The sequence below is a fragment of the Pseudomonas sp. I3-I5 genome (genome assembly GCF_022699445.1).
GTDB classification, from domain to species: Bacteria; Pseudomonadota; Gammaproteobacteria; order Pseudomonadales; family Pseudomonadaceae; genus Aquipseudomonas; species Aquipseudomonas fulva.
In genome coordinates this window covers 2468932-2526392 of record NZ_CP093940.1, presented here as the reverse complement: position 1 = coordinate 2526392, position 57461 = coordinate 2468932, and the positions used below count along the sequence as shown (strand labels likewise).

The window sequence follows — 57461 nt, the reverse complement described above, 5'->3', positions numbered from 1 at the left end:
GAATCTGGATCGACGTGCCAGGGCCACCACGCTTGTTGGTGAAGCTCAGGTAGCTTTTGGCCTGCACGGCTTCGCGATAGTGATTGCCGAAGCGCAGGGTATGGATGACGGCCGAAGCGTGTTCGATTTCACCGTCGGCGCCCACCACTGCAGCCTTGCCGTAGGCCTCGATCTTGTCGGCACCACCGATGGCGGCGGTCAGACGCTCGACCATCAGCGCGCCCAGTTCCGAGCAATGCGCGCGGATTTCGGGCTTAAGGTCGTCGACGAAGCCACGGCCAGCCCAAGGGTTTTTGATGACCACCGCCAGGCCCACCATGGTGACCGGCTTGTCAGTGGCCTTGCCACCTTCGATACGCGTCTCTTCGGAGTAGGTGACGATCTTGCGAATTTCAAAACTCATGGGGGGCTCCTGTACGGTGTGATCAGATCTTGTTGTCTGATGGTATACCATAATATTTGTTCTGCAAGCACTGCGTGGTGTTTTCTCACCCAGCCGGGACGAAAGGTGAGCTGATGTGCAGGTCTGCATCGCATCTGTATCAAGCAAGCGGCGCAGCACTTAACGTTGGGCTGAAAAAAACCCGCTCGCGCGGTGCCAATTGGCCCACGCGAGCGGGCATGTCCCGCAAGAAATCAGGTAATGGGATTCAGGTGAACGCCGGGATCACTTCCTTGATGAACAGCTCCAGCGATTTTTTCTTCTCAGCGTGGGGCAGGCTGTTGTCACACCAGAAGCTGAATTCGTCGACGCCCAGCTCCTGGTAGTACTTGATGCGCGCGATGATTTCTTCCGGGGTGCCGATCATGGTGTTCTTGCGGATGTTCTCAAGTTCGAAGGCAGGGACTTCGGCGAACTTCGCTTCCGGGCTGGGCTCCAGGAACCCATTGACCGGCGTGGTCTTGTTGCCGAACCAGGCGTCGAAGGTGCGGTAGAAACGAGAGATCGCGCTGGCCCCTACCTTCCAGCCGTCCGGCTCTGCCGGGCTGTGCACGTGGGTGTGGCGCAGCACCATCAATTGTGGGCGAGGCACGTCGGGGTTATTGTCCAGGGCGGCCTGGAACTTGTTGCGAAGGTCCAGCACTTCCTCGTCGCCCTTCATCAGCGGCGTGACCATCACGTTGCAGCCATTGGCCACGGCGAAGTTATGCGAGTCAGGGTCGCGGGCCGCGATCCACATGGGCGGCGTAGCATTGAACGGCTTGGGTACGCTGGTGGAGGTCGGGAACTTGTACACCTCGCCTTCATGGGCGTAGTCACCCTCCCACAGTTTGCGTACCACCGGGACCATCTCGCGCAGTGCCTTGCCGCCATCGGTGGCTGGCATGCCATTGGCCATGCGATCGAATTCGAATTGATAGGCACCCCGGGCCAGGCCCACTTCCATGCGCCCGTTGCTGATCACATCGAGCAAAGCGCATTCGCCGGCGACGCGGATCGGGTTCCAGAACGGGGCGATGATGGTGCCGGCGCCCAGGCGGATCTTCTCGGTACGCGCCGCCAGATAAGCCAGCAATGGCATGGGGCTTGGCGAAATGGTGTATTCCATGGCGTGGTGTTCGCCGATCCACACGGTGCTGAAACCGCCGTCTTCGGCCATCAAGGTCAGTTCGGTGAGGTCTTCGAACAACTGGCGGTGGCTGACCTGTTCATCCCAACGTTCCATGTGCACGAACAACGAAAATTTCATGGGGCATTCCTCGGACTGGTTGTGTCACCCGGCGTAAAGCCGGGTATCGCGGCGAGCAGAACATTGCTTCCCGCCAAGTGCGTTCAGCGGTGCAGAGATCAGGCGAGCGCGGGCAAGCTGGCCATTTTTCCGCGGCAGTACACCATCGGCAGCGGCGCTTGCTCCGGCACGATCAGGTTGTGGACCTTGCCGACCATGATCGCGTGGTCACCCCCTTCGTACTCGCGCCAAAGCTCGCATTCGATCACGGCGGTAGCGCCGGCGAGGATGGGGTTGCCCAGCGCGCTCAACGACCACTCGATACCGGCCGCCTTGTCCTTGCCCTTCTTGGCGAAAGCATAGGCTTCGGCCTGCTGGTTACCGGACAACAAATGAATGGCAAAGCGCTTGTGCTTGATCAGCACCGGGTAGGAGTCGGACGTGTAATTGGGGCAGAACAGCACCAGGGGAGGGTCCATCGACAGGGATGAGAAGGCGCTGGCGGTCAAGCCAACAACCGAGCCGTCGTCGTCCAGGGTGGTGATGACGGTAACGCCAGAAGGGAAGGAACCCATGACGTTCTTGTAGACGGTTGCGTCGATCATCTGATGTACCTCTTAAAGCTGCGGTGGGCCGCGGTTTTTATCGTTGATGTGTCTGATGGTATACCGTAATACCTTTTTTGCAAGCACATTTTTCGGCTTGGCTAACACTGCGATGAATGGTTCAAAGCCGCGCAGTTAAAGGGGTACACGCGTAAACGAACGAATTGCGGTACTCGCTAAATCGTATCAGCTGACAATTTGAAATACGGATCAGTATTGTCAAAACCTTGGAATACCATAATATGGTCTTCAGCTGAGAGGCCGCCTAGATGCGGTTTCCTTACAACGATAAAAACGACCTTTCGAGCTAAAAATCATGTCCCAACCGTCGTCGCAACATCAGTTTGTCGAGAATCACACGGTCGATTACGTTCCACCTGCCGAGCGCCATGGGAAGGCGCGCGACCTGTTTACCCTCTGGTTCAGCACCAACATTGCACCACTGCCCATCGTCACCGGCGCCATGGTGATCCAGGTGTTCAACCTGAACCTGCTATGGGGACTGATCGCTATCGTCCTGGGGCACTTGCTCGGAGGCGTGGTGATTGCCCTGGCCTCTGCACAAGGGCCGCAGTTGGGCATCCCGCAGATGGTGCAGAGCCGGGGGCAGTTCGGACGCTACGGCGCGCTGCTGATCGTTTTCTTCACCGCGCTGATCTACGTGGGCTTCTTCATCTCCAACATCGTACTGGCAGGCAAGACGATCCACGGCATCGCACCCATGGTCCCTATGCCCGGCGCGATCGTGATCGGCGCCTTGAGTGCCACCGCCATTGGCATCGTTGGCTATCGCTTCATCCACATCCTGAACCGTATCGGCACCTGGGTCATGGGCTCGGCGTTGCTGGCTGGTTTCATCATGATGTTCACGCAGGTACTGCCGGGCGACTTCTTCAGCCGTGGCGCCTTCAACCTGTCCGGGTTCATCGCCACCGTGTCACTGGGCACGATCTGGCAGATCAGCTTCTCGCCGTACACCTCCGACTATTCGCGCTATCTGCCGCGTGAAGTGGGCATCGCGCGTCCATTCTGGGCGACCTACTTCGGCGCCACCCTGGGCACCATCCTGTGCTTCAGCTTCGGTGCAGTCGCCGTGCTATGCGTGCCCGAAGGCACCGATGCAATGGATGCCGTCAAGCAGGCGACCGGCTGGCTCGGGCCGATCCTGATGGTGCTGTTTCTGCTCAACATCATCAGCCATAACGCCCTGAACCTGTACGGCGCCGTGCTTTCGATCGTGACGGCAATTCAGACGTTCTTCGCCCAGTGGACGCCGAGCATCAAGGTGCGTGTGGCCCTGGCCAGCGTCATCCTGGTGGCCTGCGCACTGGTCGCGCTCAATGCATCGGCCGACTTCATCGGCCAGTTCATCGGTCTGATCCTGGCGCTTCTGCTGGTGCTGGTGCCCTGGGCATCGATCAACCTGGTCGACTTCTACCTGATCAAGAAAGGCCAGTACGACATCGCCTCGATCTTCAGCGCCGACGGTGGCATCTATGGCCGCTTCAACCACCACGCGATCATTGCCTACGCCTGCGGCATTCTGGTGCAGTTGCCATTCGCCAACACTGCACTGTATGTCGGCCCCTACTCGAACATCGTCGAAGGGGCCGACCTGTCGTGGCTGTTCGGTTTGCTCGTGACGGTGCCGCTGTACTACTGCCTGGCGACCCGTGGCAAGGTAGCGCAGAACGTGGGGCGCGTGGTCAGCGTCAGCAAGTGAGCCTAGGGCTCCACGTGGAGGGGCCGCTGGACGGCCCCTTTCTGAGGATTACACCTTGAATTGCGCAACCATGGCATTGAGGTCTACCGCCAGGCGTGACAGATCCTGCGCTGCTGCGCTGGTCTGGTTGGCCCCGGCCGAAGTCTGCATGGACAGATCACGGATGTTGACCAGGTTGCGATCCACTTCTCTGGCTACCTGAGCCTGCTCCTCCGAGGCGCTTGCGATCACCAGGTTACGCTGGTTGATCGAGGCGATGGCTTGGGCGATGACCTCAAGCGCCCGCCCTGCACCTTGCGCTACCTCCAACGTACCGGCCGCTCGACCCTGACTGCTGGACATCGCCGTCACGGCGCGTTCGGTGCCGTTCTGGATGCCCGCGATCATGTGTTCGATTTCCGCAGTCGATTGTTGAGTACGGTGGGCGAGGGCGCGCACCTCGTCGGCCACTACAGCAAACCCTCGGCCTGCTTCACCTGCTCGCGCCGCCTCAATGGCGGCGTTGAGTGCCAATAGGTTGGTCTGCCCGGCGATAGCGCCAATCACGTCCAGCACCCGGGTGATTTCATTGGCGCTGCTGGCCAGCTGCTGCACCTGCGCCGACGTGCCGGTGACGTCGGCGACCAACTGCTCGATAGATTGCAATGCCTGGTTGACCTGGTCGCGGCCGTCGCGGGTCGTGCGGTCTGCGCCTTTGGACGCGTCGGCCGTGCTCACGGCATTGCTGGCGACCTCTTCCACGGCGACGGTCATCTGGTTGACAGCCGTGGCCGCCTGGTCGATTTCTGCGCTTTGCTGGTGCAGGCCGCGGCTGGTGTCTTCCGTCACGGTGTGCAGCTCTTCGGACGCCGACGCCAGTTGGTCCGAGGAGGCCGCGATGCGGGCAATGGTCTGGCGCAGGTTGGCTTGCATGCGGGCCAAGGCTTGCAGCAGCAAGGCGGGCTCATCGCGGCCCTCGGCTTTGATCGGTTGGGTCAGGTCACTGGCGGCCACACGCTCTGCGGCGGTGACGGCTTCGGCCAGCGGCACGATGATGCTGCGTGTGAGCAGGTAGGCGATCATCACCAGTGCCAGCAGAATCACCACCAATGCCGTGATAATGGCCACGAATGCCTCATCGGCCACGTCACTGCTCAGCTGGGAGGCAGCTTCTGCGCCTTTGGCGTTGAAGGCGATGAGCGTGGACATGGCTTGCATCATCGTTTCGGCACGCGCTGTCAGCGGGCCGTTGATCAGCTGGCGAGCAGTGTCCATGCGCCCGGCCGCAAGCTCGGCCAAGACCGTCTCCTGAAGCTCGTGGTAGTGCTGGTAGGCGCTGCGGGCCGTTTCGAAAAGCGCGCGGTCTTCACTGGACACGATGGTTGCCACGTAGGCCTCGAAGCCTTCATCCAATTCGCGTTCGATGTTCTGGATCGTATTCAGGTAGCGGGTGCGCTCGCTGGCGTCTTCTTCCAATGCACCGCGCAGGGTGAGGGCGCGCGTACGGCCCAGGTTGCTGTTGATTGCACTGAGCGACATGACGGTGGGCATCCAGGTCAGGCGAATCTCATCCGTGGACTCATCCATCTGCTGTGTTTCATACAGGGCGACCAGCCCCATAGTCAGGATCAGCATGCCCAACAAGGCAAACACGCAGGCTGCGCGAATGCCGATCTTCATGTTCCTGAAATGCATTGAAGGCTCCTAGGAAAGGCGTGCAGGGGCGAGGCGCGTTGGCGCAAACCGTTCGGGACGGCGCCAGGCTCTGGAGAGGCTATGGGGCGGGAGGGGGAGTGCGATGAACTGAACGCGCGGATGATGACATAAAGCCATTATTGTAGGACAGTCATGCAATGTAACGAGATGCTAGCGCCAATGCCCTGCACGCAGGCGCTGGAAGCGGCTTCACCTTCGCCCTTGCTGACGCCGATACGCCCCCGGCTGAACACCCACTGTCTTGGCGAAGGCACGCGTGAACGCCGCCACAGATTGATACCCCGCCTGGACGCCAACCTGCTCGACCGTATGGCCAGCGCGCAGCAGCTGGCTGGCATGGCGCATGCGCAGTGCCAAAAGCACTTGGCCAGGTGACTGCCCGGCCAGCTCGCTGAAACGCTTGAAGAACGCCGAGCGCGACAAGCCCGTGCACGCCGCCATGCGCTCCAGCGTCCAGATGGCCCCAGGGGCCTTGATCAACTGTTCGAGCAAGTCGGCAAACGCCGGCTGGCGGGCAAGGGCGATCAGCCCTCCCAGCGGCTGAGCGCCATGCACCTGTTGGCGCAAGGCATAAAGGAACAGCAGGTGCGTCAGCCGCTCCAGCAAGACTTGAGACGGCCCGTTGGCGCGCCGGCATTCTTCCAGGATCAGATCGAACAACGCCCGGGCAGCGCTGCCAGCGGGATCCTCGGCGCGCAGGATGATCAGGTCGGCCATTGCGTCGATGATCAGTGCCGAGAGGCCGCTGCTGAAATGGAAGAATCCACAGACCAGGCCCACCCCATCGCTGGCTTGGGTATCCAGGGGCTGCATGGTTTGGCGTGGTTGGGCGCAGGCCTGCGCTGCATCGGCTTCGCTGGCAAGCCGATAACTTACGTCACGCAGCAGGAACACGGCGTCGCCGCGCTCAAGGCGCACTGGCTGTTCGAGGGTATCGGCGTGCAGCCAGCAGCCGCCTTGCACGACCAGGTGAAAACTGGCGTGACCCATGCCGTGAGTGCTGGCGTGCCAACCCCCGCAGTAACGGCCGACATGAAACAGGCTGGCGTCTAGCTCGAGGCTTTCTAATAACCGCTCGACGAGATGGCTGGACGAAATCATCTAAGGCAAACACTCAGGAGCAAGTAAAAACGACTGATGAATATGGAGCGTACTTCTTATAACCAACAGACTGTACTGATACACGGCAAAGGAGATTACCCCATGTCCTCGCGCATTACCCTACACGACCTGCAGACCGCACCAGAGGCGGCCAAGCCGTTCCTTGAAAACGCCCAGAAGAACTCGGGCTTCATCCCCAACCTGCTGCGTGTCTTGGCCAATGCGCCAGCAGCGCTGGAGACCTATGTCACCGTTTCGGCGTTGAACGGTAAGTCGGAGCTGACCTTGGCCGAGCGCGAAGTGGTGCAGTTGATCGCCGCCACCCAGCACGGTTGCGACTTCTGCGTGGCGGGCCATACCGCAGTGGCCCTGAATAAAGCCAAGCTGCCCCATGAAGTGGTCGACGCCCTGCGCGCGCGCGGTGAGCTTCCCGACGCGCGTTATGAAACCCTGGCGGCGTTTGCCCGCGAAGTCATCGCTACCCGCGGCGACGTGAGCCCGGCAACCTACCAGGCTTTTCGTGACGCCGGCTTCACCGAGGGCAATGCGCTGGAAGTGATTCTGGGCGTCAGCCTCGCAACCCTGTGCAACTTTGCTAATGTGTTCGCCCAGACGCCGCTCAACGAGGAGTTGGGTAAGTACCGCTGGCAACAGCCGTCTGCATAAGGCGCAGGCAACCCGCCGCACGGCGGTCGGTGCAGGAGCGGCCATTGGCCGTGGACGGGTCGCCAGGCGGCCGCGGCGTTTCAAAAGGAGCAAGAACACATGCAAGAGTGCGCATTTGGACAGTGGCTGGATGCCAATGCCGAAGCCATCGACCGAGGCCAGTGCGAGCCGCAACGGGTGCTGTCGCAGATCGCCCAGTCGCAGCTGCTGCGCGTTGGCATTGACCCTGCCCTGGGTGGTTCAGGTGGTCAGATCACCGATGCCGTGGAGGCCATCGCAGCCATTGCCAGCCGTTCACTGGCGACGGCCTTCGTTTGCTGGGGGCAGCGGGCCTTCATCGAGTACCTGCTACAGAGCCCCAATGCCGGGCTGCGCCAACGGCTATTGCCTGCACTGCTGAGCGGTGAACTGGCCGGCGCTACGGGTTTGTCCAACGCCATGAAGTTTCTTTCGGGTATCGAGACACTGCAGGTGCGCGGTAGGCCTCTGGAGGATGGCTGGGACCTGGAAGGGCGGTTGCACTGGGTGACCAACCTGCGCAAGAGCGGCTTCGTTGTCGCCGCGGCTATCGAAGATGAAGGCGGTGGCGCCCCCTTCGTGCTGGCCATTCCGTCCGATGCTCAAGGTCTTGAGCGCTCAGATGACCTGCAACTGATGGGCTTGCAGTCGAGTAACACCGCTGCGCTGGCCTTTCACCAGGTGCAGCTGCCGCGTGACTGGTTGCTGCACGATAACGCACGTGAATTCCTACCCCGGGTGCGGCCGGCTTTCCTGGGGCTGCAGTGCGGCATGGCCATCGGCCTGGCGCGCAGGGCGCTGGAGGAAGTCCAGGGTCACCTGCACGGGCGCGCTTCGTTCCTGGATGAAGCCAGGCAGGTACTCGGTGCTCGCCTGGAGAACACCGTGAGCGAGCTCAAACAGGGGCTGCTCGATGAGCGCTTCAAGGAGCAACCGGCAGCGCTGTTCAAATTGCGCATCACCCTGGCCGAGTGCGCTGCCGATGCCGTGCAGCTTGAGCTTCAGGCAAGCGGCGGCAAAGCTTACCTGTGCGAGTACGGCGAAGGCTTCGCTCGGCGCTGGCGTGAGTCGGCCTTCGTGCCCATCGTCACCCCCAGCCTGGTGCAACTGCGCGCTGAACTTCACCGCCAGGCAGCATCGGCATGACCCGCGTGGTGCTACAAGCCCAGGGCATCAGCCTGGGTTACCCCCGTGCCGAGGGCTGGCAGCAGGTACTGGCGCAGTTCGATCTGCAACTGGCCCCAGGCGAGGTGGTGAGCATCCTGGGCCCCAGCGGGGTCGGCAAGTCCAGCCTGCTGCGCGTGCTGGCCGGCCTTCAGCAACCCCAGGGTGGGCATGTGATGTTGCACGGCCAGCCACTGCAGGGTCCGCATCCGCGCCTGGCAGTGGCCTTTCAGGATCCAAGCCTGCTGCCTTGGCTGAGCCTGGAAAAGAACGTTGCCTTCGGCCTGGACTTCGCTCGCCAGCCAGCGCTTGCCGCAGACGAGCGTCGGGCACGCGTCGACCATGCCATTGCCGCCGTGGGCCTGGAGCATGCGCGCAACCAGTACCCGGCCCAGCTCTCCGGCGGCATGGCCCAGCGCACGGCATTGGCCCGTTGCCTGGCGCGCCAACCTGAAGTGCTGCTGCTCGACGAGCCATTCGGTGCGCTGGACGAGGTGACCCGCGCCGACATGCAGCAACTGCTGCTGCAATTGATCGCCACGCACAACACCGCGGCGGTCCTGATCACGCACGACATCGACGAAGCCCTGCTGTTGTCCGACCGCGTATTGCTACTGGGCGACCACCCAGCGCACACGCTCGGGCAATGGCGCGTCGACCTGCTGCAACCGCGGACGCAGCAGGTCGAGGCATTGGGCGCCTTGCGCATCGAGATTCTCAAAACCCTTCGGCGGGCAAGCCGCTCAAACGAACCTCAACCCACCCCGTTGCCCTCGGAGGCTGTCCATGTGCATGGATGACTGCTGCGGCGCTTCTTCGCGTCGCGATTTTCTCAAGATGAGCGCACTGCTGACCGCAGCTGGCGCCTTGCCGCTGCTGTCCAGCCTGCAGGCGCGCGCCGCCGCAGAACCCGATGCGCCTGTGCGCATCGGTTATCTACCTATCACCGATGCCACCCCGTTGCTGGTGGCGCATAACAATGGCCTGTTCGAAGCCGAAGGCATCAAGGCCGAACGGCCCGTGTTGCTGCGCAGCTGGGCACAGGTGATCGAAGCGTTCATTTCTGGGCAGGTCAACGTCATTCACCTGTTGTCACCGATGACGGTTTGGGCGCGTTACGCAAGCAAGGTGCCGGCCAAAGTGGTGGCCTGGAACCACGTGGGCGGTTCGGGGCTGACGGTAGCGCCGGACATCACCGACATGAAACAGCTCGGTGGCAAGACCGTGGCCATTCCGTTCTGGTACTCGATCCATAACGTGGTGCTGCAACAGATGCTCGCCGACAGCGGCCTGACCGCCGTGTCCAAGCCTGCCACAGCAGCGCTCGCCGCCAACGAAGTCAACCTGCTGGTGCTGCCTCCCTCTGACATGCCCCCAGCGCTGGCCAGCAAGCGCATCGCCGGCTACATCGTCGCCGAGCCGTTCAACGCCTTGGCCGAAAACCTCAAGGTCGGTCGCGTGCAGCGCTTCACCGCAGACGTCTGGCGCAACCATGCCTGCTGCGTGGTGTTCATGCACGAGCACGACCTGAACAACCGGCCGGACTGGTCGCAGAAGGTGGTCAACGCCATCGTCAAGGCCCAGCAATGGACCCGCGAACACCGGGCAGAGGCGGCTGCCTTGCTGTCCAAGTCAGGCCCTAACAAGTACACCCCGCACGATCCCGCGGTGTTGACCAAGGTGTTGGCACCCGCTGCCAGCGACCGTGCCGACTACATTGCCACTGGCGCCATACAGCACCAGCAGTGGGATGAGAAACGCATCGATTTCCAGCCGTACCCGTACCCCAGCTACACCCAAGAGCTCGTTACGCGGCTCAAGCGCACCCTGATCGAAGGCAACAACGCGTTCCTCGCCGACCTGGACCCGGCCCACGTGGCCGGTGACCTGGTCGACGACCGTTTTGTGCGCAACGCCATCGCCAGCGTCGGTGGCCCTTCGGTCTTCGGTATTGGCGACAGCTTCGAGCGCAGCGAGGAGTTCGCGGTCTGATGCGCAAGCACGTGGTACATGCCAGCCTGGGGCTGGCCGGATTGCTGGGGTTGCTGCTGGTCTGGTGGGCGGGGGTGGCAGCCTTCGGCCAGCCCGATGGTCTGTCTGCACGCTTCTCGCCCTCAGCCACCTTTACCAGCCTGATCGAGCTGCTTGGGCAAGGCGAGGTGTACGGTCACATCTGGGTCAGCCTCAAACGAATCCTGATCGGGTTAGTGCTGGCACTGCTGATAGGCGTGCCCCTTGGGCTGTTGGTGGGCAGCTACCGGCACCTGGAGGCGGCGACTACACCTGCTTTTCAGTTTCTGCGCATGATCTCGCCGCTGTCGTGGATGCCGGTCGTGGTGATGCTGATGGGGGTGGGCGACCAGCCTATCTACTTCCTGCTGGCGTTCGCCGCGCTGTGGCCGATCCTGCTCAATACCGCTGCCGGTGTAAGGCAACTGGACCCGCGCTGGCTGCAGCTGAGCCGAAGCCTGAGCGCCACCCGCTGGGAAACCTTGTGCAAGGTGATCGTCCCTGGTGTGATCGGGCACGTGCTCACAGGCGTACGGCTGGCCATCGGCATTCTGTGGATCGTGCTGGTGCCCTGCGAGATGCTCGGGGTGAGCGCAGGCCTGGGATACTTCATTCTCGATACACGCGACCGTCTGGCCTATTCAGAGCTGATGGCCATGGTGCTGCTGATCGGGGTGTTGGGCTTTGCCCTGGATGCGCTGGCCCGTGGTCTGCATCGCCGTTGGGTGCATGCCTGAGTGTGGGCAACCTGCGCCGTGTCACAGGCGCAGGAGCAGGGATCAATGTACCGTCAGGCGCTGTTGCACGCAGGCTTGGGCCTGAAGGGCTAGCTCATCCAGACGCTCGTCCCGACGCTGTTCGGCCTCGATCATGGCGTCCTCGCCGTGCTGGTTCAGCAGATAGGTGTGGATTTGCATGACTTCGGTCGTCTGGTAGATGGGCGCGATGTCCAGGCGCCCGATCAGCGCATCACCGCCCTGACCGGTACTGCTCATCAGTACCTGTGGGCCGTTGGCCGAGACGGCTTGCATGCCCATGACTTCGAACCACGGCACCTGATGGGCAAAGGCATTCAACTCGATGTACCTGTACTGAGCCTGCAGGTCGGCCAGCAAGGCGCGCGCGACCCCCTTGCGGCGGTACGTGGGCGCTACAGCGAGAAAAGCCAGGGCGCAGGCCTGGTCGTCGTTGTCGGCGGGCAATGCCAGAGCGAAGCCCAGTAACTGATCCGGGGCATCGGCATCGAGCGCCAGCGTCAGGGCAACGCGCAGCCCGCGGGTGCCATCGAGTGCTTGCAGGTACTGGTGTACCTCCATGCCTACACCGTATTGGTACAACGGGTACAACGGGTTGTCAGGCGTGATGGCGACACTACTCAGCTCACCCACCTCGTGGATGACCAGTTCCCGGATCTGGTTCTGGAACGACTCGGGTGGCACGCTGGACAGGCGGCTCAGGATGTACATCGGCAAACAGGCTCCGGCGAATGGAATACAGCCCGCAGCATGAGTGCGCGGGCTGTACAGTCTACCCGTTTTTGCCGTTATCGCCGTCGGCGCGCAGGGCGTAGAGCATCAAGTCCAGGTTCTGCACGGCAGCCCCGGCAGCCCCTTTGCCCAGGTTGTCGAAGACGGCGGTCAACAGCACCTGGCCGTGCGAGGGGTTGGCGTACAGGGCCAGGCGCAGATCATCGGTCCCGTTGAGCGCCTGGGGGTCGAGCCGCTCGGCTGTGCCCTGGGTTTGCAGCGGCATCACCTTCACGTGGCGGGCGCCCTGGTAGTGCTGCTCCAGACACGCCTGCAACTGCTGCGCGCTGACCCGGCCGGGCAGCATGCGCAGGTGCAGGGCGATGCTGAGGACGATGCCCTGGCGATAGGCGCCATAGGCGGGCATGAACATGGGACGGGCCGATAGGCCGGCGTGGACCTGGATCTCGGGCACATGCTTGTGCGCCAGGTCCAGCCCGTACATGAGCACGGCCGAGGCGTCGCTATTGTCCTGCTGCTCATGCTGCTGCACCGCTGCGCGCCCGCCGCCGGAATAGCCCGAGATGGCATGGATGGCCAGCGGGTAGTCGGCAGGTACCAAGCCTGCCGCGATCAAGGGGCCGAGCAGTGCGATCGCGCCCGTCGGGTAGCAGCCAGGGTTGCTGACCCGGGTACTTTGGCCGATATGCGCAGCCTGGTCACGATTCAGTTCGGCGAAACCGTAGGTCCAACCTGGCGCGGTACGGTGGGCTGAGCTGGCATCGATCACCCGCACCCCGGGATTGTCGATCACGCTCACCGCTTCGCGTGCAGCGTCATCGGGCAAACAGAGGATGGCGATGTCGGCACGGTTGATGGCCTCGCTGCGGCACTTGAGGTCCTTGCGCTGGGCGTCGGCAAGTGTCAGCAGGCGCAGGTCCTTGCGATCGTGCAGGCGGGCATGGATTTGCAGCCCGGTGGTGCCTTGATCGCCATCGATGAAGACAAGAGGTAGATGCATGTTCACGTGTCCAAGCCAGTAGGTCGGACACCAGCGTCGCTCAAGCCAGACGTAAAGAAAATTTACATTTCATGACCGGGACGTTCAGCTATTCTGAACCTTTCGACGTTTAGCTCAAGGAAACCGTGGCACTGTGCGTGAAATAAGCCTTGACCGCCTGCGTACGCTGGTGGTGATCAGTCAGCTAGGGTCTTTTGCGGCGGCAGCCCGTCAGCTCAATCTGGCACCCCCCACCATCAGCCTGCACGTGGCCGAGCTGGAGTCGCGGGTGGGCGCTTCGCTGCTGACCCGCACACGCGGCCAGGTTCGGCCGACAGCCATTGGCGAAACCCTTCTGGTGCGCGCCAGGCGCCTGCTTGCCGATGCCGAACTGGCCCTGGATGAGGTGCGCAATCAAGTGCAAGGCCTGACAGGGCGTGTGCGGCTTGGCGCATCGACAGGGGCCATCGCGCACCTGCTGCCCGAGGCGCTTGAGCACCTGCGCATTGATCACCCGGGCATCGATGTGCAGGTGCAGGTCCTCACTTCCCAGGCGTCCCTGGTGCAGCTGCGTGAAGGGCTGCTGGACATCGGCCTGGTGGCCTTGCCACAAGTAGCGGGCAAGGGCCTGGCGGTCACTACTTGGCGCCGAGACCCCATCCTGGCTTACATGCCGGCTGACTGGCAGCCGCCGGCAGCTGTCACGCCTCAGTGGTTGGCCGAGCGCCCTTTGATCCTCAATGACAGCAGCACGCAGTTGTCGCGGGTCTGCTCCGAATGGTTCGCAGCGGCCGGGCTGCACCCACAGCCACGCATCGAACTGAACTACAACGACGCGATCAAGCGCCTGGTGAGTGCCGGGTACGGTGCCACGTTGCTGCCGCAGGAGGGTGAGGTAACGGAGGCAGACCCACGCCTGGTCTGTCGACCCTTGAGGCCTGGGTTGTGGCGGCAGTTGGGGATCGCCTGCCGGGACGCCAGGCAGGATAAGGCTACTCACTATGTGCTTCAGGCATTGGAGCGGCTGAGTCAGTAGCGTGGGCAGGCGCAGCAGCGGTCAATGCTGGGGATGACGGGTTGAGCAATGCCGAAAACGGGCAGGGCGCAAGTATCTGCGCCATGGGCTGAGCAGGCGGGGCCGCGATGGGCTGCGCCGCAGCCCCAGGCGTTCAGCCCGAATCGTCAATACAAGCCTTAGAACCAGCGATCGCTCTTTTTCCGCCCACGGGTCAAGGCCGGTAGAATGAGACCGACCAACAAGCCCGCCCCTGCGATGCTGCCGCCATACACCATGTAGCGCATCATCACCTGCTTGTTCTCGTCACCCAGGCGCGCCTGGGCATCGCGAAGGTTCGACTGGCTCTGGTCCAGTTGCTCGTTCAAGTCCTTGTTGCGCGCCTGGAGTTCGTCGACCAGTTGCTTGCGCGAATCCAGGGTTTCCTGCATGCCCTGCACCCGGTTCTTCCAGCTGTCATCGATGGTCTTCAATTGCCCTGTCAATTCGGCCACCTTGGCATCGAGCTCAGGCAAGCGCTCATTCTGGCCAGGCACTGACTGCAGATCACTGGAGAGGATCCACACCACATCACCGTTTTGTCCACGGACCTGGCTATAGTTGCCCTGGGTACCGATCAGCGTCAGCGGCTGCCCGGACTTCAGCGTACCGACGATACGGTGGCCGTCTGTCGGACCACTGCGTACGTAGGTGCTGAGGCTGTCACTGACCCAGCGGGCATCGCTGGCTGGCGTCTCGGCGTGCGCGGGCGTGACGAGCGCCAGGGCGCTGGCAAGCAGACCGCCGCGCAGGGCAGGGAGGGCAAAGGCAGTTAGGCGGGAGTCGGGCATTTTGGGGTCTTCGCTGAAGCTGGACAAATGTAGGCCGATGAATGGGCCGCGAACCGGTCGGGTAGTGAACCGTCAGCCAAAGACCGTTTTTTTGTAAGCTGGTTCACCGTTGGCGTCGCGAAAAGTCTTCAACATGTTGCGCAAATGGATGAGGTGCGGGGCAGGGTCAACCAGGCATTCTTTCTGTACACCGGTTCGATTGGTAAACCTGAGCGCGGCAATGGGGCCGGCCTGGGTCTAGCAGGCGTCGCCCCTGGAATGGAAAACTGATGCCGTTCGTTCCCTGGCTGCAGCCCAACCCTGGTCGGCATCGAACCAGGCGACTCTACCTTGCTGAAGGTCATTCATGAGCGCTGCGCTCATTCGGCTGGAAGGCGTTGACGATATTGCGTCGGTCGCTGGGGCTGCGAAACTGGCACTTTTACCAGTTTCGCGGGTAGGCATCAGAGCGCCCGATCTGGCGACCTCATGATTCGGTCAGCTCTTTGGTTGCAACAGCTTTCACCGAGGCTTTCTTTTCCTGAACGACGATGTAGAACTCTTCGCCATGCTTGACGGCGCCATACAACACAGCTTTTTCGATCAGCTCGGTACCGCGAAGGTGGCGCAGCATCATGGGGTCCTTGCGCAGGTCGCGATAAAGCGCCAGACACAGCAGCACCATGACCAGTACGAAGGGCAGGGCCACCACGATGGTCAGGTTTTGCAGCCCGGTCAGGGCTTTGTCCGGCGCGCTGGGATCACCGATGGCCAGCATGATGGCTGCGACCGTGCCGGTGAGCGCTCCCCAGAAAATCACCGTGCGTCGTGAAGGGGAGGTGGTGCCATGTTCGGACAGCGTCCCCATGACCAGTGATGCTGCGTCGGCACCGGAAACGAAGAAGATACCGACCAGGATCATCACCAGCACCGAAGTGGCGGAGGCCAAAGGGTAACTGGCGAGCAATTGGTACAGCGCATGGTTGCTGTTGACGGCACCGTTAGCCAGCACGAAGGCGCCTTCGCGCAAGGCGTCGATGGCCGCTCCGCCGAAGATGGTGAACCACACCAGGCTGACCAGGCTTGGCACCAGCAGTACCCCGGTGACGAATTGGCGAATGGTGCGGCCACGGCTGATACGGGCGATGAACATGCCGACGAAAGGCGTCCAGGAGATCCACCATGCCCAGTAGAACACCGTCCAGCCGGCCAGCCAGGCGTTCATCGGTTCGCCGCCGCTGGCATTGGTGCGCGCCATCATTTCCGGCAGCATCTTGATGTAGATACCGATCGATGTCGGCAGCAGGTTGAGCATCAGCAGGGTAGGCCCGACCAGAAACACGAACACGGCGAGCACAAGTGCAAGCACCATGTTGGTATTGGACAGCCACTGGATACCCTTGCCGATGCCCGACACGGCTGAGGTGACGAAGGCGATGGTCAGCACGGTGATCAGTGCGATGTAGAACAGCTTGCCGGGGTGCTCGATCCAGCCGTTGTATTCAAGGCCACCTGCAATTTGCAGCGCCCCAAGCCCCAGCGATGCGGCCGAGCCGAACAGCGTGGCAAAGATTGCCATCATGTCGATCAGCCGGCCGAGCGGGCCATTGGCGTGCTTGCCGATCAAGGGCCTGAAGGCTGCGGATATCAGTTGGGAGCGGCCGCGCCGAAAAGTGCCATAGGCGATGGCGAGCCCGACGATGGCATACATTGCCCAAGGGTGCAGCGTCCAGTGAAACAGGGTGGTGGCCATGGCCACCTGCATCGCTTCGCTCGACTGACCAGTGGTCGAGCCCGGCGGCGGGGAAACGTAGTGCGATAACGGCTCGGCCACGCCGAAGAACATCAGGCCGATGCCCATGCCGGCGCTGAACATCATCGCCACCCACGACACCGTTCGAAATTCGGGCAGTTCCCCGTCCCTGCCCAGCGGCACACGACCATAACGACTGGCAGCCAACCACAGTACGAACACGACGAACACAGTCGAGGTCAGCACGAAGAACCAGCCGAAGTTGAGAATGACCCACGACTGCGCACTGGACGCGCTGCTAGCCAAATTGACTTGGTTGAGGAAACCCCACAGCACGAACGCGATGGCCAGCAGGCTGGTGAAACCGAACACGACCCAGTCGAGCTTGCCCTCCAGGCGCCTGTCCTGTCGGGCTTCGTCCGTTTTGGAGGGATCGGTCACGCCAAGATCGGGTGTCTCTGCGAAGTGTTCCTTTGCCATGAAGTTGAAGCCCTGTGTGACGTGCCTGCTGAAACAGGCTTGTTGTTGTAGGGGCGAGCGCGTGGTGGCGTTCTCGGCAGGGTGGTTTGCCGGGCGATTATCCTGCGCACCAAATCCCGCTGCCTGTCCCGGTTGCGCCCTGGGGCTTCCATTGCGCGACCTGCTGGTCACTTTTAGTTCCTGGGCGGATGACCCTTTCTGTGTCGTGTTCTGTTAACCTGATCGACATTACCCGGGCCTGCTTGTCCGAGTAGCGTGGACACGCTGCTGCTCGTGGCCTGGGCCGCATCAGGAAACGGAGATTCGTCAACATGGCCACTGATCGTGTGAGCCTGATTCATTTCGATAAATTGAGCATGAGCCCCGCCGCTGCCGATCGCTTCCAGCAGGCACTCGACGCCCTGGAGACACTGAAACTGCAGGATCGCTATGTCTACCTCATCGCGCCTTATCTGGGTGATATCGCCGACGCCTCCGATGCGGACCAATTAGCCACTGCCGTCGAGCAAGGCCTGCGTGTGGTCGACGAACTGCTGAGCGGCAAGTCGGTTACCAAGGCCAAAGCCGACGAGGTGCGCGAGGTGTTCCAGCGGGCCGGTGAGCGCGCGCGGGTAGAGCTGACCGCCTGAAGCAGGTTTTACGTCCAGTGCCCAGCGCAGGGAACGAGGAATCACAGCGTCGTCTGCCGGAGTTCTTGCATGATCAAGGGTTTGGTTGGCCTGTTGTGCCTCGGGCTGTTGCCATCGTTGGCAATGGCTGCCGAGCCGTGTAAACGCCTGACCGCTACCGGAAATCCGGAATACCCACCTTACCTTTGGCATGACCCCCTCGACCCGCATCACCTGGTTGGGGCCAATGCCGATCTGGTCACCCACCTGGCCAACAGCCTTGGCCTGGAAATCGACGTCCTCTATGTAGGCCCTTGGTCCAGAGCCCAGGAAGAGGTTCGCACCGGCAGGATCGACTTGATGGCCGGCTACTTCATCACCGACGCTCGCCGGCAGCAGATGGACTACATTCTGCCCGCATTTCTCTACACGCCGAGCGTGATCTGGGCTCGTCAGGGGCATGGCTTCGCCTACGGGCAATGGTCGGATCTGCAGGGCCTCAAGGGCGGAACGCTGGTCAATAACAGTCACGGTCAACAGTTCGATGCCTATGCCAGGCAGCACCTGATGCTCGAAGCGGTGCCCAGCGCCAGGCAGGCTTTCGAAAAGCTGATGCACGGGCGCAGTGACTATGTGATCTATGAGCATTACCCGGGCATGGCCCTGGCGCGCACCTTGGGCATTGACCAGCAGGTGCTGATCCTGCAGCCGCCTGTCTCCAGCGAAGGCCTGTACCTGGCCCTGTCAAAGGCTTCGCCGTGCAACCAGCCGGCGCTGCGCGAAGCCTTGGGCCGGGCGATGCAGCAGCTCAACGCGCAGGATGTACCGCAGCAGTTGCTCAGACTCAACCTGGAACGCAGCCGCTAAGGCTTTCCCGTGCTCGACGGCGTGGCATGCCTCAGCGCATTTGCAGGATGATCGGGCTGGGGCTGGCAGGGTCGGTATCGTTGCGCAGCTTGGCCACCGCCGTCGCTTTCACGGCGTTGCCGTGGTTACCCCAGGCACTTCGGGTATAGCTCAACACCTCTGCTATTTCCTGATCGCTCAACTGTGCACGCATGGCGGGCATGCGGTAGGCATCGGGCCTGCCATCGGCCACGGCCCGCTGCGACCCGTTCAGGGTGATGTTGATGGCCGAGGCAGCCTCCTTGGCGAGCAAGGAAGTGGCACCAGCCAGGGGCGGCATCCACTCGCCCTGGCCCTTGCCATCCATGCCGTGGCAGGTGGCGCAGCGTGCCATGTAAGTGCGTACGCCTGGGCGCTCCAGCTGCGCGAGTGTGGGCTCGGGCTGATACTGCCAGGGTTTGCCATCACGGGATGGGTCGCCGGGCAGCGCCTTGAGGTAATGGGCGATGGCCTGTAGATCGCCATCGGTCATGAACTGCGTAGAGTTGTTGAATGCCTCGGTCATCGAGCCGAAGACCACAGCATGTCGATTGCGACCGGTCTTGAGAAACTGCACCACCTCAGTCTCGTTCCAGCGCCCGAGGCCGGTGTTGGGATCATTGCGTAAACTTGGCGCGTACCAGCCATCGAGCAAGGCGCCTGCGAGGTACGCCGTGCCCGAGTCATCAAAGGCTTTTTCATTGAAGGCCAGGCCGCGGGGGGTATGGCAACTGCCGCAGTGCCCCGGTCCCTGCACGATGTAGGCGCCGCGATTCCACAGTGTGTTCTTGTCGTTCTTCGCCAAGTACGGGCCGGCAGGGGCGAAGGCTCCGTTCCACAGGGCAATGGGCCAGCGCAGGTTCAATGGCCAGGGTATGTCGACAGGCTTGTTCGGCTGCCGTGCTGGCTGAACACTGCGCATGAAGAATGCGTACAGCGCTCGTACGTCATCGTCGCTGAGTTTGGCATAGGAGGGGTAGGGCATGGCGGGGTAAAGGCGGCGGCCACCAGGCGCCACACCGTGGCGCACGGCCCGGTCGAAATCGGCCAGCGAGTAGGCGCCGATGCCTGTTTCTTTGTCAGGGGTGATGTTGGTGGCGTGGATCGTGCCAAGCGGCGTTGCCATTTCGAGCCCACCTGCCATGGGCGGGTTATCAGGCACGCTGTGGCAGGCGACGCAATCGCCCAGCCGTGCGACGTATTCCCCGCGTCGGATCAATGCCAGGTCGTCGGTGGCGCGTGCCTGCTCATCAGCGAACGGCGAGGCAGGTTCTCGGGTGACGTACCAACCGGCCAAGCCAGCGACGGCCGCGCAGGGCAGCAACAGCCAGCCGAGGGTTCTAGCAGTACGAGGGTTCATGGCGGCGTCCTTGTCGGTCAGCTGAAGGTATGACGGCTCATGGGCAGGCTGCGAACCCGCTGTCCGGTCAGCTGGGCCACGGCATTGGCCACTGCCGGTGCTACCGCGGGCAAAGGTGGCTCGCCGATACCGCCCATCTTCGCGCCGCTTTCAACGATGCGTACATGCACCCGGGCCATGCGCGCAGGCGGCAGGATTGGGTACAGGTCATAGTTGCGCGCACGCGGCATGCCATCGACGTATACCGCTTCCTCGACCAGCGTCTGCGACAACCCCAAGGCAACCGCGCCATTGACCTGGTGCTCGATGATGGCCGGGTTGACGATGCTACCCGGATCGATCGCCTGCCAGATGTCGTGGACCTTCACGTGGCCATCTTCGATGGAGACCTCGGCGATCACCGCCGCTTCGGACCCGAAAGGGGACGCCATCGCCAAGCCCCGGGCCCGCCGCGTGCCATCCTGGGCAGTGAAAGGCCCGCGTTTCCAGCCACCTGAAAGCTCGACGACCGCTTGCAGTAACTGGGTCAGGCGTGGGTTGTCTCGCAGCAGGTGTTGACGCAGGGCCAGAGGGTCCTGGCCCCCTTTGTCCGCCAGCTCATCCAGGAAGGACTCATAGAAGAAATCGTTGAGCGAGTTACCCACCGACCGCCAATAGCCGAGCATGGCCGGGCCCTTGACGTACACCTGTGCAATGCGCTTGTTGGCAATGGCATAGGCTTTGCCCGATAGCCCCTCCAATGCCGTGGGGTCTACCTTTTCACCTTGTTTGCCGGCCAGGGCTTCAGTGGGGCCCTCCGTGGAGCTGACCGCTTCCAGGACCACCGGCAAGCCTTCGGCATCGAGCCCGGCCCGGAACTTGACCGCGGCGACCGGGCGTAGCACATCGCGCAGGAACTCTTCCTCGCGGCTCCAGATCAGCTTGACGGGTTGGCCTACCGCCTTGGCCAGCGCGATGGCCTGCGGGTAGGAGTTGGCCGACTCATACAGGAAGTGCCGACCGAAGAAGCCGCCCAGCAGTGGCGAATGCAGCGTGATCTGGTCGGGTGGCAGTCCGGTGCGCTTGGCAATGTCATCGCGGAACATGTCGGGCGCCTGGTTGGGCAGCCAGACCTCCAGTGTGCCGTCGGGATTGAAGCGGGCAAGGGCAGAAGGGGGTTCCAACTGGGCATGGTTCAGGTACTGGTTGTGGTAGCTGGCTTCTACAGTGGTCACGGCGTTGTCCAGCGCGCTTGCCACATCTCCGGCCGTTTCCTCATCACGGGCCGGACCTGTAGCATCGGCCAGGTGCTGGAGCCAGCCGTCGCTGGAGAAATCCGCCGGCATGGCCCGTACGGTGGAGTCTGCGGCCGGCTCCAGCCACTCCACTTGCAGGGCCTCGACAGCACGCTTGGCGTGCCACCACCGCGGCGCAATTACGGCAACAGCCCCGGGCAGGCGATGTACCGAATGCACGCCCTTCATGGCAGTCACCTGTGCCTCATTGCGCACCCGGCCCACCGTCATGCCCAGGCGAGGGGCATGCTGCACGGCTGCGTGAAGCATGCCTGGCACGCTGATATCGATGCAGTACAAGGCCTTGCCGGTGGACTTGTCGTACGCATCCAACCGCCGAACCGGTTTGCCGATCCAGCGAAACTGGGCAGGATCTCGTAGCTTGACGGTGGCAGGGTCGGGGACCGGCAAGTCCATGGCGCGGTTGGCGAGCTCGCCATAACCGAGTGTGCGCCCTGACGTGGTATGTACTACGGTACCCGGCGTCGTGGTGAGCTCGCTCATCTCGACCCCGAGTTGCTGCGCGGCGGCCTGCAGCAACATCGCCCGCGCCAGTGCGCCCAGACGGCGCATGGTGGGGTAGCTCATGCGTACGGACATGCTGCCGCCGGTGATGCGCATGCCGTTTTCCATCACGACATAGGCTTGGCCGGGTGGGGCGCTGTCCACGACGAAATGAGCGGGATCCACATCCAGCTCCTCGCCAACGATCTGCGCCATGGCGGTAAACGGTCCTTGGCCGCCTTCCATGAACGGACTGAGCAGACGAACCGTGCCATTCGGTCGGATTTCCAGGAACGCCGGTACCTGGGTGCCTCGCTGCGCATCGGCAGCGGCTTGCACACGCGCAACGCCCGTCGGCAGGCCGAAGCCCAGGACCAATGCGCCTGCGGCCGTGCCCACGAGGAAACGGCGGCGCGAAAGATTGACGGTTTCGCCAGCTTGCAACCTATGCAGTTCGGCAACGGGATCAGGAGCGCTCATCAGGCTTTGACTCCCTGCGCCAAGTCATGCATGGCTGCATGGATAGCGTTGTAGGTGCCGCAACGGCACAGGTTGATCATGGCCGCATCGATCTGCTCGGCGCTGGGTGCAGGGGTATGCTTGAGCAGTGCGGTCGCCGCCATCACCTGACCGGACTGGCAATACCCGCATTGCGCGACCTGGTGTTCCACCCAGGCCGCTACCACCCGCTTGCCCACAGGGTCCGCTTCGATCGCCTCGATGGTCGATACCTGTCTGCCAACCACGCCGGACACCGGGGTAACGCAGGCGCGCACCACAACGCCGTCGACCAGCACCGAGCAGGCCCCGCATTGGGCCAGGCCGCAGCCATACTTGGTGCCGGTCATGCCCAGATCGTCGCGGATCACCCACAGCAAGGGCGTATCGGCATCTGCATCGACCTGGTGGGTCGTGCCGTTGATGTGTAATTCCATGGTTCACCTGCTAGTGATCGGTCTGCGCTGTTCTTGTCGTGATGGTTGGGGGTGCGTTGCCCCGTGCAGAAACGCTAGCACACCGCTGAACCGGTGCCTGCTGCAGGCTGTGCAGATGCAGAGGATCAGGCAAGGATTTCCCCGGAATGCGCAAGCGCGCGCCTGTAGCTGCCGCGTACGACCTTCGGGGAGGATTTCCGCGGTGAAAAACCGGATAATGCCGACCATTGTGTTTTGCACGCTTAAAGTCACGGTAAACCCGCATGGAAATAAAGGTCAATTTTCTCGACAATCTCCGTCTCGAAGCCAAGTTCGACGACTTCACGGTGATCGCCGATCAACCGATCCGCTACAAGGGCGATGGTTCGGCCCCTGGGCCGTTCGACTATTTCCTGGCGTCTTCGGCGCTGTGCGCGGCTTACTTCGTCAAGCTCTACTGCCAGACACGCGGTATTGCGACCGAAAACATTCGCCTGTCGCAGAACAACATCGTCGACCCTGAGAACCGCTACAACCAGGTGTTCAAGATCCAGGTCGAATTGCCCGAAGACATCACTGACAAGGACCGCCAGGGCATCTTGCGTTCAATCGAGCGCTGCACGGTCAAGAAGGTGGTGCAGACCGGTCCGCAATTCGTGATCGAGGTGGTCGACAACCTCGACGCCGATGCCCAGGGTCTGCTGATGCCGGTGGCCGAAACCAGCACGCGCATCCCGGGCAAGGACCTGCCACTGGAACAGACGATTGCCAACATGTCCGGCATCCTGGCCGACCTTGGCATGAAGATCGAAATTGCCTCCTGGCGCAATATCGTGCCTAACGTCTGGTCGCTGCACGTGCGCGATGCGCAGTCGCCCATGTGCTTCACCAATGGCAAAGGCGCTACCAAGGAAGCTGCCCTGGCGTCAGCATTGGGCGAATTCATCGAGCGGCTGAACTGCAATTTCTTCTACAACGACCAGTTCTGGGGAGAGGAGCTGGCCAATGCGGCGTTCGTGCACTACCCGGACGAGCAGTGGTTCAAGCCCGGCCCCCGTGATGCCCTGCCCAGCGAAATCCTCGACGCGCATTGCCTGGCCATCTACAACCCCGATGGCGAACTGCGCGGCTCGCACCTGTACGACACCAACTCGGGCAACACGGCCCGGGGCATCTGCTCACTGCCGTTCGTGCGCCAGTCGGACCAGCAAGTGGTGTACTTCCCATCGAACCTGATCGAGAACCTGTTCCTGAGCAACGGCATGAGCGCGGGCAACACGCTGGCCGAAGCGCAGGTGCAGTGCCTGTCCGAAATCTTCGAGCGAGCGGTCAAGCGTGAAATCCTGGAAGGCGAGCTGTGCCTGCCAGATGTGCCGGACGAGGTGCTGGCGCGCTATCCGTCCATCGTCGCGGGTATCCAGGGGTTGGAAGAACAGGGCTTCCCGGTGCTGGTCAAGGATGCCTCGCTGGGTGGTGAATTCCCGGTGATGTGCGTGACCCTGATGAACCCGCGCACCGGTGGTGTGTTCGCCTCGTTCGGTGCGCACCCAAGCCTTGAGGTGGCTTTGGAACGCAGCCTGACGGAACTGCTGCAGGGCCGCAGCTTCGAAGGTTTGAACGACCTGCCGCAGCCCACGTTCGAAAGCCACGCCCTGACCGAGCCGAACAATTTCGTCGAGCACTTCATCGACTCCAGCGGCGTTGTGTCGTGGCGCTTCTTCAGCGCTAAGCCTGACTTCGAGTTCGTCGATTGGGATTTCACTGCCCAGGGCGAAGGTGCCAATGCGCAGGAGGCAGCCACCTTGTTCGGCATCCTCGAAGACCTTGGCAAAGAAGTCTACATGGCCGTGTACGACGACCTTGGGGCGATCGCCTGCCGAATTCTGGTGCCAGGCTATTCGGAAATCTACCCGGTCGAGGACCTGATCTGGGACAACACCAACCGGGCGCTGTCCTTCCGCGCCGACATCCTCAACCTGCACCGCCTGGACAACCGCTCGCTCAAGCTGCTGCTCAAGCGCCTGGATAACTGCGATGTCGACGACTACACCACCATCACCACGCTGATTGGCGTCGAATTCGACGACAACACGGTCTGGGGACAACTGACTATCCTCGAGCTCAAACTGCTCATTTGCCTGGCCGTGCAGCGCTTCGAGGAGGCCAAGGAACTGGTCGAGGCGTTTTTGCAGTTCAACGACAATACCGTGGAGCGGGGGTTGTTCTACCAGGCGCTTAACGTGGCATTGGAAGTGCAGTTGGACGATGAGCTGGACATGGCCGACTACGAAGTCAATTTCCGCCGCATGTTCGGCAACCCACGGATGGACGCGGTAGTGGGCTCGATCGAAGGTAGCGTGCGCTTCTACGGCCTGACCCCGACCAGCATGAAGCTCGAAGGGCTGGATCGCCATTTGCGCCTGATCGACAGCTACAAGAAGCTGCACGCCGCTCGGGCGCGGCTGGCTTGACGTCCTGCAGGCATGCGGGCCTGGATAGGCCGCGCATGCCACACAGGGAGGCGGCTCGGGATTTCTTGCAGGATATTTCAGTGGTGCGTGGCTGAACTATCGGCTCGCCAGGGTGCTCATTTGCTAGGCGCACCCTGCGTATCCCCGTGGGCCGTCTCTCGTCGGCCCTGGTCACTGAACGAAAAGGAGGCACCGTGACCGTATCCGACCCTACCCTGTACCGCTGCAGACCTGGCCCACTGCATGCGTTGTTGTTGGCGGGCACCGTGCCGCTGTTCCTGGGGGCAATGATCAGTGACATTGCCTACTACAACAGCTACCAGATTCAATGGAGCAACTTTGCCGCCTGGCTGATCGCAGGGGGCCTGGTGTTCTGCGGGCTGGCCCTGCTGTTCGCCCTGGCCAACTTGATCAGCGCTCGGCGCAAGGCCGGGCGGCCGACCCTTTATTTCTTGTTGCTGCTGGTGACGTGGGTGCTTGGGTTGGTCAACGCCTTCGAGCACGCCAAGGACGCCTGGGCTGTGATGCCGTCCGGGCTGGTACTGTCGGTAATCGTGACGGTGCTCGCGGTGGTAACGGCGTGGCTTGGCTTGAGCAACCTGCGTTCGGGAGGTGAAGCATGAGAGCGCTGCACGCTGTGAGCTTGTTGTCCCTTTCGCTGTTGCTGGCCGCTTGCGGCGGTGAGGGTGACCCTACCCAGGCCCGTGGGCCCGACCCGAAACTGCCCGAGCCCCAGCGCGGTCTGCTGCCCAGCATGAAGATCGCCGAGCCGGTGGCTTGGGGTCAGCAAAAGCCGACCGTACCCGACGGTTTCAGCGTCACCGCCATCGCCACCGATTTGAAAATCCCGCGTCAGAGCCTGGTGTTGCCCAACGGCGACATCCTGGTGGCAGAGGGGCGCGGCGGCAGCGCTGCCAAACTCAAGCCCAAGGATGTGATCGCCAGCCAGATCAAGGCCAAGGGCAATACCCAGGTCAAGGGCGGCAACCGCTTAACCCTGTTGCGCGATGCCGACGGTGACGGCAAGTATGAGTTGCAGACCGTCTTTGCCGAAAACCTGAATGCGCCCTATGGCCTGGCATTTGCCGATGGCAAGTTGTACGTGGCCAATCAGGATGCGCTGGTGCGCTTCGACTACCGCGACGGCCAGACCAAGGCCGACGGCCCACCGGTCAAACTCACCGACCTGCCAGCCGAGATCAACCATCACTGGACCAAGGCACTGACCATCAGCCCGGACGGCCGCTTCCTCTATGTGGGCATCGGTTCGAACAGCAACATCACCGAGCGGGGCCTTGAGGTCGAGATCGACCGTGCGATGGTGTGGGAAGTCGATGCCCAGACTGGCGCGCATCGCCCCTACGCCACTGGGCTGCGCAACCCCACTGCACTGGCCGTCCAGCCGGGTACCGGGCAGCTCTGGACAGTGGTCAACGAGCGCGATGAACTCGGCCCGGACTTGGTTCCCGATTACCTGACTTCAGTGCGCGAAGGCGGCTTCTACGGCTGGCCTTACAGTTACTGGGGGCAGAATGTCGATGACCGGGTGCGCCCGCAGAACCCTGACAAGGTGGCTGCCGCGATCAAGCCCGACTACAGCCTGGGGTCGCATGTCGCAGCGCTCGGTGTCGACTTCTCCACGGCCGCCATGGGGCAAGGCTTTGCTGAAGGGGTGTTCGTGGGTGAGCACGGAAGCTGGAACAGGCCGAACCCGGTCGGCTACAAGGTCATCTTCGTGCCATTCAGCAACGGCAAGCCGGCGGGAGAACCCATCGATTTCGCCACCGGTTTCAGAGGCGAAGATGGCAAGACGCGTGGGCGGCCGGTGGGTGTGACCGTCGACCCGCGTGGGGCACTGATCATTGCGGACGATCTGGCCAACACCATCTGGCGGGTGACGCGCAACTGATGAATCGGCTACGGGGGCAGGACACATTGCCCCTGTAGCCGACACTCAATGTGAGAGTCACGCGGTGCCTGGGCGAAGACGCGCCAGGTTGCTATTCGCCATACGAATAGTTTGCATCTCAGTTTTCGATTTCCATGCGAGGCATCAATAGCCTCATGCTGAACTCCGTCCTGGTAGCGAGAACGGTCATGTTCAGTAAATCCCTTATATTTGTGCTGTTACCCATTGTTTTAGCGTTGATTGCTGGCGCTGTCCTGCCGTTTCAAGCAGCTGGCAATGCCGCTGCGGGGAAGGCACTCGGTCACTGGCTGTGGGGCGCTTTTGCGTCACTTGCCGTCAGCGCGGTGGTCGTTATCACAGCGCTGCTGGTGATGCGGATCCCTGCGCCGGACATCGGCAAAGCCTTGCAAGGGCCTTGGTGGCTCTGGATCGGCGGTGTGTTGGGCGCCCTTTATGTGGCAGGGGCGGCGGCGCTGACGCCCAGGCTTGGGGCGGCAGGCTTTCTGGTGCTGGTGGTGGCAGGGCAGATCGTTACGGCGGTGGTTGCTGATCATTTTGCCATCATGAACCTGCCTGGCAGGCCCCTGGGACTGGCGCGAGTACTTGGGCTAGTTATGATTCTGGCGGGCGTGTGGCTGGTGCAGAGTCAATGGGCGACCAGTACATCCAGCAAAAGCGAGCCCGCAGTACAGTCTTCAAGCCACGATCAGACCTCCGGCTGACAGCACGTCAGCACCGTCTCGCGCAGCCAGCGATGCCCTGCGTCACCGTCTTTGCGGCTGTGCCAGGCTTGCCGGTAATCGATGCAGTCCAGAGGCACCGGCGGGATGAACTCGCGAACCCCTGCATGGGCAGGCAGCGGGGCAACGGCCCGTCGCGCCACGGTAAGAATCAGGTCGGTATCTTTCAACACTTGCACGGCTGCGCTCCAATGGGGCAGTGCAAGGGCAATGTGACGGCGATGACCTTGGGAGGCCAGGGCACGGTCAATCTCATCGAAGGCGTCGGGGCGCGTAGCCACCAGCACATGGGGGCGCGCCAACCACTGGCTCAGGCTCAGTTCGCCCGTGGCCGGCAGCGTCTGCTGGTCAGCCACGCTTACGAAGCGATCGTCAAACAATGACTGGGCGATGATGCCTTGAGGCAGCTCCGGAAAGACCCCCAGTGCCAGATCCAGTTCGCCGTCGAGCAATTGGGCCACCATCGCCTCGCGACTGGCCTGGCTGACCGCCAGGTCGATGCCCGGGGCAACGCGCCGCACATGGCGTAGCAGAGGTGGGAGGATGATCCGTGCGGCGTAGTCCGACAGCGAGAGCCGAAAGCATCGCCGGGCCTGCGTGGCATCGAATTGCGGCGTGCTCAGCAGCCCTTCCAGATCCGCCAATGCGTGTTCCAGCGGCTGTGCCAAGGCCTGAGCCCGCGGGGTGAGCATCATCTTGCCACCCTGACGTACCAGCAAAGGATCATCGAAATGCTCGCGCAGCTGTGCCAGCGCATGGCTGACCGCCGGCTGGCTGCGGTGCAGGCGAATGGCAGCGCGTGTCACATGCCGCTCGGTGAGCAGGGCGTGCAGGGCCAGAAGCAGGTTCAGGTCGATTCTGCGCAATTGATCCATGGTCCGGGCGTCTGATCCGTAAGGGGGCAGGGCCAAGCCTAACAAATGCGCGCCTGTGCCGCTGGCGGCACAACACGACCTTGCCGGCGGTTGCCGTTATACTGCGCACCTGTTCGATTTTTTCCGAGTATTTCGATGGGTCTTTCCGCTACCGCTTCACCTGAATCGCGCCGCCTGGGCGCACCCCTAGTCGCCTTGGGCCTACTGATGGCTGGCGCCTGGTTCCTGGATGTCAACGCAGGCTTCAAGCAGGTGCTGCTTCTGCTGCTGGGGGCTGCGCTGGGCCTGACGTTGTATCACGCCGCCTTCGGTTTCACTTCCGCGTGGCGCGTGTTCATCAATGAGCGGCGTGGCGCCGGCTTGCGCGCACAGATGGTCATGCTGGCACTGGCCGTACTGCTGTTCTTCCCGGCGCTTGCGGCCGGCAACCTGTTCGGCAACCCCGTGACAGGGCTTGTGGCACCGGCCGGGGTGTCCGTCGTGTTCGGGGCTTTCATCTTCGGCATCGGCATGCAGCTGGGGGGCGGCTGCGCGTCGGGCACCTTGTTCACCGTTGGTGGCGGCAATGCCCGAATGCTGGTGACCCTGCTGTTCTTCATCATCGGTTCCGTGACCGCCACGCACCACGCCGACTGGTGGTTTGCTTTGCCATCATTGCCTGCGACCTCGATCGTGCAGGCATGGGGCCTCGTGCCCGCCCTGCTGGTGAGCCTGGGCGTGTTCGGCCTGATCGCCTGGGTCACGGTGCACCTGGAAAAGCGCCGCCACGGTGGGCTTGAACAGCCTGAGCAGCATGGCCGGGCAGGTCTGCAACGCTTTGTACGGGGCCCCTGGCCGTTGGTCTGGGGTGCCGTCGCGTTGGCCGTGCTCAACTATGCCACCCTGGCGCTGGCTGGGCGGCCCTGGGGCATCACCTCGGCCTTCGCCTTGTGGGGCGCAAAGGTGCTGGACAGCCTTGGCGTTCAGGTAAGCAGCTGGGTGTTCTGGCAGGCGCCGGCCAATGCCAAGGCCTTGGCCTCGCCAGTCTGGCAGGATGTAACCACCGTTATGGACCTGGGCATCGTGCTGGGGGCGCTGCTGGCCGCAGGTCTTGCCGGGCGCTTTGCGCCGAGCCTGAAGATCCCGCTGCCGTCACTGATCGCTGCCGTCATTGGCGGCCTGTTACTGGGCTACGGTTCTCGCCTGGCCTACGGCTGCAATATTGGCGCTTATTTCAGCGGTATCGCATCGGGGAGCCTGCACGGCTGGCTATGGCTGATCGCCGCCTACATGGGCAACGTGGTCGGGGTACGGCTACGCCCTGCGTTCTTTGCAGGGGAGCGCCGCGCGACGACCTTGACCGGCTGTTAAGGCAAGGGGCTGGCCGGGTGGTTAACGACTCGGCCAATCAACGTTAGGTTGGGGCAGCTGGACTGATAGTTAACATCAAATATAGTTCGTAACTATCTGATTAAACTAACTATCTACGTGCCACAGCATGCTGTACACATTGTTCATGGTAGGTTTTGCCGATGGCAGCCGGTGAGAGCCGCGAGCGGCTGTTATAGGTTTGCTCGGTGATGCCGAAGGCTGTCATGCGCATCCACGGCTTGGCAAACTTGCGGGCCTGCAGCTTCTTGCGCGCGGTATAGAGCGTCACGCCAGACAACTTGGCTTGTTGGGCCTGGGCTGCAATCTGGGCACCCCACGTGCAGGCTTGGCGATCGTTCTGAGTCAACGATCGCGCGCTGGCGCTGAGACCTACCGTCGCCAGCAGGCAGCCCGTTGTAATTGCTAGAATGACTCGCATGTTCCTGTCCTAAGCGCTTGAAGGAGAAAGAAGTTTGCCTCCTCCTTCCGTAGCCAGGGGCCAGCAGTTTGCCTTCAGGCCAGCGCAGCCTTGGCGCCTGTGCTGGCCTGTTCACACAGGCTGTAACCGGCGATAGCCGCTACCCACGCCACCCCCACGCCATAATTGAGCCGCTGGTAAAGCCCGAACAGTTCCCCGCTCTGCATGGCTTGGCCCATGAACCCGACGGTGATGATTGCGCCAAGGGTACATACCAGCGAGGTGACCGCCAGGGCGCGAGAGTCCGCGACGCGAGCGCCGAGCCAGACCCACAGGCCACTGGCGAGGGTCAAGGACAAGAACATCAACAGCCCTGACAGGTTGTGCAACTGCTGCGACGTGGAAGGCTGGTCAGGCGCGCAGCCCTGGTCGCAGGCGAACCAACCCGTGCCCAAGCTGCCAACGGCGTGCAGTAGCAACAGTACCGCACTGACCATGGCCAGCCGGGAGCCGCGCCAGCGCCGCGCAATGCCCCAGGCGAACAAGGCGAACAAGAGCGCTAGTGGGAAATTGTTCACCAGCGGGGAGAGGCCATGGGTTGGGGCGCCGACGGCGCCAAGCTGGCTCATTGCCAATTGCAGATGATCGTAGCCGGGGTAGGCCATGGCCGTCAGCGAAACGCCCAGAGCCAGCCAAAATGGAATGAGCAAGCCACAGCTCAGCAGTGCTCGGTCGAGCAGTTTCATGCAGACATCCTTCCATGGAAAGCCCGGACCTTAACAAACGGTGTCGTGATAGCACCAGCACCAATAACGTGGCAGCCGTATGTGATCGTACAACTGCCTGCTATCATGACAGCTGTCTTTCAAGGTGAAGCACAGGGCATGTCAGATCTACAATCACCGGCTCGGGCCAGGCGCAAGCCGCGCAGCCTGGCCCAGGAACTGGTCACGGTGCTGACCGAACGCATTCGCAGTGGTCAACTCAAGCGCGGTGACAAGCTGCCGACCGAATCGCAGATCATGGCCGAGGAAGGGGTCAGCCGCACGGTCGTGCGAGAGGCGATCTCGCGCTTGCAAGCCGCCGGGCAGGTGGAAACCCGTCATGGTATCGGTACCTTCGTGCTGGACGCTCCACCGGTTGGGGGGCTGCGCATCGACCCGGCCACGGTGGTGACGCTGCGCGAAGTACTCGCGGTACTGGAGCTGCGCATCGCCCTTGAGATCGAGTCGGCCAGCCTTGCCGCGCAGCGACGCAGCGATGAAGAGCTGGCTGGGATGCGCGCGGCCCTCGATGAGCTCAATGAAGGGGCAGCTCATGCTACCGATGCAGTGTCCGCGGACTTTCAATTCCACCTGCGCATCGCCCAGGCCAGCGGTAATCACTATTTCGCCGACATCATCAACCACCTGGGCACCAGCATCATCCCTCGAACCCGCCTCAATTCTGCCCGCTTGGCCCACGACGACCAGCCCCATTACATGAGCAGGCTGATGCATGAGCACGAAGCGATCTATGAGGCCATTGCACGTCAGGACAGCGAAGGGGCGAAAATGGCCATGCGCATGCACCTGAGCAACAGCCGGGAACGGCTGCGCCAGGCGCATGAGCGGGCACAGGTGAGCGGGGCGTGACACCATCGCCCCAGCCTCCTGGTGTCCCTCATCACGGCTAATGACTCAAGATTGTCCTTCGATCGCTTTATCACTCCACTGGCCATTCACCAGCCGGCGCAACCCCAGCGGGTTGCTGTCGCGCAGCGGCTCTGGCAGCAGCGCCTGCGGGTAGTTCTGATAGCACACCGGCCGTAGGAATCGGTCGATGGCCAACGTGCCGACAGACGTGCCCCGAGCGTCCGAGGTGGCGGGGTACGGGCCGCCGTGGACCATGGCATCGCATACCTCCACCCCGGTGGGGTAGCCGTTCACCAGGATGCGGCCGACCTTTTCCTCCAGCAGCGGTACCAACCAGGCGAACGCAGCAAAGTCTTCAGGCTCGCCGATCAGCGTCGCGGTCAGTTGGCCTCTCAGGCCCTGCAGGGCGCTGCGCAGTTGTACCTCGTCGCGCGCTTGCACCGCTACCGTCGTCGGGCCGAAGACTTCTTCCTGCAAAAGCTGGTCAGACTCCACCAGCAGGCGGGCCTCGGCCTCGAACAGCTGTGCACGTGCCTGCGGGCCTGTCTGCGGCTGGCCGGCCAGGTGCACGATACCGTCATGGGCGTGAAGATGATCCAGCCCACTGGCGTAGCTTCGCAGGCCACCTGCATTGAGCATGGTCTGGCCAGCCTGTTGATCAAGATGGCTGCCCAAGTTCTTGAGCAGTTGGGTGTAAGCGGGCGATTGCAGCCCTATCACCAACCCCGGGTTGGTGCAGAACTGTCCAGCCCCCAGGCATACGGAGCCTGCCAGTTCACGCGCAATCGCTTCGCCGCGCTTGGCCAGCGCCCCAGGCAGGACGATCACCGGGTTGATGCTCGACATTTCGGCAAACACCGGGATCGGCTGGGGGCGCTCGGCGGCCATGCGGCACAGGGCATCGCCACCTTTGAGCGAGCCGGTGAAGCCCACCGCCTGGATGGCCGGATGCTTGACCAATGGCTCACCCACGCCTGCCCCGAACACCATGTTGAACACGCCTTTGGGCATGCCGGTACGGGCGGCCGCGCGTTCGATGGCACAACCGACCAGGTCGGCGGTAGCCATGTGGCCGCTGTGCGCTTTGAATACCACCGGGCAACCGGCAGCCAGTGCAGCGGCGGTGTCACCACCGGCGGTAGAGAAGGCCAGGGGGAAGTTGCTCGCGCCGAACACCGCTACAGGTCCAACGCCGATGCGCATCTGCCGCAGGTCCACGCGCGGCAGCGGCTGACGGTCTGGCTGCGCCATGTCGATACGCGCACCCAGATAGTCGCCTCGGCGCAGCACCTGTGCAAACAGGCGCATCTGACCGCTGGTCCTGCCGCGCTCACCCTGGATCCTGGCTGCTGGTAATGCGGTTTCACGGCAGACGATCGCCACGAAGTCATCGTCGAGCGCATCGAGCTCTGCGGCAATGGCCTCCAGAAATTCGGCGCGCCGTGCCGGTGCCAACTGACGAAACGCTGCGAAAGCGGCCTGTGCGGCTTCGGCCGCCTCGTCCACTTCGCCCTCGGTGGCTTGTACGAAGCCATAGGGCAGCGGCTCACCGGTAGTGGCATCCAAGCTTTGCAGGCGCTGTGTGCCGGCGGCGCTGCGCTGGCCGGCGATGAAGTTGTGGCCAAGAATCTCTGGCATCTGGAACTCCTCAGAAAAAAGGATCAGGTAATGGGTGCGGGATTGAACAGGGTGATGTCGTTGTGCAGGCGGTGTTGCTCAGCCCAGGTGAGCTTGCGCCCGCTGGCCACGTCCAGGTAATAATGGAACAGCTCCCAGCCCAGCGCTTCGATGGTGCTGCGGCCCGTGGCGATGCGCCCGGCGTCGATGTCGATCAGGTCCGGCCAGCGCTGCGCCAGCTCGGTGCGGGTGCATACCTTCACCACCGGCGCCATTGCCAGGCCGTATGGCGTACCTCGGCCGGTGGTGAACACATGCAGGTTCATCCCGGCGGCCAGTTGCAGGGTGCCGCAGACGAAGTCGCTGGCAGGTGTGGCACAGAAGATGAGCCCCTTGCCATTCACCCGTTCCCCCGGCCCGAGCACACCTTGAATGGCGCCGCTGCCGGACTTGACGATTGAGCCCAATGCTTTCTCGACAATGTTCGACAAACCGCCTTTCTTGTTGCCTGGGGTGGTGTTGGCGCTGCGGTCGGCAGCGCCCTGGTGCAGGTAGCGGTCGTACCAGTCCATTTCGCGTACCAGCGCATCGGCCACCTGCGGATCCTGTGCGCGGGAGGTGAGCATGTAGATGGCGTCGCGTACCTCGGTCACTTCCGAGAACAGCACTGTTGCACCGGCCCGCACGAGCAAGTCTGCCGCGTAGCCAAGCGCCGGGTTGGCGGTGATGCCGGAGAAGGCATCGCTGCCGCCGCACTGCATGCCCAGGATCAGCTCACTGGCCGGCACAGTCTCGCGCCTGCGCTTGTCGAGTTTTTTCAGGCGGGTTTCGGCCAGGGCCATGATCTGCTCGATCATTTCCGTGAAGCCCAGGCTTGCGTCCTGCAGACGGTACAGCCAGGGCTCGCTGAGGTCGACCGACAGGTCGTCTTCGTGCATCACTTGGCTGGCCTGCAGCTTTTCACAGCCCAGGCTGATGACCAGCGCTTCGCCACCCAGGTTAGGGTTGCGCGCCAGGTTGCGCACGGTACGGATGGGGATATAGGCATCGCGGGCATTGATGGCCACGCCGCAGCCGTAGCTGTGAGTGAGGGCCACCACATCGTCAACATTCGGATAGCGCGGCAGCAGCTCATTGCGAATGCGCTTGACGGCATGCTCCAGCACCCCGGTGACGCATTGCACGGTGGTAGTGATACCCAGGATGTTGCGGGTGCCGACCGTACCGTCGGCATTGCGGTAGCCTTCGAAGGTATGACCCAGCAGCGGCGGTTTCGGCTGGGGAACTGCATCGCAGCGTGGCAAATCGTCCAGCTCGGGTGGGGCGGGCATGGCCAGCTGACCCTCCTGCACCCAGCTGCCTTGGCGCAGGTCCTCCAGGGCATAGCCGATCACCTGTCCATAGCGCCGTACCGCTTGGCCCTTGGCGATGGGCACGGTGGCCACCTTGTGGCTCTGGGGCACGTCTTCTACCAAGGTAAGCCCATCGGCGAACCGGGCCCCTTCGCCCAGGCCGCCGTCGTTGACCACTACCACCACATTGTCATCATCGTGAAGACGGATATAGCGCGGCGATTCGGAATGTTCGATCAGCTGCATGTTCGGGCCCTATTGTTCAGGTTCTCAGGCTTTTTTTACGTGCGTGCGCACTGCCGGGCAGTGCGCACGTGCTCATTCAATGACGCGGGCTGGCAAGCTGGGCATCCGCCACAGGCGCTGGTTTGGGCTCAGGCGTCTCATCGCGCAGCTCGATGCGCTTGATGGGACCGACGATAACCAGATAGCTCAGTACTGCCACCAGCGCATTGGCGCCCACATAGACCAGCGCCCACTTGAACGAGCCGGTGGCGCTGATGATGTAGCCGATCACGATAGGGGTTGTGATCGAGGCGATGTTGCCGAAGGTATTGAACAACCCGCCGGACAGGCCTGCGATCTGCTTGGGCGAGGTGTCGGCCACCACTGCCCAGCCCAACGCACCAATGCCTTTGCCGAAGAACGCGAGGGTCATGAAGCCTACTACCATCCATTCGGCATCGACGTAGTTGCAGAACACCATGGTGGTGGACAACATCAGGCCGCACACGATTGGCAGTTTGCGCGAGAAGGTCAGCGAATTGCCGCGGCGCAGCAACCAGTCCGAGATCACGCCGCCCAGTACCCCACCGATGAAGCCACAGATAGCCGGCAGCGAAGCGATGAACCCTGCCTTGAGGATGGTCATGCCCCGTTCCTGCACCAGGTACACCGGGAACCAGGTCAGGAAGAAGTAGGTGATGGCGTTGATGCAGTACTGGCCAAGGTACACACCCAGGAGCATGCGGCTGGTCAGCAATTGCTTGATGTAGCCCCACTTGGGCCCGTCGTTGCCGCGCTTGTGGTCCATGTCCACCAAGCCGCCGTTTTGCTCGATGTGTTCAAGCTCGGCGGGGCTGATCCGCGGGTGCTGGCGGGGGTTGTAGATGGTCTTGAGCCATACCATCGAAAAGAGGATGCCCAGCACGCCCATGACCACGAACACATGCTCCCAACCGAAACTGAACACGATCCAGCCCATCAGGGGCGCGAACAGGGCGGTGGCGAAATACTGCGCCGAGTTGAAGATCGCCGAGGCCGTGCCTCGCTCCTGGGTCGGAAACCAGGCGGCGACGATCCGGGCGTTGCCGGGGAACGACGGCGCTTCGGCAAAGCCGACCAGAAAACGCAGGGTGAACAAAGTGACGACTGCCCAGGCCACCGGCAGGCCGCCGACGAAGCCTTGCAGCAAGGTGAACAGTGACCAGGTGAAGATGCTGAATGCATAGACGTTTTTTGAGCCGAAGCGATCCAGCAACCATCCGCCGGGAATCTGTCCGGCCACATAGGCCCAGCCGAAGGCCGAGAAGATGTAGCCCAGGGTGACGGCGTCGATCCCCAGGTCTTTTTGCAGGCTCGACCCTGCGATGGCGATGGTTGCGCGGTCGGCGTAGTTGATCGTGGTCACCACGAACAGCATGAACAGGATCAGGTAGCGCACATGCGTTTTCTTCGTCGCTTGCATGCTGGTAGTACTCCCACTAGTTATTGTTGTGCGGGGTCTTCGAATTGTGCCGGAGTAGGGCGGGCCCACTCCGGGGGCGGCGCTGGCAGGCGCCGCGAGGGTTTACTGCGGCCCCATCTTGTCCATCAGGGCGGCAAGCATTTCATACTCCTCGGGGTTCAGGTCGGTCAGCGGTGCACGAACCGGGCCTGCGTCATGGCCGGCAATGCGGGCACCCGCCTTGACGATGCTGACGGCGTAACCGGCCTTGCGGTTACGAATTTCCAGGTAAGGCAGGAAGAAGTCGTCGATCAACTTGGCTACGGTGGCGTGATCGTCCCGGGCAATGGCGTGGTAGAAGTCCATGGCCGTCTTGGGGATGAAGTTGAATACCGCCGATGAATACACCGGCACACCCAGCGCTTTGTACGCTGCAGCATAGACTTCGGCAGTCGGCAGCCCGCCCAGGTAACTGAAACGCTCACCCAGGCGGCGACGGATCGACACCATCAGTTCAATGTCACCCAGACCGTCCTTGTAGCCGATCAGGTTCGGGCAACGCTCGGCCAGTTGTTCGAGCAAGGTGGCATTGAGGCGACAGACGTTGCGGTTATAGACCACTACGCCGATGTTGACCGACTTGCACACGGCCTCTACATGGGCAGCGACGCCATCCTGGCTGGCTTCGGTGAGGTAGTGCGGCAGCAACAGAAGGCCCTTGGCCCCCAGGCGCTCGGCTTGCTGCGCATACTCGATGGCCTGGCGGGTTGCACCACCTACGCCCGCCAGGATAGGTACCGACGTGGCGCATGTGTCCACCGCTGTCTTGATGACCTGGCTGTATTCGCTGGCAGCCAGGGAGAAGAACTCGCCCGTACCCCCGGCGGCGAACAGCGCACTCGCGCCGTATGGGGCCAACCATTCCAGGCGTTTGATGTAGCCAGCCTGATTGAAATCGCCCTGCGCAGTGAAGTCGGTGACAGGAAATGACAGCAAGCCGTGGGAGAGGATGGATTTCAGTTCTTGTGGGTTCATTGTTATAGGCATCCAGACACTTGGGTGGGAGCGGTGCGGTTTGTATGAGGTAAGTTATCGTACAACCTAACTCAAGAACAGTCCCCTCTAGATTTTTTTTCGGTCTAGGTGATGAGGGATTGCATTAATGGCGCGCTATGGATGGATGGTGGAGCGCAGAAAGCGGCCTTAGACAGTTGTGTCTGCTGTCGGGTCATCGTATCTCTGGGATGGGCAGTCGCTTTACAAACGAATGAGGCGGCCTTGCGCCGCCCCATGCTTAATTACTCGCCTGTGTGCGGGTGATCAGGCCGCCTGTTGAGGCTTGCCCTGTGCCTTGCGAACCTGCGCTCGGCACGCATCGCCAAAGGCCTGGAAGAGCTTGATCGAGTCAGGATTCTTGGCAGCTTGCCACTCCGGGTGCCATTGAACGGCAAACAGGAAAGACGAAAGGCCCGGGGCATGGATGGCCTCGACCAACCCGTCTTCGGCGTGGGCAATGGCTTCGATGCCCTTGCCCAGGTTGCGCAAGCCTTGGCCATGCAGGGAGTTGACGCGAATTTCGTCCGTGCCAAGGGTGTCGCGCAGCCAGCTGCCGGGCTTGATCTTCACGCTGTGAGCCTGAGCGTACTGCACCTCGACAGGGTCTTCGGGGTTTTCACGGTGATCATTGAAACCAGGCTCGGCGTACACCTTCTGGTAGATGTCCCCGCCCAGCGCCACGTTGATTTCCTGCATGCCCCGACACACGCCGAAGATGGGCAGGCCGCGCTTGATCGCCGCCTTGACCAGCGGAATGTCGAACAGGTCACGGTTCCTGTCCTGGCCTTTGCCTGGGGTTTCGTTCTCCTGGCCGTACAGCGCTGGGTCGATGTTGCTGCCCGCGCCCGTCAGGTACACGCCGTCGGCCATGTCCAAGTAGGTCTCCAGTGCCTCGATGCCACAGCAGGTGGGCACCAGGACCGGGACGCAATCGGCGAAATCGACCAGCGGGGTGATGTATTTGTGGGTCATGACCTGGTAGTCATGGCCTTTGCGCTCTTGGGTGCCCATGGTCATCAGAACGATGGGTTTGCGCAGGGAAGGTTGCTTGTTGCCAATGTTGCTGTTGGACATATGTCACCTTGGGACAGGTTGAACCTGTCGTTGTTGTGCAGGTGCACGGCGCGCGGCGCTGGTGCAACCTGGGGCCCCGAGCACTGCCGACTCGTCGGCGTCGACGATGCCGGTCGGGACTTGGTGTTAGATTGCCAGAGCCGTTCGATATGTCAAACGACCGCAGCAGGCCCCTGGCCCCCAATCACGGGGCCTGGCGGGCTGCAAGGCAGTGGCGGCGCGGGTTTGGCTGGGGCGATGGTCAATAATACTTAACGACGCAGTCGACTCATTGCAGCGGTGCAATGTTCCAGCGGTTCCAGGGGTTACGTGTTGATGTTTGGCAGGTGACTTGACCGTATCACGTGGCCCTGCCAGCAGGCGTGGGTTAGTCTTGCGAGCGGTTGCGGTGCAGCACATCCCTCCATGATCAGAAGAAGGATATTTTGATGGCCATCACTAGCAGCGAGCCCGTCACCCATGTTCCCTTTGCCGAGCTCAAAGCCCTGCTTGAGTCGATCTTCGAACGTCATGGCTGTACGCCGGCAGTTGCTCGGGTACTGGCCGCCAACTGTGCCAGCGCCGAGCGTGATGGCGCGCATAGCCATGGCGTGTTCCGCATACCTGGCTACGTGTCGACCTTGGCCAGCGGTTGGGTGGATGGCAAGGCTACTCCCGAGGTCAGTGATCTGGCGGCCGGCTATATCAGTGTCGATGCACGGGGTGGTTTTGCGCAGCCCGCATTGGCGGCTGCCCGGGACGTGTTGGTGGCCAAGGCACGCGCTGCTGGGATCGCAGTGCTGGCCATCCACAATTCCCATCATTTCGCCGCCTTGTGGCCAGATGTGGAGCCGTTCGCCGAACAGGGCCTGGTTGCCCTGAGCGTGGTCAACAGCATGACATGCGTCGTACCGCACGGTGCGCGCAAGCCGGTGTTCGGGACCAACCCGATCGCCTTCGCTGCGCCTTGCGAAGGGCATCCACCCATCGTGTTCGACATGGCCACCAGTGCGATGGCCCATGGCGATGTGCAACTGGCTGCCCGTGCCGGGGAGCCCGTGGCCCTGGGGGTGGGCGTGGACGGTCAGGGCCAGGTGACTCAGGACCCGGCCAAGATCCTGGACGGCGGTGCTCTGCTTCCGTTCGGCGAGCACAAGGGCTCAGCCTTGTCGATGATGGTGGAATTGTTGGCGGCAGCACTCACGGGTGGGCATTTTTCGTGGGAGTTCGACTGGTCTGGCCATCCCGGGGCCAAGACGCCGTGGACCGGGCAGTTGCTGATCGTCATCGATCCACAGATCGCACAAGGGCAACGGTTCGCACAGCGCAGCCGCCTGCTACTCGAGCAGATGGAGGCGGCCGGCGTCAGTCGCATGCCAGGTGCCCGGCGGCACCTGGAGCGTGAACGGGCGCAGCGCGAAGGGGTGGCAATCGGCATCAGTACCCTGCAGGCGCTGCGCGATCTGCTCATCTGATCGCCGCAGGGCAGGGTAGGCGGCCCTTACCCGATCATGCAGGGTTGCATATACCCCTTGCACGATAGTTGGTGCCCATTCTCAGCCAGTACGGGTATGCTCTTGGCTGCCTTTTTGACTCGTCCTGATCCCAAGGAGCTGCACGCTGTGTTCAAACATGTCGAAGCCTACGCCGGCGACCCGATCCTCTCGTTGATGGAAACCTTCAAGGCCGATCCACGCGCCGACAAGGTCAACCTGAGCATCGGCCTTTACTACGACGAAGCCGGAGTAGTGCCGCAGCTCGCTGCAGTGGATGCAGTGGAAAAGCGCATCGCAGGCCAGGATCACGATGCTTCGCTGTACCTGCCCATGGAAGGCCTTGCCAGTTACCGTCAGGCCATTCAGGCCCTGCTGTTCGGGGCCGACCACCCGGCGGTTGCTGACGGTCGCGTAGCAACGGTGCAGACCGTCGGTGGTTCCGGAGCCCTGAAGGTCGGTGCCGACTTCCTGAAACGTTATTTCCCGCAGGCGCAAGTCTGGGTCAGCAACCCCACCTGGGACAACCATCGCGCCATCTTCGAGGGTGCGGGCTTCACGGTGAACACCTACCCGTACTTCGACCAGGCCACCCGTGGCGTGGACTTCGAAGGTATGCTTGCCACGTTGCACACCTTGCCTACCAACAGTGTGGTGCTGCTGCACCCCTGCTGCCACAACCCGACAGGTGCCGATCTGGACCAGCGCCAGTGGCAGCAGGTGGTGGAGGTGGTCAAGGCCCGCCAGTTGATCGCCTTCCTGGACATCGCCTACCAAGGGTTTGCCCAAGGGCTGGTCGAAGACGTGTTCGCCATCCGCGAAATGGCCAGCGCAGGCGTGCCGTGCCTGGTCAGCAACTCGTTCTCCAAGATCTTCTCCCTGTATGGGGAGCGTGTGGGCGGCCTGTCGGTGGTCTGCGACGATGCGGCCACGGCGCAGAGCGTGCTTGGCCAACTCAAGGCCACCGTGCGCCGTAACTATTCCAGCCCACCCAACTTCGGTGCCCAACTGGTCGCAGGCGTGCTCAACGATCCCGTCCTCAATGCCCAGTGGGCTGCGGAAGTGGAAGTCATGCGCACTCGCATTCTGGACATGCGCCAAGCGCTGGTCGATGCGCTGGGCGTGTTGCTGCCGGGGCGTGATTTCCAGTTCCTGCTGCGTCAGCGGGGCATGTTCAGTTACACAGGCTTCAGCGTGGAGCAGGTGCGCCGCTTGCGCGATGAGTTTGGCGTCTACCTGATCGACAGTGGGCGCGTGTGCATGTCAGGCCTGCGGCCGGCAAACCTGCAGCGTGTTGCCGAGGCATTCGCGGCTGTGCATCAGTAAGCGCCCACGCTTAACGTTATGCAACGACGATGGCCGAGGCCGCCCTGCGGCTTCGGCCATCGTCATTCTTTATCCGTGTCCTGCCCTCAAGGACGCCTGTGCCAGTCAAGACCTTCTGCACGCCGAGCGTGCTGAGCAGCCCGGCTGTACCTACCGCTTGTACAGACAAGTGCAACCGCCCCTCCGAAAAAGGCTTCGCAAGTGCAACCTTTCCGTGCACAATCGCGCCCCTCTTTTTCCGGTTGAGTAGGGCGCAGCCAACGCTTCGTCATTCTCAGCCTGTTGCAGTCTTGCGAGTGGAGCGTCACCCGGATGAATGAGCAGGCCTCAAGCGTAGAACAGCGTTACGAAGAAACGACCGCCGGTACCCTCGGCAAATGGTCCCGTCAGGACACCACCTGGATGCTCGGCCTGTTTGGCACCGCCATTGGCGCAGGTACGCTTTTCCTGCCGATCAATGCCGGGCTTGGTGGGTTCTGGCCATTGCTGGTGCTGGCGACGCTGGCTTTCCCGATGACGTACTACGCCCACCGCGGGTTGACCCGGTTCGTGCTCTCGGGGCGCGAAGGGGCAGACATCACCGACGTGGTCGAACAACACTTCGGCATCAAGGCAGGCGCCGTGATCACGGTCCTGTACTTCTTCGCCATCTTCCCCATCCTGCTCATTTACAGCGTGGCCCTGACTAATACGGTCAGCAGTTTCATGGAGCACCAGTTGCACATGGCGCCTCCACCCCGTGCACTGCTGTCGTTCGTGCTGATCCTGGGCCTGCTTGCAATCGTACGCTGCGGCGAACAGGCCACCGTCAAGGTCATGAGCCTGTTGGTCTATCCGTTCATCGTGGCCCTGGCGCTGCTGGGCCTGTACCTGGTCCCGCACTGGACCGGCGGCATTCTCGACAGCGTCCACACCGTGCCCAGCGGTTCGGCCTTCCTGCACACGGTATGGCTGGCCATCCCGGTGATGGTGTTCTCGTTCAACCATTCACCCATCATCTCGGCCTTCGCGGTCGACCAGAAACGCCGCTATGGCGATCATGCAGACGCCCGCAGCGGCCAGATTCTGGCGCGTGCGCACCTGCTGATGGTGGCCATGGTGCTGTTCTTCGTCTTCAGTTGCGTGCTGACCCTCGACAGCACGCAACTGGCCGAAGCCAAGGCGCAGAACCTGTCGATCCTGTCGTACCTGGCCAACCATTTCAGCAACCCGACCATCGCCTTCGCCGCGCCCTTGATCGCCTTCGTCGCCATCGCCAAGTCATTCCTGGGCCACTACATCGGCGCCAGCGAGGGTCTCAAGGGCATCATCGCCAAGACCGGCGCGCGCCCGGGTGCCAAGGCCCTGGACCGCGTGGTGGCGGCGCTGATGCTGGTGGTGTGCTGGATCGTTGCCACGCTCAACCCCAGCATCCTGGGCATGATCGAGTCTCTCGGCGGCCCGATCATCGCGGTATTGCTGTTCCTGATGCCCATGTATGCCATCCGCCGCGTGCCGGCAATGCGCAAGTACAGCGGGGCGCTGTCGAACGTGTTCGTCACCGTGATCGGCCTGGTCGCCCTGACTTCGGTCGTCTACGGCCTGTTGGCTTAAGCGCCCAGCTGCAGGCCCGCCCCGGTGCTCGGTACGTGCGCCGGGGCGGGCCAATGCTTCACCGCCAACAAATTCACGTTGCCCCATAGGCACATGCTGGCCTTCATGGTTAACTCTTGATCCTTTTCCCAACCCAAGATCAAGGATTTTGTCATGGCTCAAGTGACTCTCAAAGGCAACCCCGTCCAAGTCAATGGCTCGCTGCCACAGGTCGGTGCTCAGGCGCCGGCGTTCTCCCTGGTAGGCGAGGGGCTGGCCGACAAGTCGCTTAATGACTTCGCCGGCAAGCGCAAGGTGCTGAACATCTTCCCAAGTGTCGATACGCCTACCTGCGCCACGTCTGTGCGCAAGTTCAATGCCCAGGCCAACGAGCTGGCCAACACCGTCGTACTGTGCGTTTCCGCCGACCTGCCATTCGCCCAGGCTCGCTTCTGCGGTGCCGAAGGCCTGGAAAACGTCAAGAACCTCTCCACCTTGCGTGGCCGTGAGTTCCTTGAGCAGTACGGTGTTGCCATCGCCGACGGCCCATTGGCAGGCCTGGCTGCCCGCGCCGTTGTGGTACTGGACGAGCACGACAAGGTGCTGCACAGCGAGCTGGTCGCTGAAATCGCCGACGAGCCCAACTACGACGCCGCCCTTGCCGCGTTGAAGTGACGGCGCCGGGCAGGGATCGAACCTTCCTCCTGCCCATTGCTCCAAGCTATACCCTGTAACGGCCCGGAACGCTTTTCCGGGCCGTTTTCGTTTAAAGTTCAGGGTCTTGGCAACGTCAGGCAAAGGTAAACCTCTGGTAAAGGCGCTTTGCTTGGCTGTCGACAGTGCTTATCGTTCACCCTCCTGAATCGTCAATCCGAACAAGGTTCGTTCAACCCATGCAAGCGCCTACATCCCGTTCTCCCCGTCGCTGGCTCGTTATGCTGCTGATCGTGCTGCTGGTTGCAGTGCTGGCCTGGTGGCTATGGCCTGCCACGCCAGCCACCGACCAGGCTGCTGGGGGGCAGGGTGGCAAGAGCGGGCGGCCCGGTTTCGGAGGGTCTACCGACCCTGTCCCGGTCAGGGTGGAACCTGCACGGGTGGGCGACTTCCCGCTTTACTACAAGGCGCTTGGCACCGTGACCGCGACCAATACCGTGAATGTGCGCAGCCGTGTAGGGGGGGAGTTGGTCAAGGTGCACTTCAAGGAAGGCCAGCAAGTAAAGGCCGGTGACCTGCTTGCTGAAATCGACCCACGTGCCTACCGTATTGCCCTGCAGCAGGCCGAGGGCACCCTGGCCCAGAACCAGGCGCAACTGAAGAATGCCCAGGTCGACGTCGCTCGCTACAAAGGGCTGTACGCCGAGGACAGTATCGCCAAGCAAACCCTGGACACTGCGCAGGCGCAGGTGGCGCAATTCCAGGGGCTGGTCAAGACCAACCAGGCGCAGGTCAACGATGCGCGCCTGAACCTCGAATTCACCCAGATTCGCGCGCCCATCAGCGGCCGTGTCGGCCTGCGCCAGCTCGACCTGGGCAATTTGGTGGCCGCCAACGACACCACCGCCCTGGTGGTGATCACCCAGACAGAGCCGATCAACGTGGCGTTCACACTGCCAGAAACCGAACTGGGCACCGTTCTTGAGCGCTATCGCACCGGGGCCAGCCTGCCCGTGGAGGCGTGGGATCGAGGCGACAGCAAGCTGCAGGCCACTGGCGTGCTGGGCAGTATCGACAACCAGATCGACACTGCCACTGGCACCCTCAAGTTCAAGGGCCGCTTCGAGAACAAGGACCTGGCCCTGTTCCCCAACCAGTTCGTAAACGTGCGCCTGCTTGCCGATACGCTCAAGCAGGTGGTGCTGGCGCCAGCCGCCGCCATCCAGTTCGGGAACGACGGGACGTTCGCCTACGTGGTCAACGGCGAAAATACCGTCAACGTGCGCAAGCTGAAAGTCGGCCCCAGCGATGGTGAGAACAGCGTGATCCTCGAAGGCCTGGCGGCCGGTGATCGCCTGGTGCTCGAAGGCACCGACCGTCTGCGCGAAGGCACCAAGGTGGACGTGGTCGATGACAGCTCCCAGGTGCCCACCACGCCCGGCCAGCATTTGCAGGGCCAAGAAAGCAGTGCCCCGGGCCAGGCCGACAGCACCGCAGGCAAGGCGGGCGCATGAACCTCTCGCGCCTGTTCATCCTGCGGCCAGTCGCAACGACCTTGACCATGCTGGCCTTGGTACTGGCCGGTCTGATTGCCTACCGCATGCTGCCTGTCGCCGCGCTGCCGCAGGTGGATTACCCCACGATTCGGGTCATGACCCTGTATCCCGGTGCAAGCCCCCAGGTCATGACCAGTGCCGTTACCGCGCCACTCGAACGTCAGTTCGGCCAGATGCCCGGCCTTGAACAGATGGCCTCGACCAGTTCCGGTGGCGCGTCGGTGCTGACCCTGCGCTTCAACCTGGACATGAACATGGATGTGGCCGAGCAGCAGGTGCAGGCTGCAATCAACGCCGCCAGCAACCTGCTGCCCAGCGATCTTCCGGCGCCTCCTGTCTACAACAAGGTCAACCCGGCCGATACGCCAGTGCTGACGCTCGCCATCTCCAGCAAGACCATGCCGCTGCCCAAGCTCAACGACCTGGTCGACACCCGCGTGGCACAGAAGCTGGCGCAGACCAGCGGGGTGGGCATGGTCAGCATCGCCGGGGGCCAGCGCCAGGCCGTGCGCATCAAGGTCAACGTGGATGCGCTGGCAGCCAACGGGCTCAACCTGGAGGATGTCCGCACACTCATCGGGGCCTCCAACGTCAATCAGCCAAAAGGCAATTTCGATGGTCCTACCCGCGTCTCGATGCTCGACGCCAATGACCAGCTGCGCTCGCCCGAGGAATACGCCAACCTCATCCTGGCCTACAACAACGGCGCTCCGCTGCGTTTGAAGGATGTGGCGGAAATCGTCGACGGCGCGGAAAACGAGCGGCTGGCGGCCTGGGCCAACCAGAACCATGCCGTGCTCCTGAACATCCAGCGTCAGCCAGGTGCCAACGTCATCGAGGTGGTGGACCGCATCAAGGACATGCTGCCCTCGATCACCGACAACCTGCCCGCGGGCCTGGACGTGTCCGTGCTCACTGACCGTACCCAGACCATCCGTGCCGCCGTGCGCGACGTTCAGCATGAACTGCTGATCGCCATCGCCCTGGTGGTGATGGTCACCTTCCTGTTCCTGCGGCGGTTCAGCGCCACGATCATTCCTTCGATTGCCGTGCCGCTGTCATTGGTCGGTACCTTCGCCGTCATGTACCTGGCAGGGTTTTCCATCAACAACCTCACCCTGATGGCGCTGACCATCGCCACCGGTTTCGTGGTGGACGATGCGATCGTGATGCTGGAGAACATTTCCCGGCACATCGAGGAGGGCGAAACGCCTATGCAGGCGGCGCTCAAAGGCGCCAGGCAGATTGGCTTTACCTTGATCTCGCTGACCTTCTCGCTGATCGCCGTGCTGATCCCGCTGTTGTTCATGGCCGATGTGGTAGGGCGCCTGTTCCGGGAGTTCGCCATCACCCTGGCGGTGGCCATCCTGATTTCCCTGGTGGTCTCGCTGACCCTCACGCCGATGATGTGTGCCCGCCTGCTAAAGCGTGAACCCACCCCTGACGAGCAAGGCCGCTTCTACCGCGCCAGCGGCGCCTGGATCGACTGGCTGATCAAGCACTACGCCAGCGCCCTGCAATGGGTACTCAAGCGCCAGCCCCTGACCCTGCTGGTGGCGGTGGCTAGCCTGGCGTTGACGGTACTGCTGTACATGGTGGTGCCCAAGGGGTTCTTCCCGGTCCAGGACACGGGCGTCATTCAGGGTATCTCCGAAGCGCCCCAGTCCACCTCGTTTGCGGCCATGAGCGAGCGCCAGCAGGCCCTGAGCCGCGTTATTCTGCAAGACCCTGCCGTGCAGAGCCTCTCATCCTACATTGGCGTGGACGGCGACAACGCCACGCTCAACAGCGGCCGCATGCTCATCAACCTCAAGCCTCATGGCGAGCGCGATGTCACTGCAACCGATGTCATCAAGCGCCTGCAACCCCAGCTCGACAAGCTGGTGGGCATCCGCCTGTTCATGCAGCCGGTGCAGGATTTGAGCATCGAGGACCGGGTCAGCCGCACGCAGTACCAGTTCACGCTGTCATCGCCCGATGCCGAGCTGCTGGGGCAGTGGAGTGGCAAGCTGGTCCAGGCCCTGAACCTGCGCCCCGAGCTTGCCGATGTGGCCAGTGACCTGCAGGAGAATGGCTTGCAGGTGTACCTGGTGATCGACCGGGACATGGCCAGTCGGCTAGGCATCAGCGTATCGCAGATCACCAACGCGCTTTACGATGCCTTCGGCCAAAGGCAGATATCGACCATCTATACCCAGGCCAGCCAATACCGGGTGGTGCTGCAATCGCGAGACGCGGCCGTGATCGGGCCCCAGGCACTGGAGTCGATCCACGTCAAGGCCAGTGATGGCGGGCAAGTGCGACTGTCCGCGCTGGCGCGCATCGAGCAGCGCCAGGCGCAGCTGGCCATTTCCCACATCGGCCAGTTCCCGGCGGTCACCTTGTCATTCAACTTGGGGCAGGGCGCGTCGCTGGGCAAGGCCGTGCAAGTGATCGAGCAGGTTCAGCAGGACATCGGCATGCCGTTGGGTATCCAGACCCGTTTCCAGGGCGCGGCGCAGGCGTTCCAGGCATCGCTGTCCAGCACCTTGCTGCTGATTCTCGCGGCGGTGGTGACCATGTACATCGTGCTGGGTGTGCTCTATGAAAGCTATATCCATCCGGTAACCATCCTCTCGACGCTGCCTTCGGCTGCCGTGGGTGCGTTGCTGGCGCTACTGATCAGTGGCAATGACCTGGGCATGATCGCCATCATCGGCATCATCCTGTTGATCGGCATCGTCAAGAAAAACGCCATCATGATGATCGACTTCGCGCTCGAAGCCGAGCGTCACCAAGGCATGAGTCCGCGCGATGCCATCTACCAGGCCGCGCTGCTGCGATTCCGACCGATCCTCATGACCACGCTGGCGGCCCTGTTCGGTGCAGTGCCGTTGATGCTGGCCACCGGGTCCGGCGCCGAACTGCGCCAACCCCTGGGCCTGGTGATGGTGGGCGGGCTGCTGGTGAGCCAGGTGCTGACACTGTTCACCACGCCGGTCATATACCTGTATTTCGACCGGTTGGGCCGTCGCTTCGGCAAGCGCGACCTGGCGCAGGAGCCGGTATGAGTACGTGCAGCGCGTTCCTAAGGGCGGCCCGATGAACCTGTCGGCGCCATTCATCCGCAGGCCCGTGGCAACCATGCTGTTGAGCTTGGCGATCATGCTGCTGGGCGCGGTCAGCTTCGGTCTGTTGCCGGTCTCGCCGCTGCCGCAGATGGATTTCCCGGTGATCGTGGTGTCGGCCAACCTGCCGGGCGCAAGCCCCGAGGTCATGGCCTCGACCGTGGCAACGCCGCTCGAGCGCAAGCTGGGCAGCATCGCCGGCGTCACCACATTGACCAGCAGCTCCAACCAGGGCTCCACGCGGGTCATCATTGGTTTTGAGCTTGGCCGCGACATCGACGGCGCTGCGCGCGAGGTGCAGGCCGCAATCAATGCCACCCGCAACCTGCTGCCCAGCGGCATGCGCAGCATGCCGACCTACAAGAAGATCAACCCGTCGCAGGCACCGGTCATGGTCCTGTCGCTGACCTCAAGTGTGCTGCAGAAAGGGCAGCTGTACGATTTGGCCGACACCATCCTGTCCCAAAGCCTGGCCCAGGTGCCTGGCGTGGGTGAGGTGCAGATCGGGGGCAGTTCGCTGCCGGCCGTGCGCATTTCGGTCGAGCCGCAATTGTTGAACCAGTACGGCCTGGCGCTGGATGAGGTGCGTACCGCCGTGGCCAACGCCAACCAGCGCCGGCCCATGGGCTTTGTCGAGGATGCCGAGCGCAATTGGCAGGTGCGGGCCAACGATCAGTTGGAAAGCGCCAAGGACTACGGGCCGATCGTGATTCGCCAGGAGAATGGCACGATTCTTCGGTTATCGGATGTGGCAACCATCACCGATGGGGTCGAAAATCGCTACAACAGTGGTTTTTTCAATGACCAGAGCGCGGTGTTGCTGGTCGTGAACCGGCAGGCAGGTGCCAACATCATTGCCACGGTGGACCAGATCAAGGCGCAGTTGCCTGCACTGCAATCGCTGCTCCCGGCAAGCGTCGAGCTAAACGTGGCCATGGACCGTTCGCCGGTGATCAAGGCCACGCTAAAGGAGGCGGAGCATACCCTGCTGATCGCCGTGGTACTGGTGATCCTGGTGGTCTACCTGTTCCTCGGCAGCCTGCGTGCTTCACTGATTCCAAGCCTTGCGGTGCCGGTGTCGCTGGTCGGCACGTTCGCGGTCATGTATCTGTGCGGCTTCTCGCTCAACAACCTGTCGCTGATGGCGCTGATCCTGGCGACGGGACTGGTGGTGGACGATGCCATCGTTGTGCTGGAGAACATCTCCCGGCATATCGAGGACGGGCAGCCACCCATGAAAGCGGCGTTCCTGGGCGCCAAGGAAGTCGGCTTTACCCTCTTGTCGATGAACGTGTCACTGGTGGCCGTGTTCGTGTCGATCCTGTTCATGGGCGGCATCGTGCGCAGTTTGTTCCAGGAATTTTCCATCACCCTGGCGGCCGCCATCATGGTTTCGCTGCTGGTGTCGCTGACCCTCACCCCCATGCTGTGCGCCCGCTGGCTGACTGCGCACCAGGCCGAGCAGACTCGCCTGCAACGCTGGAGCGATGCCGTGCACCGGCGCATGGTTGCCGCGTATGACCGCAGCCTGGGCTGGGCGCTGCGGCATCGGCGCCTGACCCTGATCAGCCTGCTGGTGACCATTGCAGTCAACGTGGCGCTATACATCGTGGTGCCCAAAACGCTGATGCCCCAGCAGGATACCGGCCAGCTCATGGGTTTCATTCGCGGTGACGACGGCCTGTCGTTCAGCGTGATGCAGCCAAAGATGGAAATCTACCGGCGCGCCTTGCTCGCAGACCCTGCCGTGCAGAGTGTTGCAGGCTTCATCGGCGGCAACAGCGGCACCAACAACGCCATGGTTCTGGTCAGGCTCAAGCCCATCGGCGAACGCAAGCTCGATGCCCAGAAGGTCATCGAGCGCCTGCGCAAGGAAATGCCCAAGGTGCCAGGCGGGCGGCTGTTCCTGATGGCCGATCAGGACCTGCAGCTAGGCGGCGGCGGGCGCGATCAGTCGTCCTCGCAGTACCTGTATACTTTGCAGAGCGGCGACCTGGCAGCTTTGCGCCAATGGTTCCCCAAAGTCGTCGCGGCCATGCGCGCCTTGCCCGAGCTGACCGCCATCGACGCACGCGACGGGGCGGGCACCCAGCAGGTGACACTGGTGGTGGACCGTGATCAGGCCAAGCGTCTGGGCATCGACATGCAGATGGTCACCACCGTGCTGAACAACGCCTACAGCCAACGGCAGATCTCCACCATCTACGACAGCCTCAACCAATATCAGGTCGTGCTGGAGATCAACCCGAAATACGCCTGGGACCCCAGTACGCTGGAGCAGGTGCAGGTGATTACCGCCGAGGGCGCGCGGGTGCCGCTGTCGACCATCGCGCACTACGAGAATAGCCTGGCCAACGACCGGGTCAGCCACGAAGACCAGTTCGCCTCCGAGGACATCGCCTTCGACGTCGCCGAAGGCTACAGCACCGACCAGGCGCTGGCGGCGGTCGAGCGTGCCGTGGCCAAGCTCGGCCTACCGGAAGGGGTGATCGCCAAGCTGGGCGGCACCGCCGACGCCTTCACCAAGACCGCGCAGGGGCAGCCTTTCATGATTCTGGGCGCACTGGTGCTTGTGTACCTGGTGCTCGGGATCCTGTACGAGAGCTATATCCACCCCCTGACCATCTTGTCCACGCTGCCCTCGGCCGGCGTTGGTGCCTTGTTGGCGCTGTATGTGACCGGTGGCGAATTCAGCCTGATTTCCCTGCTGGGGCTGTTCCTGTTGATCGGGGTCGTGAAGAAAAACGCCATCTTGATGATCGACCTGGCCCTGCAACTTGAACGCCACCAGGGGCTCTCGCCCGAGGAATCCATTCGGCGCGCGTGCCTGCTGCGCTTGCGCCCGATCCTGATGACGACGCTGGCGGCCATTCTCGGCGCCTTGCCCCTGCTGCTGAGCCAGGCAGAAGGGGCGGAGATGCGTCAGCCGCTGGGGCTGACCATCATCGGCGGCCTGGTTTTCAGCCAGGTCCTGACCCTCTACACAACGCCTGTGGTCTACCTGTATCTGGACCGCTTGCGTCACCGCTACAACCGTTGGCGCGGCGTGCGCACCGACGCGGCCTTGGAAAACCCGCTATGACTTTTGCCCAGACTCCGCTTCATCGTGCCCTGCAAGTGCTCAGCCGTGTTCGCGGCTCGCGTTTGCTGGGGGCTGCCTTGGGGGCCGCCTTGCTCAGCGCCTGTACACTGGCCCCGGATTACCACCGCCCGGAAATGGCCGGCACGGCGCAATTCAAGCATGCCGAAGGCTGGACGCAGGCCACGCCTTCTGACGCCATCGCCCGCGGTGCCTGGTGGGAGATCTACGGCGACGCGCAACTCAACGCACTGGTCGAGGAGCTCAACCGCAACAACCAGAGTGTGGCGCAAGCCGAGGCTCAGTATCGTCAGGCCCAGGCGCTGGTGCGCAGTAGCCGCGCCGGGCTGTTTCCAAGCCTTGACCTGAGCGTGGCCAAGAACAGGTCAGCCCAGGGCACCGGCAGTTCCAGCTCAAGCCTGTCCAATAACAGCAGCGGCATTCGTGACACCTACAACGCCCAGTTGGGCGTGAGCTGGGAAATCGACTTGTGGGGCAAGTTGCGCGAGACGCTCAATGCCAACCAGGCCAGTGCCCAGGCCAGCCTGGCCGACCTTGCCGCCATGCGCTTGAGCCAGCAGTCGGAGCTGGTGCAGAACTACCTGCAACTGCGCGTCATCGATGAGCAGAAACGCTTGCTGCAAGCCACCGTGGCCGCGTACGAGCGATCGCTGCGGATGAACCAGAATCAATACCGCGCGGGCATCGCCGGCCCCGATGCCGTGGCCCAGGCGCGCACCCAGCTCAAAAGCACCGAGGCTGACCTGATCGACCTGATCTGGCAGCGCGCTCAATTCGAGAACGCCATTGCCGTGTTGCTGGGCAAGACGCCTGCGCAATTTGCCCTGGCCGACAGCCAGGCTATTCCTGCATTGCCACAAATCCCGGTGGCACTGCCGTCGCAACTGCTCGAGCGCCGACCCGACATCGCCGCTGCCGAGCGCAACGTGATGGCCGCCAACGCCAATATCGGCGTGTCACGTGCGGCTTACTTCCCAGATCTCAGCCTGAGCCTTAATGGCGGTTATTCGAGCAGCAGCTTCAACAACTGGATCGAGTTGCCCAACCGCTACTGGTCGGTTGGCCCACAGCTTGCGCTCACCCTGTTCGATGCCGGCAGGCGCAGCGCCGAGGTGGACCGTACCGTTGCCGTATACGACCAGACGGTCGCCCAGTACCGCCAGACCGTGCTCGATGGGTTCAAGGAAGTCGAGAACCTGCTGGTGCAACTGAAGGTGTACGGGGACGAAGCCGTGGTGCGCCAGGAAGCCCTGGAGGCAGCCCGCGAATCGCTGCGGCTTACGGAAAATCAGTACAAGGCCGGCTTGATCGGCTATCTGGATGTGGTCAATGTGCAAGCCACCGCCCTGAGCAACGAACGCAGTGTGCTCAACCTGTTGCAGGGACGCTTGGTCGCCAGTGTCCAATTGGTGGCAGCGCTGGGCGGTGGCTGGGATGCCCGTGGGGCTTTCGCCGACCAGGATTGATGCGCAGCCCATGGCACATGTCGACGCACCTACCTGCTGTCGACATGGCCATTTGACATGTCGAAACACCGTGCGTTTTACCAAAGCTTGAGTACAATGGTCGGCCTTTCGTGCCTACCTCTGCCAGCCCCTGGTACTTCGCAAAATGCTGACCGCTAGCTACTCCTCTTCGCTGGTGCTGATTTCCCTGTGCGTGGCCATCCTTGCGTCCTACACGGCGCTGGACCTTGCCGGGCGCATTGCCACCGCCAGAGGGTATGCCGCCTCGCTATGGATGATCGGCGGGGCGCTGGCCATGGGGACCGGCATATGGTCGATGCATTTTGTCGGCATGCTCGCCTTGCAGCTGCCTGTCGAGCTGGGCTATGACCTCACGTTGACGGCATGTTCGCTGTTGATCGCGGTGCTGTCCTCGGGCTTCGCCCTGTGGCTGGTCAGCCAGCCCAGCTTGCCCTTCCTGCAGCTTGCCCTCGGCGCGCTCATCATGGGTGCCGGAATCGCCAGCATGCATTACACCGGCATGGCAGCGCTGCGCATGACACCCGGGATCGACTATGACCCGAGCCTGTTCATGGCCTCGCTGCTGATCGCGGTGGGCGCCTCGGCTGCGGCGCTGTGGACCGCGTTCCGGCTGCGCCGGCAGACCCCCTACGTGCGTCAGATACGTGGGCTGGCAGCGGTGCTCATGGGGATCGCCATCGTTGGCATGCACTACACCGGTATGGCGGCCGCTGGTTTTCCCCAGGGCAGTTTCTGTGGCGCGCTGCCCGATGGCCTGGAAGGGGACGGCCTGGTATCGCTTGTCCTGATCACGACCTTTGCCGTGTTGCTCGTGGCCTTGCTGACCTCCGTACTGGACGCGCGCCTCGAAGCTCGCACGGCGGCGTTGGCCAGGTCTTTGACCCTGGCCAACCAGGAGCTGACTCAGCTGGCATTGCACGACACGCTTACAGGGCTGCCCAATCGCAGTCTGCTGGCTGACCGCATAGAACTGGCCATCGCGAAGGTCGCTGAGCAGGGGGGGTGCTTTGCGCTGATGTTCATTGATCTGGATGGGTTCAAGCCGGTCAACGACGCCTTTGGCCATCATGCTGGGGACCTGCTGCTCAAGGCTGTGGCGACGCGATTGCGGGGTCACCTGCACAGTCAGGACACGCTGGCGCGCATCGGCGGGGACGAGTTCGTGCTGTTGGTCGAGTTACAGGACCCGAGCGATGCCATGAACGTTGCCATCAAACAGGTGAATCTGGTCTCGCGGCCTTTCAGAGTGGCCGAGCATGATCTGCAGCTTTCAGCGAGCCTGGGTATCGTCCTGTATCCCGGCAACGGCCAGGATCAGCACGAGCTGCTGCGCAACGCCGACGCTGCCATGTATCACGCCAAGCGGGTCGGCAAGAATGGCTACAGCTTCTTCGACGCCTCGATGAACAGCAACGCCCGTCAGCAGCTGCAGTTGTTGCAGGACTTGCGCCTGGCAGTGGCAGCCGGTCAATTCCGTCTGCATTACCAACCCAAGTTCGACGCCAAGCGGTGTCAACCGATCGGCGCCGAGGCGTTGCTGCGTTGGGAGCATCCTCAGCACGGGCTTTTGGCCCCAGACCGTTTCATCGGCCTGGCGGAAAAGACCGGCCTGATCATCCCCATCGGTGACTGGGTATTGGACGAGGCGTGTCGCCAGATGCGCCTGTGGCTGGATGAGGGTATCGAGGGCTGGCGGATCGCGGTCAATCTGTCGGCCATCCAGTTTTGCCACGCGGGCCTGCTCGATAGCGTGGCGCGTGCCCTCGAACGTCACGCACTGCCCGCCAACTGCCTGACGTTAGAAATCACCGAAACCACGGCGATGTCCGACGTGGAGGTGAGCCTGACCGTACTCCAGCAGCTCTCGGACATGGGCGTGGACCTATCGATTGACGACTTTGGTACAGGTTATTCCAGCCTGATGTACCTCAAGCGCTTGCCAGCCAACGAGCTGAAGATCGACCGAGGGTTCGTGCGCGAGCTGGAAGATGAGGGCGAGGATGCGGCCATCGTGTCGGCCATCGTTGCCCTGGGCCGCGCACTGGGGTTGCGAATCGTCGCAGAAGGCGTCGAGACCTCCAGTCAGCAGGCCTTCCTGACGCGGTTAGGCTGCGATTCGCTTCAGGGCTACTTGCTCGGTCGACCCGTGCCGGCCGAGCAGTTGCGGGGGTCGAACTCGACCCTGGGTTAACTGGCGTTGCGCAGCAAAGGAGGGGGTTGGAAGGCATCGAGTTCGGTTTCGACCGCTTCGATGATGCGCTCTACATCGCTGGCAGCCATGATGGCTGTGCAGGGGATGCCTGCTATGGCCAGCAAGGTTTCGCCCGTGCTTCGATCGAACAGCCGCGCCACCATGCTGCGCGGTGCATCCATGTTGGCTTCGAAACCCAACGGATGGAAGTGCCAGCGCATGACTTGACAGGCGTTGGGGAAGGTCATCTTGTTCATCCGAGCCTCCTTGTACGTGACTGAAAGCTGGTGAAGGGCGGCCGCGCACCGTGGCTGCCGGGAATGTAACCATAGCATCTGGCTGACGTGATTCTCGCTTGCAAATGTGACAAATGTTGCAGGGCATGACCTGCATCACAGCGCTATGGGAATCTGAAGCCGGTTAAGGCGCATCCTCATGATTTTGCCCGTCCGGCGGGCACACGCCCACCGCATCGAGCCAATCCAAACGCTGAACCTCGGAAGCCGGGTTCAGGGTGGGGATACGAGATAAGCCTATAGAACGTATAAAGCCGAGCATGGCGTGAGTTCATGAAACCTGACCGACGGGTGATTCACCCAAGCAACCCAGCCGCGATATTGATGGTAAAGCCAAGAATGGCGGTGTTGAACACGAACCCCACCAGCGAGTGGGCCAATACCACGCGCCGCATCGCGCTACCGGCTACCCCCACGTCGGATGTCTGGACGGCCACGCTGATGGTGAACGAGACGTAGTGAAAGTCCCAGTAGTCTGGCTGGGTTTCGCCATCGGCGAAGCGTAAAGGCGGCGCCGTGGCCTTCACTGCATAGAACAGCCGTGCATAGTGAAGGCTGAAGATGCAGCCAATCAGCAGCCAGGAGCCTGCGACGGTGAACCCGGTGTACAGGTAGTGAGCCGTCAATGCACTGCCCTGCAGCCCGCGGCTGGACACCAGTTGCAGCGTCACGGCGACCAGGCTGGCGATCGCTGCGACGCAGACGGTCAGCAGCACCAGGCCCGCGTTTTCGTCTTCGCTGTGGGCCACCTTGCGAACCTTTGCAGGGCTTGCGGTGCAGCTGAGCCAGAGTACCAGCATCAGGTACAACCAGACGCCAATGTTCCAGCCTGCCAGCAGGCGTTGCACAGGGTCGCTGACAGGGACCAGCCAGGCGCTCAGCAACCCTGCGCCTGTGGCCAGGCTCAATCGAGGGTGAGTGCGCGTCAGACGATAGAAAGCCATGGTGCCTCACAGCAATGGTGTGCTCGACAAGGCTTCTGACCGCATGGCTTGAGCCAAGATCCACATAAGGCAGGGGCTCGATATCATCCCGTGGCAGGGACGGGGGGTCTGCATCAAATTATCATCGAGCGATACCCGGGGTTTCTTTCGTGCCCTGCATCGCGCGCACTTGCAACTCTCAGTACACTGCACGCTCTAACCCCCCACATTTCGCTGAACTCGAGGTTAATGCATGACGCTCAGTCCTTTGGCAGGCAAGCCGGCTCCAGCCAGCGTGCTGGTCGATATTCCCCGCCTGCTCACGGCCTACTATACCGGCCGGCCGGACGCTGGCGTGGCGAGCCAGCGGGTCGCCTTCGGCACATCGGGGCACCGGGGTACTTCGCTTGAGTTGAGCTTCAACGAATACCATGTACTGGCCATCACCCAGGCCATCTGCCTGTACCGCCAGGAAAAGGGCATCGATGGCCCCCTGTTCGTCGGTGCCGACACCCACGCGCTGTCAGCACCTGCAGCAGCGAGTGCGTTGGAAGTGCTGGCTGCCAACGGCGTGCAGGTGATGTTGTCCAAGGACGACGAGTACACCCCGACACCGGCAGTGTCTCATGCCATCCTCTGCTACAACCGTGGGCGCCAGGACGGCCTGGCCGACGGGGTTGTCATCACGCCCTCGCACAACCCGCCGCAAAGTGGCGGCTTCAAGTACAACCCGCCCAACGGCGGCCCGGCCGACAGCGACGTCACCAAGTGGATCGAAGCCAAGGCCAACGAGTTGCTGGCGGATGGGCTGGCGGGGGTCAAGCGTATCGACCACGCCCAGGCGCTGCAGGCCCCTACCACCCATCGTCACGACTACGTCAGCCACTACGTGGCA

At 62.4% G+C, this 57461-nt stretch carries 47 protein-coding genes (2 of these 47 only partly in view); 25 read left to right on the top strand and 22 right to left on the bottom strand.

The features are described from left to right. The 3 genes from MOP87_RS11285 to MOP87_RS11275 all read right to left on the bottom strand — a co-directional run. Window positions 1-403, bottom strand: partial view of an amino acid synthesis family protein gene (locus MOP87_RS11285; RefSeq protein ID WP_023535107.1) — the 5' portion only. 194 nt of this gene lie to the left of the window's left edge; only the first 403 of its 597 coding nucleotides appear in the window; the start codon lies at window positions 401-403; its stop codon lies beyond the left edge, outside the window. 247 nt (window positions 404-650) lie between these two features. Further along, on the bottom strand, window positions 651-1691 hold the full coding sequence (locus MOP87_RS11280; protein ID WP_027914828.1) for an LLM class flavin-dependent oxidoreductase: 1041 nt from the start codon (window positions 1689-1691) through the stop codon (window positions 651-653). A gap of 98 nt (window positions 1692-1789) precedes the next feature. Further along, the gene (locus MOP87_RS11275; protein ID WP_088523440.1) at window positions 1790-2275 is read right to left on the bottom strand and encodes a flavin reductase family protein; all 486 of its coding nucleotides are present in this window, start codon (window positions 2273-2275) and stop codon (window positions 1790-1792) included. A 316-nt stretch (window positions 2276-2591) separates the two neighbouring features. On the opposite strand from MOP87_RS11275, the gene MOP87_RS11270 reads away from it, so the two are divergent. Continuing rightward, entirely contained in the window at window positions 2592-3998 is a 1407-nt protein-coding gene (locus tag MOP87_RS11270) for a cytosine permease (protein ID WP_049695865.1), read from the top strand. 48 nt (window positions 3999-4046) lie between these two features. Here MOP87_RS11270 and MOP87_RS11265 read toward each other — a convergent pair whose 3' ends face one another. Both MOP87_RS11265 and MOP87_RS11260 read right to left on the bottom strand, forming a co-directional pair. Continuing rightward, window positions 4047-5672: a methyl-accepting chemotaxis protein gene (locus tag MOP87_RS11265; protein WP_242809498.1), complete on the bottom strand. Its 1626-nt coding sequence runs from the start codon at window positions 5670-5672 to the stop codon at window positions 4047-4049. 210 nt (window positions 5673-5882) lie between these two features. After that, the gene (locus MOP87_RS11260; protein ID WP_242809496.1) at window positions 5883-6794 is read right to left on the bottom strand and encodes an AraC family transcriptional regulator; all 912 of its coding nucleotides are present in this window, start codon (window positions 6792-6794) and stop codon (window positions 5883-5885) included. Between the two features lie 102 nt (window positions 6795-6896). On the opposite strand from MOP87_RS11260, the gene MOP87_RS11255 reads away from it, so the two are divergent. The 5 genes from MOP87_RS11255 to MOP87_RS11235 all read left to right on the top strand — a co-directional run bounded on the left by MOP87_RS11255 (window position 6897) and on the right by MOP87_RS11235 (window position 11389). Continuing rightward, the gene (locus MOP87_RS11255) at window positions 6897-7460 is read left to right on the top strand and encodes a carboxymuconolactone decarboxylase family protein (protein ID WP_088523439.1); all 564 of its coding nucleotides are present in this window, start codon (window positions 6897-6899) and stop codon (window positions 7458-7460) included. Between the two features lie 99 nt (window positions 7461-7559). After that, window positions 7560-8624, top strand: a complete 1065-nt coding sequence (locus tag MOP87_RS11250; protein ID WP_027914833.1) for an acyl-CoA dehydrogenase family protein — start codon at window positions 7560-7562, stop codon at window positions 8622-8624. Beyond that, a complete protein-coding gene (locus tag MOP87_RS11245; protein ID WP_088523438.1) occupies window positions 8621-9442 on the top strand; it encodes an ABC transporter ATP-binding protein in 822 nt (273 codons plus the stop codon). Before MOP87_RS11250 ends, MOP87_RS11245 begins: the two co-directional genes overlap by 4 nt. Continuing rightward, on the top strand, window positions 9429-10634 hold the full coding sequence (locus tag MOP87_RS11240) for an ABC transporter substrate-binding protein (RefSeq protein ID WP_027914835.1): 1206 nt from the start codon (window positions 9429-9431) through the stop codon (window positions 10632-10634). The genes MOP87_RS11245 and MOP87_RS11240 overlap by 14 nt, the downstream gene beginning before the upstream one ends. Continuing rightward, window positions 10634-11389 (top strand): ABC transporter permease, encoded by a 756-nt coding sequence (locus tag MOP87_RS11235; protein WP_027914836.1) that lies wholly within the window; start codon window positions 10634-10636, stop codon window positions 11387-11389. Before MOP87_RS11240 ends, MOP87_RS11235 begins: the two co-directional genes overlap by 1 nt. 42 nt (window positions 11390-11431) lie before the next feature. Here the strand turns inward: MOP87_RS11235 and MOP87_RS11230 are convergent, their stop codons facing one another. Together MOP87_RS11230 and argC are read right to left on the bottom strand one after the other, a co-directional pair. Continuing rightward, window positions 11432-12118 (bottom strand): GNAT family N-acetyltransferase, encoded by a 687-nt coding sequence (locus MOP87_RS11230; protein WP_027914837.1) that lies wholly within the window; start codon window positions 12116-12118, stop codon window positions 11432-11434. 61 nt (window positions 12119-12179) lie between these two features. Continuing rightward, window positions 12180-13139 carry an N-acetyl-gamma-glutamyl-phosphate reductase gene (gene argC / locus MOP87_RS11225; RefSeq protein WP_206405495.1) on the bottom strand — a complete coding sequence of 320 codons (960 nt, stop codon included), beginning with the start codon at window positions 13137-13139 and terminating at the stop codon, window positions 12180-12182. Window positions 13140-13272: 133 nt separating this feature from the next. Here argC and MOP87_RS11220 point away from each other — a divergent pair, with 133 nt between their 5' ends. Further along, window positions 13273-14154, top strand: coding sequence for a LysR family transcriptional regulator (locus MOP87_RS11220; protein WP_242809495.1), 882 nt, complete (start codon window positions 13273-13275; stop codon window positions 14152-14154). A 158-nt stretch (window positions 14155-14312) separates the two neighbouring features. Here the strand turns inward: MOP87_RS11220 and MOP87_RS11215 are convergent, their stop codons facing one another. Together MOP87_RS11215 and MOP87_RS11210 are read right to left on the bottom strand one after the other, a co-directional pair. Next, on the bottom strand, window positions 14313-14963 hold the full coding sequence (locus tag MOP87_RS11215) for a TIGR04211 family SH3 domain-containing protein (RefSeq protein ID WP_027914840.1): 651 nt from the start codon (window positions 14961-14963) through the stop codon (window positions 14313-14315). 466 nt (window positions 14964-15429) lie between these two features. Next, a complete protein-coding gene (locus MOP87_RS11210) occupies window positions 15430-17175 on the bottom strand; it encodes a BCCT family transporter (RefSeq protein WP_110607207.1) in 1746 nt (581 codons plus the stop codon). Between the two features lie 311 nt (window positions 17176-17486). On the opposite strand from MOP87_RS11210, the gene MOP87_RS11205 reads away from it, so the two are divergent. Both MOP87_RS11205 and MOP87_RS11200 read left to right on the top strand, forming a co-directional pair. Beyond that, a complete protein-coding gene (locus tag MOP87_RS11205; RefSeq protein ID WP_027914842.1) occupies window positions 17487-17804 on the top strand; it encodes a hypothetical protein in 318 nt (105 codons plus the stop codon). A 69-nt stretch (window positions 17805-17873) separates the two neighbouring features. Continuing rightward, window positions 17874-18650: a transporter substrate-binding domain-containing protein gene (locus MOP87_RS11200; protein ID WP_145280057.1), complete on the top strand. Its 777-nt coding sequence runs from the start codon at window positions 17874-17876 to the stop codon at window positions 18648-18650. Between the two features lie 31 nt (window positions 18651-18681). Here MOP87_RS11200 and MOP87_RS11195 read toward each other — a convergent pair whose 3' ends face one another. Genes MOP87_RS11195 through MOP87_RS11185 form a run of 3 tightly spaced genes read right to left on the bottom strand, consistent with a single transcriptional unit; the run spans window position 18682 to window position 22741 of the window. Continuing rightward, window positions 18682-20028, bottom strand: a complete 1347-nt coding sequence (locus tag MOP87_RS11195; protein WP_242809493.1) for a cytochrome c — start codon at window positions 20026-20028, stop codon at window positions 18682-18684. Window positions 20029-20045: 17 nt separating this feature from the next. Further along, window positions 20046-22286, bottom strand: coding sequence for a molybdopterin cofactor-binding domain-containing protein (locus MOP87_RS11190; RefSeq protein ID WP_242809492.1), 2241 nt, complete (start codon window positions 22284-22286; stop codon window positions 20046-20048). Further along, the gene (locus tag MOP87_RS11185) at window positions 22286-22741 is read right to left on the bottom strand and encodes a (2Fe-2S)-binding protein (protein ID WP_027914846.1); all 456 of its coding nucleotides are present in this window, start codon (window positions 22739-22741) and stop codon (window positions 22286-22288) included. The genes MOP87_RS11190 and MOP87_RS11185 overlap by 1 nt, the downstream gene beginning before the upstream one ends. Before the next feature lie 263 nt (window positions 22742-23004). Between MOP87_RS11185 and MOP87_RS11180 the strand changes: the two genes are divergently transcribed. The 4 genes from MOP87_RS11180 to MOP87_RS11165 all read left to right on the top strand — a co-directional run bounded on the left by MOP87_RS11180 (window position 23005) and on the right by MOP87_RS11165 (window position 27822). After that, window positions 23005-25191, top strand: a complete 2187-nt coding sequence (locus MOP87_RS11180) for an OsmC domain/YcaO domain-containing protein (RefSeq protein WP_128610439.1) — start codon at window positions 23005-23007, stop codon at window positions 25189-25191. A gap of 194 nt (window positions 25192-25385) precedes the next feature. Beyond that, window positions 25386-25814 (top strand): DUF2231 domain-containing protein, encoded by a 429-nt coding sequence (locus MOP87_RS11175; RefSeq protein WP_027914848.1) that lies wholly within the window; start codon window positions 25386-25388, stop codon window positions 25812-25814. Beyond that, entirely contained in the window at window positions 25811-27100 is a 1290-nt protein-coding gene (locus MOP87_RS11170) for a sorbosone dehydrogenase family protein (protein ID WP_027914849.1), read from the top strand. The genes MOP87_RS11175 and MOP87_RS11170 overlap by 4 nt, the downstream gene beginning before the upstream one ends. Window positions 27101-27288: 188 nt before the next feature. Next, window positions 27289-27822 (top strand): DMT family transporter, encoded by a 534-nt coding sequence (locus MOP87_RS11165; protein WP_027914850.1) that lies wholly within the window; start codon window positions 27289-27291, stop codon window positions 27820-27822. Here MOP87_RS11165 and MOP87_RS11160 read toward each other — a convergent pair. Next, window positions 27807-28715, bottom strand: coding sequence for a LysR family transcriptional regulator (locus MOP87_RS11160; protein ID WP_049695873.1), 909 nt, complete (start codon window positions 28713-28715; stop codon window positions 27807-27809). The genes MOP87_RS11165 and MOP87_RS11160 overlap by 16 nt on opposite strands. A gap of 135 nt (window positions 28716-28850) precedes the next feature. Here MOP87_RS11160 and MOP87_RS11155 point away from each other — a divergent pair, with 135 nt between their 5' ends. Then, a complete protein-coding gene (locus MOP87_RS11155) occupies window positions 28851-30065 on the top strand; it encodes a YeeE/YedE family protein (protein WP_059183955.1) in 1215 nt (404 codons plus the stop codon). A 109-nt stretch (window positions 30066-30174) separates the two neighbouring features. Here the strand turns inward: MOP87_RS11155 and MOP87_RS11150 are convergent, their stop codons facing one another. After that, complete coding sequence (locus MOP87_RS11150) at window positions 30175-30504, bottom strand: hypothetical protein (protein ID WP_027914853.1); 330 nt, start codon at window positions 30502-30504, stop codon at window positions 30175-30177. Between the two features lie 74 nt (window positions 30505-30578). Continuing rightward, window positions 30579-31229, bottom strand: coding sequence for a DUF998 domain-containing protein (locus MOP87_RS11145; RefSeq protein WP_059183956.1), 651 nt, complete (start codon window positions 31227-31229; stop codon window positions 30579-30581). 138 nt (window positions 31230-31367) lie between these two features. Between MOP87_RS11145 and MOP87_RS11140 the strand changes: the two genes are divergently transcribed. Beyond that, on the top strand, window positions 31368-32117 hold the full coding sequence (locus tag MOP87_RS11140) for a FadR/GntR family transcriptional regulator (RefSeq protein WP_242809490.1): 750 nt from the start codon (window positions 31368-31370) through the stop codon (window positions 32115-32117). A gap of 45 nt (window positions 32118-32162) precedes the next feature. On the opposite strand, the gene MOP87_RS11135 is transcribed toward MOP87_RS11140, so the two are convergent. From MOP87_RS11135 to MOP87_RS11115, 5 genes are all read right to left on the bottom strand, one after another. Then, the gene (locus MOP87_RS11135) at window positions 32163-33755 is read right to left on the bottom strand and encodes an aldehyde dehydrogenase (NADP(+)) (RefSeq protein ID WP_242809488.1); all 1593 of its coding nucleotides are present in this window, start codon (window positions 33753-33755) and stop codon (window positions 32163-32165) included. Window positions 33756-33778: 23 nt separating this feature from the next. Next, entirely contained in the window at window positions 33779-35332 is a 1554-nt protein-coding gene (gene garD, locus MOP87_RS11130) for a galactarate dehydratase (RefSeq protein ID WP_110607200.1), read from the bottom strand. A gap of 76 nt (window positions 35333-35408) precedes the next feature. Further along, a complete protein-coding gene (locus tag MOP87_RS11125) occupies window positions 35409-36773 on the bottom strand; it encodes an MFS transporter (protein WP_027914858.1) in 1365 nt (454 codons plus the stop codon). A gap of 102 nt (window positions 36774-36875) precedes the next feature. Then, on the bottom strand, window positions 36876-37787 hold the full coding sequence (gene kdgD / locus MOP87_RS11120) for a 5-dehydro-4-deoxyglucarate dehydratase (RefSeq protein WP_027914859.1): 912 nt from the start codon (window positions 37785-37787) through the stop codon (window positions 36876-36878). 285 nt (window positions 37788-38072) lie between these two features. Beyond that, window positions 38073-38882, bottom strand: a complete 810-nt coding sequence (locus MOP87_RS11115; protein ID WP_027914860.1) for a type 1 glutamine amidotransferase — start codon at window positions 38880-38882, stop codon at window positions 38073-38075. A 428-nt stretch (window positions 38883-39310) separates the two neighbouring features. Here MOP87_RS11115 and MOP87_RS11110 point away from each other — a divergent pair, with 428 nt between their 5' ends. The 9 genes from MOP87_RS11110 (at window position 39311) to MOP87_RS11070 (ending at window position 55347) form a co-directional block, all read left to right on the top strand. After that, window positions 39311-40336, top strand: coding sequence for an Ldh family oxidoreductase (locus MOP87_RS11110; RefSeq protein ID WP_242809486.1), 1026 nt, complete (start codon window positions 39311-39313; stop codon window positions 40334-40336). Between the two features lie 147 nt (window positions 40337-40483). Beyond that, window positions 40484-41680: an amino acid aminotransferase gene (locus tag MOP87_RS11105; RefSeq protein WP_242809485.1), complete on the top strand. Its 1197-nt coding sequence runs from the start codon at window positions 40484-40486 to the stop codon at window positions 41678-41680. A gap of 312 nt (window positions 41681-41992) precedes the next feature. Then, a complete protein-coding gene (locus tag MOP87_RS11100; protein WP_242809484.1) occupies window positions 41993-43273 on the top strand; it encodes a serine/threonine transporter in 1281 nt (426 codons plus the stop codon). Window positions 43274-43426: 153 nt separating this feature from the next. Further along, entirely contained in the window at window positions 43427-43927 is a 501-nt protein-coding gene (gene tpx, locus MOP87_RS11095; RefSeq protein ID WP_027914864.1) for a thiol peroxidase, read from the top strand. A gap of 218 nt (window positions 43928-44145) precedes the next feature. Further along, a complete protein-coding gene (locus MOP87_RS11090; RefSeq protein WP_027914865.1) occupies window positions 44146-45420 on the top strand; it encodes an MdtA/MuxA family multidrug efflux RND transporter periplasmic adaptor subunit in 1275 nt (424 codons plus the stop codon). Further along, window positions 45417-48512: an MdtB/MuxB family multidrug efflux RND transporter permease subunit gene (locus tag MOP87_RS11085; protein ID WP_027914866.1), complete on the top strand. Its 3096-nt coding sequence runs from the start codon at window positions 45417-45419 to the stop codon at window positions 48510-48512. The genes MOP87_RS11090 and MOP87_RS11085 overlap by 4 nt, the downstream gene beginning before the upstream one ends. Before the next feature lie 31 nt (window positions 48513-48543). Next, window positions 48544-51651 carry an efflux RND transporter permease subunit gene (locus MOP87_RS11080; protein ID WP_027914867.1) on the top strand — a complete coding sequence of 1036 codons (3108 nt, stop codon included), beginning with the start codon at window positions 48544-48546 and terminating at the stop codon, window positions 51649-51651. Further along, window positions 51648-53135 (top strand): efflux transporter outer membrane subunit, encoded by a 1488-nt coding sequence (locus MOP87_RS11075; RefSeq protein ID WP_027914868.1) that lies wholly within the window; start codon window positions 51648-51650, stop codon window positions 53133-53135. The genes MOP87_RS11080 and MOP87_RS11075 overlap by 4 nt, the downstream gene beginning before the upstream one ends. A gap of 145 nt (window positions 53136-53280) precedes the next feature. Next, entirely contained in the window at window positions 53281-55347 is a 2067-nt protein-coding gene (locus MOP87_RS11070; protein WP_028686350.1) for an EAL domain-containing protein, read from the top strand. On the opposite strand, the gene MOP87_RS11065 is transcribed toward MOP87_RS11070, so the two are convergent. Both MOP87_RS11065 and MOP87_RS11060 read right to left on the bottom strand, forming a co-directional pair. After that, window positions 55344-55604 carry a DUF1652 domain-containing protein gene (locus MOP87_RS11065; RefSeq protein ID WP_027914870.1) on the bottom strand — a complete coding sequence of 87 codons (261 nt, stop codon included), beginning with the start codon at window positions 55602-55604 and terminating at the stop codon, window positions 55344-55346. The two genes, MOP87_RS11070 and MOP87_RS11065, sit on opposite strands and share 4 nt — an antisense overlap. Window positions 55605-55939: 335 nt before the next feature. Next, window positions 55940-56587 (bottom strand): DUF1345 domain-containing protein, encoded by a 648-nt coding sequence (locus MOP87_RS11060; RefSeq protein ID WP_049695881.1) that lies wholly within the window; start codon window positions 56585-56587, stop codon window positions 55940-55942. 232 nt (window positions 56588-56819) lie between these two features. On the opposite strand from MOP87_RS11060, the gene pgm reads away from it, so the two are divergent. Further along, window positions 56820-57461: the start of a phosphoglucomutase (alpha-D-glucose-1,6-bisphosphate-dependent) gene (pgm, locus tag MOP87_RS11055; protein WP_242809482.1), read on the top strand. Its footprint extends 996 nt past the window's final position; 642 of the gene's 1638 nt are visible here — the first part of the coding sequence; it begins with the start codon at window positions 56820-56822; the stop codon falls past the right edge of the window.

What these genes read in the sequence shown, in the direction of transcription:
- MOP87_RS11280 (WP_027914828.1), bottom strand. Translation starts at nt 1,691, where the DNA reads ATGAAATTTTCGTTGTTCGTGCACATGGAACGTTGGGATGAACAGGTC.
- MOP87_RS11275 (WP_088523440.1), bottom strand. Translation starts at nt 2,275, where the DNA reads ATGATCGACGCAACCGTCTACAAGAACGTCATGGGTTCCTTCCCTTCT.
- MOP87_RS11270 (WP_049695865.1), top strand. Translation starts at nt 2,592, where the DNA reads ATGTCCCAACCGTCGTCGCAACATCAGTTTGTCGAGAATCACACGGTC.
- MOP87_RS11265 (WP_242809498.1), bottom strand. Translation starts at nt 5,672, where the DNA reads ATGCATTTCAGGAACATGAAGATCGGCATTCGCGCAGCCTGCGTGTTT.
- MOP87_RS11260 (WP_242809496.1), bottom strand. Translation starts at nt 6,794, where the DNA reads ATGATTTCGTCCAGCCATCTCGTCGAGCGGTTATTAGAAAGCCTCGAG.
- MOP87_RS11255 (WP_088523439.1), top strand. Translation starts at nt 6,897, where the DNA reads ATGTCCTCGCGCATTACCCTACACGACCTGCAGACCGCACCAGAGGCG.
- MOP87_RS11250 (WP_027914833.1), top strand. Translation starts at nt 7,560, where the DNA reads ATGCAAGAGTGCGCATTTGGACAGTGGCTGGATGCCAATGCCGAAGCC.
- MOP87_RS11245 (WP_088523438.1), top strand. Translation starts at nt 8,621, where the DNA reads ATGACCCGCGTGGTGCTACAAGCCCAGGGCATCAGCCTGGGTTACCCC.
- MOP87_RS11240 (WP_027914835.1), top strand. Translation starts at nt 9,429, where the DNA reads ATGTGCATGGATGACTGCTGCGGCGCTTCTTCGCGTCGCGATTTTCTC.
- MOP87_RS11235 (WP_027914836.1), top strand. Translation starts at nt 10,634, where the DNA reads ATGCGCAAGCACGTGGTACATGCCAGCCTGGGGCTGGCCGGATTGCTG.
- MOP87_RS11230 (WP_027914837.1), bottom strand. Translation starts at nt 12,118, where the DNA reads ATGTACATCCTGAGCCGCCTGTCCAGCGTGCCACCCGAGTCGTTCCAG.
- argC (WP_206405495.1), bottom strand. Translation starts at nt 13,139, where the DNA reads ATGCATCTACCTCTTGTCTTCATCGATGGCGATCAAGGCACCACCGGG.
- MOP87_RS11215 (WP_027914840.1), bottom strand. Translation starts at nt 14,963, where the DNA reads ATGCCCGACTCCCGCCTAACTGCCTTTGCCCTCCCTGCCCTGCGCGGC.
- MOP87_RS11210 (WP_110607207.1), bottom strand. Translation starts at nt 17,175, where the DNA reads ATGGCAAAGGAACACTTCGCAGAGACACCCGATCTTGGCGTGACCGAT.
- MOP87_RS11205 (WP_027914842.1), top strand. Translation starts at nt 17,487, where the DNA reads ATGGCCACTGATCGTGTGAGCCTGATTCATTTCGATAAATTGAGCATG.
- MOP87_RS11200 (WP_145280057.1), top strand. Translation starts at nt 17,874, where the DNA reads ATGATCAAGGGTTTGGTTGGCCTGTTGTGCCTCGGGCTGTTGCCATCG.
- MOP87_RS11195 (WP_242809493.1), bottom strand. Translation starts at nt 20,028, where the DNA reads ATGAACCCTCGTACTGCTAGAACCCTCGGCTGGCTGTTGCTGCCCTGC.
- MOP87_RS11190 (WP_242809492.1), bottom strand. Translation starts at nt 22,286, where the DNA reads ATGAGCGCTCCTGATCCCGTTGCCGAACTGCATAGGTTGCAAGCTGGC.
- MOP87_RS11185 (WP_027914846.1), bottom strand. Translation starts at nt 22,741, where the DNA reads ATGGAATTACACATCAACGGCACGACCCACCAGGTCGATGCAGATGCC.
- MOP87_RS11180 (WP_128610439.1), top strand. Translation starts at nt 23,005, where the DNA reads ATGGAAATAAAGGTCAATTTTCTCGACAATCTCCGTCTCGAAGCCAAG.
- MOP87_RS11170 (WP_027914849.1), top strand. Translation starts at nt 25,811, where the DNA reads ATGAGAGCGCTGCACGCTGTGAGCTTGTTGTCCCTTTCGCTGTTGCTG.
- MOP87_RS11165 (WP_027914850.1), top strand. Translation starts at nt 27,289, where the DNA reads ATGTTCAGTAAATCCCTTATATTTGTGCTGTTACCCATTGTTTTAGCG.
- MOP87_RS11160 (WP_049695873.1), bottom strand. Translation starts at nt 28,715, where the DNA reads ATGGATCAATTGCGCAGAATCGACCTGAACCTGCTTCTGGCCCTGCAC.
- MOP87_RS11155 (WP_059183955.1), top strand. Translation starts at nt 28,851, where the DNA reads ATGGGTCTTTCCGCTACCGCTTCACCTGAATCGCGCCGCCTGGGCGCA.
- MOP87_RS11150 (WP_027914853.1), bottom strand. Translation starts at nt 30,504, where the DNA reads ATGCGAGTCATTCTAGCAATTACAACGGGCTGCCTGCTGGCGACGGTA.
- MOP87_RS11145 (WP_059183956.1), bottom strand. Translation starts at nt 31,229, where the DNA reads ATGAAACTGCTCGACCGAGCACTGCTGAGCTGTGGCTTGCTCATTCCA.
- MOP87_RS11140 (WP_242809490.1), top strand. Translation starts at nt 31,368, where the DNA reads ATGTCAGATCTACAATCACCGGCTCGGGCCAGGCGCAAGCCGCGCAGC.
- MOP87_RS11135 (WP_242809488.1), bottom strand. Translation starts at nt 33,755, where the DNA reads ATGCCAGAGATTCTTGGCCACAACTTCATCGCCGGCCAGCGCAGCGCC.
- garD (WP_110607200.1), bottom strand. Translation starts at nt 35,332, where the DNA reads ATGCAGCTGATCGAACATTCCGAATCGCCGCGCTATATCCGTCTTCAC.
- MOP87_RS11125 (WP_027914858.1), bottom strand. Translation starts at nt 36,773, where the DNA reads ATGCAAGCGACGAAGAAAACGCATGTGCGCTACCTGATCCTGTTCATG.
- kdgD (WP_027914859.1), bottom strand. Translation starts at nt 37,787, where the DNA reads ATGAACCCACAAGAACTGAAATCCATCCTCTCCCACGGCTTGCTGTCA.
- MOP87_RS11115 (WP_027914860.1), bottom strand. Translation starts at nt 38,882, where the DNA reads ATGTCCAACAGCAACATTGGCAACAAGCAACCTTCCCTGCGCAAACCC.
- MOP87_RS11110 (WP_242809486.1), top strand. Translation starts at nt 39,311, where the DNA reads ATGGCCATCACTAGCAGCGAGCCCGTCACCCATGTTCCCTTTGCCGAG.
- MOP87_RS11100 (WP_242809484.1), top strand. Translation starts at nt 41,993, where the DNA reads ATGAATGAGCAGGCCTCAAGCGTAGAACAGCGTTACGAAGAAACGACC.
- tpx (WP_027914864.1), top strand. Translation starts at nt 43,427, where the DNA reads ATGGCTCAAGTGACTCTCAAAGGCAACCCCGTCCAAGTCAATGGCTCG.
- MOP87_RS11090 (WP_027914865.1), top strand. Translation starts at nt 44,146, where the DNA reads ATGCAAGCGCCTACATCCCGTTCTCCCCGTCGCTGGCTCGTTATGCTG.
- MOP87_RS11085 (WP_027914866.1), top strand. Translation starts at nt 45,417, where the DNA reads ATGAACCTCTCGCGCCTGTTCATCCTGCGGCCAGTCGCAACGACCTTG.
- MOP87_RS11080 (WP_027914867.1), top strand. Translation starts at nt 48,544, where the DNA reads ATGAACCTGTCGGCGCCATTCATCCGCAGGCCCGTGGCAACCATGCTG.
- MOP87_RS11075 (WP_027914868.1), top strand. Translation starts at nt 51,648, where the DNA reads ATGACTTTTGCCCAGACTCCGCTTCATCGTGCCCTGCAAGTGCTCAGC.
- MOP87_RS11070 (WP_028686350.1), top strand. Translation starts at nt 53,281, where the DNA reads ATGCTGACCGCTAGCTACTCCTCTTCGCTGGTGCTGATTTCCCTGTGC.
- MOP87_RS11065 (WP_027914870.1), bottom strand. Translation starts at nt 55,604, where the DNA reads ATGAACAAGATGACCTTCCCCAACGCCTGTCAAGTCATGCGCTGGCAC.
- MOP87_RS11060 (WP_049695881.1), bottom strand. Translation starts at nt 56,587, where the DNA reads ATGGCTTTCTATCGTCTGACGCGCACTCACCCTCGATTGAGCCTGGCC.